Consider the following 45,941-nt stretch of genomic DNA (forward strand, 5'->3'; position numbering starts at 1 on the left):
CAGCAGATGGCAGCTATACGCCATGCATCATCCACGATAAAGTTAAAGCATACAGAGACAGGAAGTTTCTAGAATAAAAAGAATGGAACATGCAGGAAGCGATTGATTTGACAGGAGTTGAATCTTAGCAATATACGAAAAAGCCCCAACAGGACGTTGGGGCTTTTTCATTTCGTTCTGTATGCTTAATCATAATGAAGCCCACCTAGGTAGCCTCCTTCTAATCATTGCGATATAGAATATTATCTTGCTTTCGACACATCCACAATTAATCGCGTTGCCAAATACAAACGCGGAATAATACTGTCTTTTAAAATATATTCTGCATTGCTTGAGTGAGCCCCATCTCCTGATAATCCCATTCCCTCAATTACAGCAGCTTTCGACTTTACTCCAGCAAAAGCAGCATCAGTACCGCCTCCTGTTGGAGTCAAAGAAACAGTCAATGGAATGTTTAACTCATTTTTATAGATGTCTTGCGCTTTTTCAGCCAAATTTTTAGAGGCATCATTTACAGCCAACGGTGGACGGCGGACTTCAAATTTCACACTGACTTGGCTATCTGATAACTTTTTATTTTTGATTTTCTCATTTAACGTTTTTTCCACGGCCTCAAAGTCTTGGACACGTAGTGCTCTGACATCCGCCTGTGCAGCAGCATGTTCTGGAATGACATTGCGTGTTTTACCCGCTTCCGCCACAGTCCAATTCAGCTTTAACCCAGTGTTAGGATCAGATAGATTTTGCATTTGTGCGATTTGGTGAGAGAGCTCAGTGAGTGCATTCACCCCTGCCTCAGGTTTCACACCGGCATGTGAAGATTTTCCTTTAATTTCTAAATAGGCTGCGCCAATGCCACTGGTTGCCAGACGTAAGTTACCATCTTTACCGCCCCCTTCAAAAGACAACACCACATCCTGATCTTGTGCTGTTTCTGTAATCAACTTACGTGAGGCAGGTGAGCTGATTTCCTCATCTGAATTCATCAAAACAGTGATCGTGCCATAGTCTTTATAATTCAATTTTTTAAGGGTATTCAAAACATGCAAAATCGCAGCTACCCCTTGTTTATCATCAATGATACCTAAGCCATAGACCTGATTACCGTCAATTTTAAACGGTTGTTTTTTAAGCATTCCCCGTTCATAAACCGTATCCATATGCGCGATCATCATGATTTTACTTTTACCTTGACCTTTCAATACCCCTTTAACTATTGGTCCCATTTTCTCAGGTGTATCGTCCATGCGATAAATATCTGTACTTTCGATCACACTCACTTCAGCACCGACATTCTTCAACTGATCTGCCACCACTTTGGCCATTTGATTCAGGCCTTCAAGATCCTTACTGCCGGATTCAATATTGACCAAGGTTTTCAAGGTCTCTAAATAACTTTGCTTTTGACTTTCCGCAATTTGCATAATCTCTTGTGGAGATGCTGCCCAACTTGCTGAAGCACTAAGCGCAATGACGCAGCCTAATGCGAGCTGAAGTTTTGATGTCGTCCGTTGTTGTGTAAGTGTTCTTAGCATCGATCTTATTCCCTGTATATTTTTCATTATGAATTTTTAATGTCTGATAAATTAGTTCACCATTCAACAAATTAATCGCAAATATATGTAACACCGCTGATGAAGATTTTAATCTCATCAAAACCAGCTTCCCGCTGTTTTAAAACAGGTTTAGATTGATTTGGGTCAATAGTTCTATAGGTCGATAGCCTTAATGCTGTGCAATACATTGACGCGACGGACAGAATGATAATTTAGGTGTTGTACGTTTTGGCTTACATCAGATGCGGATAATAGACACTATTCACGTTATTGGATTACTTTTATATTAAGGTCATACAGCGACAGGATGTCACTGAACATAAAACAACAATGATAAGACAATGAGCAGGAAGCTTACGGTAGGACAGGAGTTATACCGCTAGAATGAATCCGAAAAAGCCCCGACAGGATGTCGGGGCTTTTTTCGTTTAGGCGATGTGAAAGCAACATTCCATGTATTTGCACAGACTAAACATCGACCTGAAAACCTAACTCGACATCACAGGCGGCTTGACCACCTCGTATCCCCCAATTTTCTAGAGGGCTTTCACGTAAGGTAATGATGATATGGTCGGCTGGAATGCCAAATTCCACCAAATTCTGCACCAGTAATTGATATAACTTACGCTTGGTTGCTACGGTTCGTCCCGCAAAACAATCAATGGTGATATGCGTAAAGCGCTCAGGCTGCGTCAAATGATCAAACACCTGAAACCGATGTGGCGCATGCACTTGCAAACGTATATTGCGGTCATATCGAAGCAGTTGAAAACTCTGTTGTAAGGCGTCAAAAACAGTATTTATCAGCTGTTGTTCTTGTTCTATGCTGTATTGCATCCATATATCGATTTGTGTTGCAGGCATGCGCGAAACTCATTGTTGTTATTTAAATCACTACACTAGCAGGATTTAGCGGCGTTCTGCTGTAGGCATTTACCTACAGCGCTTGCAGTAATTACGCCTGTAGCCTTAACAGCAACGCGCCTATAGTAAGAACATACAGAGACAGGATGTCTTGCAATAAAAATAAATAATGCACATGCAGCAGGAACGCTGATCGGTATGACAGGAGTCATATCTTTAGAATGAATCTAAAAAGCCCTCGATAGGATGCATATTCTTGCCAAATTGGACACTTGATAGTATATCGTACTGGACACAGATTCTTCTTTTAATTGGACACTCTTATTTTCAGACACTCTTTGCATCTAAAACGAAAAAAGTAAAATGATTCCTATGAAAAAAGCGGTTATTGCACTGAGTTGCTTAAGTGTACTTTTGATGGCCTGTTCCTCGCTTCTTAATCCAAGTATTCAGAATTCACTAAAAGAAGTGAGAACATCAAAATTCCTAAAAAATGAAGATAAAACAAAAAACATTGGTGGGATTGATGCAAATAGTAATGGTGTGCGTGATGATATTGAGGGATACATAAAGCTCAAATATGGGAATAACCCTGAATTTGTTAGCGTATATATGCAGTATGCACAAGAATTACGAAGAAAGCTGACTTTGGCTAGTGATGATCGTGAGGTCTATCGTAGAGCGTCACACGAAGTTAGTAGAAAAATGGTTTGTGCTGCGGAAATTGACTATAAAGTTGAGCCTGAAAAAATGTATCGGGACACAATGATCATTTATGCCCTGTCGGTGAATACCAAGCAACGTAAGGCTGAAAGTAATCGTATTAGCTCGTTGGTGAGTGGCATGGTATTCACATTACCAACTGAGGAACACTGCAAAATTAATGAATACGTTTATTAAAGTGTCCAACTTAAAAAAGAATGGGTGTCCAAATACTTATTGATTTTGCAATAGGATGTCGAGGGCTTTTTTCATGTCGTCATTCATTCAGAGATCGCACTCTATTCGTCGAAAAATCGCAATTTATCAACAATACTTACATCGCAACAGTAAAACTGTACTTATAATCGGCAGAGAATTTAGACAGAATAACGGCTGCGAGTTCAGCAGCTCGAACTGTCAGCGCTTAGGGATTAGGCGACAACAATAAAAATTGAATTAAAAAATTAGAGAATGACCTATGCAATTGCAACAGCAACAACTGAATAGTTTTACCCGCATTTTTCATGCCGCTCCAGAACACTATAGCCCACAAGATCTTGCACAATATATTGGCGCGCATCGACAAGAGCTTTTACAACAAATCCATGAAAATGGCATCTTACTGTTTCGTGGTTTTAACATCGAGCAACCCGAACAATTTAACCAACTGATTGAACAATATTTTCAGTTTACGCCATGGAATGCATTTAACCCCAATATGCCCAGCTGGGTTGCATCTTGGATGCGAAAATACAGCGAGAAATTGCTTGGCGCTGGCGACTACCGTCGTTATATAGACCGCAACACAGTGCAATTGGGTCCAGTCGAAAACTCGGTACAAGGCCCACATGTTGAAGGCGGCGTGCGCTCAGAACGCTCGCGTTATATCGCCTTATTTTGTCAGGAACCTTCGACGTATTTAGCAGAAACAGGATTTAATAACTTAGAGCAGATTTGGGAGCGTTTTCCGAAACATCTACAGGAAAAATATCTCGGTGCATGGAACCATTTTTCTTATGTCTCAGCGCGCGAGGTAGGGCTATTTGACCGGTTATTGCTGAAAAAGAGCCCGTTTAGTTTAGAGATTCGACAAGATAAAAAAGCCAAACTGACTTTACAGCGTTCGCCACTGGTGATTCATCACCCCGATACAAAAAAGCATGTGATTCAGCCGTGGGCTTTTGCCAATAATACCAATCCATTTGCCCATCAGGCGGCCAAAAATTGCTTTGAAAATCGCTGGGACATTGAAATTGATTCGACGGCGGACGGCATGCAGCTGACTTGGGAAATTTACACGCCAGAAGGTCAACAAATTGAATGGAGCGATGCGGAAAAGCAGCAATTTTTTGATGCGATGTATAAAGATGCACTGCTTTTGCAGTGGCAAAAGGGTGATGTTGCTATTGTCGATAATATTAAAATTGCGCATTGGCGAATGAATGGAGAACAAGGAAATCGTAAATTAATTCAAATTCAAGCCAATGCATTTAATGCCGATGAGCACTATGCGGCTTAGCTGACGGATTTAAAATTCGTGCAGGCCTGTATGTGAGAAGCCCCGTAGGGGCTTTTTTTTATTTTTTGAATTTCTTGTTTATTTTTTAGCCACTATTTCGGCTCAATTTTGAATAACCATGCCTTTTCTCCATCTTCAATGCCCCAAATACTGCCGTCTTTGGCTTCAATTAGTCCTCGAATACGCTGTGGCATGGCAATTCGTTGTATTTCTTGGACAGGTTTAAGCTCTGTATCAACAATCACAATCGCTTCTGAAGATAAGCCACCAATCAGCGCTTTATTTTTCCACAACGGGAACTTTTGCCCTTGGTAAAACATCAAACTTGACGGTGAAATCACCGGTGTCCAACTGATGGCAGGCGCTTCAAATTCAGGCCGAGTATGATGATCAGGAATCGGTTGATCATCATAATGATCGCCATTCGATACATGCGGATAGCCATAGTTTTTCGCACGCTGCACGAGATTTAACTCATCACCGCCTTTCGGGCCCATTTCGGCCACCCACAGCTGCTGTTTTGCATCAAATGCCATGCCTAAAGGGTTACGGTGCCCGAAACTCCAGACTTGCTTTGCAACCTCGCCTTGGGTCTGAAATGGATTATCCGCAGCAGGTGTTCCATCACTATTTAAGCGCAGCACTTTACCCAAATTTGACTGCAGATCTTGTGCAGGATCAAACTTCTGACGTTCGCCCGAACTCACCCATAATTTTCCATCTGCGCCAAACTGCATTCGGTGTGAATAATGGCCTTGACCTTCTACTTTTGGAGTTTGCCTCCAAATGATTTTTCGCTGTTTTAAACTTGGCACAGCTTCATTTGGGTTTAATGTGGCTTTTTCGATGACAGCGCCATAACCGCCCTGTCCCGCTTCTGCATAGCTCAAGTATATCTGATGATTTTTTTCAAACTGCGGATCAAGTGCAATATCACCTAATCCGCCTTGTCCGCCATAGGCAACTTTGGGAAGGTTTTTCACCTGTATTTTCTGCTGATTTTGCGGATTAAAGATGATCAGTTGACCTTTTCTTTCAGTTAGCAATAAGCGTCCGTCTGAGAGCGGCTGGATGGCCCAAGGCTCATTAAATTGAGCGATTTTTTGTATTTTAAAGCGTTGTTCTTGCTGGATTTGTGCCGAATTTTGAGCTTGGTTTGATGTTTGATTCTGCGCTGTAGATGCGGTGTTTTCCGCATGGCATGCGGCTGTCATCAAGATACCGACGATGAGGCTAGGCGTTCGAAAATATTGTAAGCATTGTTTCATTTACTGTTCCCTTCCCTTTTATAATCATTTGATTCTAATCAATTAATCAGATGATTTTTCTTTGGAAAGGTAACAGAATAATTTTGTACGTTTTGGCTTACATGACATGCAGAAAATTGCTGCTATTCAATTTATTCAAACAGGCCTAATCTACAGTTATGAGGAAACAGGAAGTTTCCGAAACATAAAACAATAACAATAAGTTTCTGCATCAGGACGTGAGATATGACATGGAGTTGTATCTAGAACACGAAATACGAAGAAAACCCCGACAGGATGTCGGGGTTTTCTTTTTTCTAGCTGATTTTTTAAAGAATTCGCTCTAATCTAGAATTTTCGAATAATTTCTCTGTCAAAACTTCTTACACTTTCCTGCGAAATTATTACATACCCAAATCCGTCAGCTTGTTAGCGTGGTAGACAATCCTCATTGCAAGGAGTCAATCATGACTTTAAAAGCTTTAGTGATAACGTCAAATGTCGGTGTTGAACATGATGAGCTGATTCAACCCTTAAATTATTTAAATGAAAAGGGAATTGAAGCCATTCATGCCGCTATTAAACATGCTGCGGTCCAGACAGTAAAAGCAGACAAAAAGGTCGAAGCTGAAGTCCAACCCAATGCCCAATTGAGCAGCGTAAATGCTGAAGACTATGACGTGTTAGTAATTCCAGGCGGAACTGTCAATGCAGATCATCTACGGATCGATGAAGATGCACTGCGACTTATTCAAAACTTTGCTGACCATCAAAAACCTATTGCTGCAATTTGTCATGGTCCTTGGGCGCTCATTAATGCTGAACGAATTCGTGATAAAACTCTGACGTCTTATAAAAGTATTCGTTTGGATTTGGAAAATGCGGGTGCACATTGGGTCGATGAGCAGGTGCACCGCTGTAATACGGGTGGTTGGGTGCTAATTACTTCTCGTTGTCCAGATGACTTGCCTGCGTTTAATCAAGCGATTCAGCAGGAGCTTGAGCAACAGCAACAGCAACAGCAACAGCAACAGCAACAGCAACAGCAACAATAATACTAAAATGAAAATACCCGCATATTGCATGCGGGTATTTTATGAATCAACATTATAAAATATATGGCTTACAAATTTTTTAAGTAAGCTACCACATCATCATTGCCTGCCATTTCTGCAAGCTCTAATGCTGTGTATTGGGTCTTATGCTGTACATTTGCACCTTTCTCTACCAATAGCTTCACTACGTCTAAATAGCCGTTTTCTGCGGCTGCATGCAGTGCGCTGTAGCCTTCTTCATCGGCAGTGTTTACGTCTGTGCCATTTGCCAAAGATTTTTCGACTTCTGCGCGTTCACCTAAAGATGCCCAGTACACCAGTTCAGGTAGATGCAGCTCTTCATCATCTTCAGGGATTGGGGAGATAGAATTAAATTGCATGATCATAATACCTATTTGTAATTTCTATAAATATCGCTTGTCAATTAATGACCATGGCAGAATTGGTCATATAAATCAGTTTATTTAACGAATTTTATCAAATCTATTTAAAGCGTAATTCACAGTTTCCTTTGAATTTAATAAATATTTTCCATTTTTATCGCGTTCAATACGAATGGATAATTTAGCCGCTTGTGTAATAGTTCCAGATTCCAGTAATCGACTGATATCACTATTTGGAAGAATAATATAATTATTTACATAAGATGGACCATTACATGATCGTAATACAAAAATATAGAAAGTAGATGATGCATCCTTTGAATCATAAGATCTCTGATTTATCGTGAATCTATACTGATTATTTGATTCAGATATATTGGCTGTTTTAACCTGTATATGAAAGTATTTATTATCTTTTGCTGCGACAAGATCAATACCATCATCAACAGCCATATATGATGTATTAAATCCAAAAAATAATAATTCAGCCATCACTGCAAATTCACCAGCCTTGCCCGTATACAGTGCATTAACTGTAGGTGGCGGTGGAACAATATCAGGTACAACTTTTTTGATTTTTAATCTGTAAATTCCCCGTCTTGGAGCACCTTTAGAATTTTTTGGTTTTGTGAACTCTGATTTTGTTTTATATTTGTCAATATCCTTTGAAAGTATCGAAGAGATTTTCTTAGATAAAACATCTAGATGCTGCTGAGTATGAGGATATTTCGCTACGATTGCTTCTGCTATTTGATCAACATGCATTTCTTTTCGCGATTCCTTCATTACTTCTTTAATTTGCTCAATAAACTCCATCTCTCCCCCCATAAAATAGTCATAGTTAAGTTTTTATATCTTTTTTAAAAACTTATAAATATAGAATATTAGAAAATATAAAATAATTCTCTGTACACGACAAATTTCACAGAACCCTTATCCTATCAGGATTCTGCTTTCTTAAAATTGCCAAAATTTCCTTAAACTCTTCTTTTTTCCCAAAACCAATTAAATGCTGAATCGCCATTTGAACATAGTCTAAACCATAGCGAAATAAACTCATTGAGAGTCGTCCATGCTTCTTTATTTTTATCGCTTTTTTTTGATTATGTTGCCATTCACCCGTTAAGTAACACCAACAGAAGCTTATAGCTAACACCGCAATCAATTTTTTCACTCGTCTAGGGTCTGTCAAGCGCGTATTTTCAAGATTAAACCCGCGTCCTTTGAGACAACTGAATAAGGTTTCAATTTCCCAGCGTAATGCATAATCCTGAATAGCATTGGCATTAAACTGAGGAGAAACGACGAGTAAAAGCTCTCCATTTTCTAACTGTAGTGCACTTATATATAGTTTCACCCGACCAACCAAAATCCGTCGTTTACGACATTCAATTTGACCAACTTTAAGATGGCGAAATAAATCACTAATTTTATGATTCTTTCCTAAATGATTGGTGACAATGAAGTTTTTTTAACACGAATGCAGAAGTTGATGTCTTGTTCAATTAACCATGTAAACCACTGCTCACCGATAAACTCTCTGTCTGCGAACACATTCACAATACGGTCTTTACCAAAAATGGCTATAAAGCGTTGAATCAAAGCAATACGCTCTTTCGTATCTGAATTTCCACGTTTATTAAGCAATGTCCAAAGGATAGGTATCGCTATTCCACGATAAACGATTGCGAGCATCAGGATATTAATATTTCGTTTTCCCCATTTCCAATTGGTTCTATCTAAAGTCAGTTGCACTTGGTCGAATGAAAACATATTGAAAATCAACTGAGAAATTTGACGATAATCAAAATACTGACCTGCAAAGAAGCGCTGCATACGTCGATAAAATGATTGTGGTAAGCACTTGATGGGCAAGGCTTTAGATGCAGAAGAAAGATTACATGTTTGCTTTAAAATGATCACAAGCATGATGAGCGCAAAGCACTTTAAATGTGACTTGTTCCATTTTAGAGATTTGTTTAAGATAAGATATAACTCATTGAGATGTGTCATAGTATTCGTCGTTAGAAAACAATTATTGTGACATTATTTCAATGAGTTATCTATTTTTGTCGTGTACAGAGAATAATTATTTTATTAGCATTTTAAATAACCCAAAAAAAGCCCCCTTACGGAGGCTTTTCTATTTAAAGAATCACGACTTAAGCATTGGCTGTAGATGCATCTTTAACATCAATTTTATCACTGTCATTTTCATGCATGATCAATGCAACCGCGATTGCAGTAATCAGTACAGGTAAACCTACCGCCATAAAGTTGAAATGCGCAGGTAAGTTCATACCGAGCAAACCACCAATCAAAATCGGGCCTACAATTGCGCCCATACGTCCAATTGCAGAAGACCAACCAATACCCGTCGAACGTACAGCAAGTGGGTAATACTGCGCCACATAGCTGTATAGCAGCATTTGTGAACCAATCGATGCCGCACCCGCCAAGAACACCAAGATGTACAGCAAGAACTGATTCGATTGGAAGCCCATCAAGCTCATCACAATCGCGCCCATCATACCCAAAACCATCAGCACAGGTTTTAAATGGAAACGGTCAGCCAAAATACCACCGCCAACAATACCCACAACTGCGCCAACGTTCATGACCATCATGAACATCAAGCTGTTATCCATAGAATAACCGGCTGCCATCATCAGTTTTGGCAACCAGCTGCTTAGCGCATACATGGTCAATAGGCACGTAAAGAACGCCACCCAAAACAGCAATGTATTTACGGCACGACCACGGCGGAACAAACTCACCACGTTAGCAGCTTCAGGTACATTTTCTTGCGGTAAAGTGAACACTGTATTTTCAGTCACTTTCACTTCAGGCGCTAAGCGCTTCACGATACTGCGGGCTTTTTCCTGTTTGTTTTCTTTCACCATAAATGCCAAAGATTCAGGTAAGAATTTCCAAATGACAGGTAAAAGGAAAAGTGGAATACCTGCAATGAAGAACATGATTTGCCAACCAAAATCAGGGGTGAACCATGAACCTAAAAGTGCCGCCATCACACCACCGACTGCATAACCACTAAACATCGTCGTTACTAGTGTGCTACGCATCTTCTGCGGCGCGTATTCCGACGTTAAAGCCACAAGGTTAGGCATTACACCGCCAATCCCTAAACCAGCCAAGAAACGCAAAATACCAAATTCTGTTGGATTTGACGCAAAACCACCGGCAAAGGTCAAACCACTAAATAAAACGATACAGATCATGATGACTTTTTTACGGCCAATCTTATCTGCTAAAGAACCAAAGAACATGGCACCAAACATCATCCCTGCGAGCGCAGTACTAGCAAGCATCCCCGCTTGCATTGCAGTTAAGCCCCAGTCTTGCATCAATAATGGTAAAACCACGCCATTAATCGCTAAATCGTAGCCATCAAATAAAATAATCAATAAGCACCAAGCCACTACATTGAAGTGGAACGGGGTAAATTTAGCCTTATCGACTACAGAATTTATGTCTATTTTTTCCGTTGTCATCGTTCTCATCTCCCATGAGTACTTGTCCATAACATTCATTGAATTTTTAAGTAAAATTCAACAGCCACGGAATATACGGAACAGTGTTTTCTAGGGATATTAGACGTATGTTTAATAAATCTAGTCGCTTATAAGTACATGTTAATTGTGTTATTTTTCATGTTTTAGTTTAATTATTAAACATTATCAATATATGATTATTTAACTGATTTTTTTAAATCATAATATCCTAGTTTTTAGGTCTAATTCTTCTATTCTTTCATTAAACTTCAGAACGACACACCATCATTTATTTCTATCTTTAGTTTAGAAAAATTTTAAATGTCTAAAAAACAAACGTAATTAAATCTTTAGAAAAGCTCGTTTGAACGCTCTTGATTGTTTTAAATGCATTGAGAGCACTGAGATTAAGCGATCACTAGCTAACAGCGAAATCGACGAGACGCATAATATGACTGTGCACCATTATGGTAGCTAAATACATGATCATAACGTCGGTCACAAAACAGTGCCGCGCCCTTTTGCCGAATATCAACTGGCGTCAAAATCCAGCTCGAAGTTTTTAAATCGAAATCAAAAACTTGCTGTATCGCTCGATAGTCCTCTTCTGTCAGAAGCTGAGCACCGATGTCTCGAACCATGTCTATTACGTTATTTTTGGGAGGATGATCCTTCCGATTCTCCAAGGCATCACGGTCATAACACAAGCTTCGTCTAAGCTTTGGTGACTCTAAGCAGCAATCATAAAATATCAGGTCATGAGATTGCCGATTCAGCATTACAATATCTGGCTCACCCCCTGTTTTTTCCATTTCGATTAAATTTTTTAGTTTTAAGGGCTGTACAATCAATTGTTTTTTAACATCATCCCGAAGCAATTCTGGATGCCTCTGCATATTTGCCTCAAAGCGTTGCTGCAATATCTCTAAAACAGAGACTTCATCGAGATCTTGGAGCATATGTACATCCTATTCTTTTTATACATTGAGACCGTACTTCACTATAAAGAATATAAGCTCACCTTGATGTAAATTTTTTGCGCTGTTTAGCCTTATTCTTTTAAATATCTCTCGTTTTCCTATTTTATCCTGCTACTTTTCTTCTTATTTTTCCCTTTTCTCCGCACATAAAAAAACACCCCCTGAGATATCAGGGGGTGTTTCGAATAATGAGCTGGCGATGACTTACTCTCACATGGGTAACCCCACACTACCATCAGCGCTAAGAGGTTTCACTTCTGAGTTCGGGAAGGGATCAGGTGGTTCACTCTTGCTATTGTCGCCAGCACAACTGTTATGGATACTTGCTTAGTCTAATCTCAGAGCAGTGCTCTTCGTGCTAAGTTTTCTACCAAATGAGTTATTAACAGAAGTACTTGAGTTAATTTAAGGTGTTCATTTTATCTAGCTTTTCAACTAAATCAAGTTTGATTGATTATATGTGAATCAATTGATGCTTTACATACAACTGTTTGGGTGTTGTATAGTCAAGCCTCACGAGCAATTAGTATTGGTCAGCTTCATGCGTCACCGCACTTCCACATCCAACCTATCAACGTCGTAGTCTTCAACGGCTCTTTAGTGGACATAAAGTCCAAGGGAAATCTTATCTTGAGGTAGGCTTCCCGCTTAGATGCTTTCAGCGGTTATCCCTTCCGAACATAGCTACCCGGCGATGCGACTGGCGTCACAACCGGTACACCAGAGGTTCGTCCACTCTGGTCCTCTCGTACTAGGAGCAGATCCTCTCAAATTTCCAGCGCCCACGGTAGATAGGGACCGAACTGTCTCACGACGTTCTAAACCCAGCTCGCGTACCTCTTTAAATGGCGAACAGCCATACCCTTGGGACCTGCTTCAGCCCCAGGATGAGATGAGCCGACATCGAGGTGCCAAACACCGCCGTCGATATGAACTCTTGGGCGGTATCAGCCTGTTATCCCCAGAGTACCTTTTATCCGTTGAGCGATGGCCCTTCCATACAGAACCACCGGATCACTAAGACCTACTTTCGTACCTGCTCGACTTGTGGGTCTCGCAGTTAAGCGCGCTTTTGCCTTTATACTCTACGCGTGATTTCCGACCACGCTGAGCGCACCTTCGTACTCCTCCGTTACTCTTTAGGAGGAGACCGCCCCAGTCAAACTACCCACCAGACATGGTCCTCGCTCCAGATCATGGAGCAGAGTTAGAACCTCAATATTACCAGGGTGGTATTTCAAGATTGGCTCCACCGAAACTAGCGTCTCGGTTTCAAAGCCTCCCACCTATCCTACACAAGTAAGATCAAAGTTCAATGTCAAGCTGCAGTAAAGGTTCACGGGGTCTTTCCGTCTAGCCGCGGGTACACCGCATCTTCACGGCGATTTCGATTTCACTGAGCCTCTGCTGGAGACAGCGCCCCCATCATTATGCCATTCGTGCAGGTCGGAACTTACCCGACAAGGAATTTCGCTACCTTAGGACCGTTATAGTTACGGCCGCCGTTTACTGGGGCTTCGATCAAGAGCTTCGCTTACGCTAACCCCATCAATTAACCTTCCAGCACCGGGCAGGCATCACACCCTATACGTCCACTTTCGTGTTTGCAGAGTGCTATGTTTTTAATAAACAGTTGCAGGGGCCTGGTTTCTGTGGCTGCTCTCAGCTCAGGAAGCAAGTTCCATCACCAAAAGCAGCGTACCTTCTCCCGAAGTTACGGTACCATTTTGCCTAGTTCCTTCAGCAGAGTTCTCTCAAGCGCTTTGGTCTACTCGACCTGACCACCTGTGTCGGTTTCGGGTACGATTCCAGTGTAACTGAAGCTTAGAGACTTTTCCTGGAAGTATGGTATCAGCCACTTCACTGTACAAGTACAGCTTGCTGTCAGATCTCAGCATAGAGTACCCCGGATTTGCCTAAGATACATGCCTACTTCCTTTCACCTGGACAACCAACGCCAGGCTGACTTAACCTTCTCCGTCCTCTCATCGCATTACACTGAAGTATTGGAATATTAACCAATTTCCCATCGACTACGCCTCTCGGCCTCGCCTTAGGGGTCGACTCACCCAGCCCCGATTAACGTTGGACTGGAACCCTTGGTCTTTCAGCGAACGGGTTTTTCACCCGTTTTGTCGTTACTCACGTCAGCATTCGCACTTCTGATACCTCCAGCAGACTTCTCAATCCACCTTCATCGGCTTACAGAACGCTCCCCTACCACTTACACTTATGTGTAAATCCGCAGCTTCGGCATATAGTTTTAGCCCCGTTACATCTTCCGCGCAGGCCGACTCGACTAGTGAGCTATTACGCTTTCTTTAAAGGGTGGCTGCTTCTAAGCCAACCTCCTAGCTGTCTATGCCTTCCCACATCGTTTCCCACTTAACTATAATTTTGGGGCCTTAGCTGGCGGTCTGGATTGTTTTCCTCTTGACTACGGACGTTAGCACCCGCAGTCTGTCTCCCGGATAGTACTCATTGGTATTCGGAGTTTGCATCGGTTTGGTAAGTCGGGATGACCCCCTAGCCGAAACAGTGCTCTACCCCCAATGGTATTCGTCCGAGGCGCTACCTAAATAGCTTTCGGGGAGAACCAGCTATCACCGAGTTTGATTAGCCTTTCACCCCTATCCACAAGTCATCCCCTGGCTTTTCAACGACAGTGGGTTCGGTCCTCCAGTTAGTGTTACCCAACCTTCAACCTGCTCATGGATAGATCACCCGGTTTCGGGTCTACACCCAGCAACTAAACGCCCTATTAAGACTCGATTTCTCTACGGCTCCCCTAATCGGTTAACCTTGCTACTGAATGTAAGTCGCTGACCCATTATACAAAAGGTACGCAGTCACCAAACAAGTTGGCTCCCACTGCTTGTATGCATGCGGTTTCAGGATCTATTTCACTCCCCTCACAGGGGTTCTTTTCGCCTTTCCCTCACGGTACTGGTTCACTATCGGTCAGTCAGGAGTATTTAGCCTTGGAGGATGGTCCCCCCATATTCAGACAAGGTTTCACGTGCCTCGCCCTACTCGACATCATTATCTAAGCCCTTTCGTGTACAGGACTATCACCTACTATGGTCGCACTTCCCAGAGCGTTCCACTAAAGCTTAGATAACTTAATGGGCTTTTCCCCGTTCGCTCGCCGCTACTGAGGGAATCTCAATTGATTTCTTTTCCTAAGGGTACTGAGATGTTTCACTTCCCCTCGTTCGCCTCATAAACCTATGTATTCAGTTTATGATACCCGCCTTATAGCGGGTGGGTTTCCCCATTCAGAAATCTCCGGATCACAGGATATTTGCCGCCTCCCCGGAGCTTATCGCAGGCTATTACGTCTTTCATCGCCTCTGACTGCCAAGGCATCCACCACATGCACTTAATTACTTGACTATACAACCCCAAACAGTCGTTTGATCCTACAAGTAGATCAACCAACATTACAGTTTAGAGCTTCGTGAATTTAATCACTGTACAGCTTCAATTAGATTCATATACCAAAACGCTTGATTCAGTTAATTTCGCTAGTAACTCATTTCATTCAACTTTCACAATTGCTTGTTAGGTTAAATCAAACGAGTATGAACAAATTATTTCAACTCAAATATATTCTGTTAATGATTTTTCCAGCCTTCGTCAGGTCAGGAAACTGTGATAAATCACAGAGCTTAATAACAATGAAGCGAATCATACGCTACTTTGTTGCTAAGCTCTATAACCTAAACACTTGATCGCTTAAGGACTAAGCTAACAATCATTTGATTGTTTATTTTAGCTTCGTTCTTTATACATTCCGAAGGAATGTATGGTGGAGACTAGGAGAGTCGAACTCCTGACCTCCTGCGTGCAAAGCAGGCGCTCTACCAACTAAGCTAAGTCCCCAGCTTATCAATAAGTCAATGTTTCTGATTCTCTGTTTGCTTCCGTATTTTATTCAAATACTTCGTTAGTCAGAATGGTGGGTCTGACAAGACTTGAACTTGTGACCCCACGCTTATCAAGCGTGTGCTCTAACCAACTGAGCTACAGACCCTCAGATACATCGTCATGAAGAACAACTTGTTGTGGATTCTTACCAATCATCAATCTTTCGTTAAGGAGGTGATCCAGCCGCAGGTTCCCCTACGGCTACCTTGTTACGACTTCACCCCAGTCATCGGCCACACCGTGGTAAGCGTCCTCCTTACGGTTAGACTACCTACTTCTGGTGCAACAAACTCCCATGGTGTGACGGGCGGTGTGTACAAGGCCCGGGAACGTATTCACCGCGGCATTCTGATCCGCGATTACTAGCGATTCCGACTTCATGGAGTCGAGTTGCAGACTCCAATCCGGACTACGATCGGCTTTTTGAGATTAGCATCTCCTCGCGGAGTAGCAACCCTTTGTACCGACCATTGTAGCACGTGTGTAGCCCTGGTCGTAAGGGCCATGATGACTTGACGTCGTCCCCGCCTTCCTCCAGTTTGTCACTGGCAGTATCCTTAAAGTTCCCGGCTTAACCCGCTGGCAAATAAGGAAAAGGGTTGCGCTCGTTGCGGGACTTAACCCAACATCTCACGACACGAGCTGACGACAGCCATGCAGCACCTGTATGTAAGTTCCCGAAGGCACCAATCCATCTCTGGAAAGTTCTTACTATGTCAAGACCAGGTAAGGTTCTTCGCGTTGCATCGAATTAAACCACATGCTCCACCGCTTGTGCGGGCCCCCGTCAATTCATTTGAGTTTTAGTCTTGCGACCGTACTCCCCAGGCGGTCTACTTATCGCGTTAGCTGCGCCACTAAAGCCTCAAAGGCCCCAACGGCTAGTAGACATCGTTTACGGCATGGACTACCAGGGTATCTAATCCTGTTTGCTCCCCATGCTTTCGTGCCTCAGCGTCAGTATTAGGCCAGATGGCTGCCTTCGCCATCGGTATTCCTCCAGATCTCTACGCATTTCACCGCTACACCTGGAATTCTACCATCCTCTCCCATACTCTAGCTTCCCAGTATCGAATGCAATTCCCAAGTTAAGCTCGGGGATTTCACATCCGACTTAAAAAGCCGCCTACGCACGCTTTACGCCCAGTAAATCCGATTAACGCTCGCACCCTCTGTATTACCGCGGCTGCTGGCACAGAGTTAGCCGGTGCTTATTCTGCGAGTAACGTCCACTATCTCTGGGTATTAACCAAAGTAGCCTCCTCCTCGCTTAAAGTGCTTTACAACCAAAAGGCCTTCTTCACACACGCGGCATGGCTGGATCAGGGTTCCCCCCATTGTCCAATATTCCCCACTGCTGCCTCCCGTAGGAGTCTGGGCCGTGTCTCAGTCCCAGTGTGGCGGATCATCCTCTCAGACCCGCTACAGATCGTCGCCTTGGTAGGCCTTTACCCCACCAACTAGCTAATCCGACTTAGGCTCATCTATTAGCGCAAGGTCCGAAGATCCCCTGCTTTCTCCCGTAGGACGTATGCGGTATTAGCATCCCTTTCGAAATGTTGTCCCCCACTAATAGGCAGATTCCTAAGCATTACTCACCCGTCCGCCGCTAGAAATCGGTAGCAAGCTACCTATTCCCGCTCGACTTGCATGTGTTAAGCCTGCCGCCAGCGTTCAATCTGAGCCATGATCAAACTCTTCAGTTTAAAATCAATAGTACATATAGTGTACCAATCTTGGCTCATCAATTACTGACAAAAATTTGCTCAAATAAACTTCGAGTAATTTCTACCATCAATCAATGAAAATAATTTCGATCGATCAATCAGTAAAAATCCACACAAGTTGTTCTTCATAATCTCTTAATGATCTTTCTAACATTTCGTCAATGCTAGAAGCTGGACTTCGATAAACTTAACAACTCAACGCTTCGCGTTTCGTTCGTTTCCGTCTATCTCGTCGGTATGGGGTGCATTCTAGAGCATTTCAGAATCATTGCAACCCCCAATTCACTATATTTTTCACGTATGTATTTTTTATAAGCGTTTTTGCTAAAAAAATTGCACTTTTACCTATTTTTTAAGCATTTTTTATAAATATTTAGCAAATAGTCGATATTTAATTAAGTAAATTTCTTATATCTAGCAAATCTTTTTCAGCGCTTTTAAGTCTAATAAAAGTAGCTTTGATTATTTATTAATCATTAGTCTACTTTTCTTCCTCAAAGCACATCATTTTTCTGTCATCACACCGATTCAAGCTTCATTGACATTTTTTAGCGTGCATTTTTATATTTACCAACATTCTTTTAACGTTCATATGCTAAATGTTACATGACTTCCAAGATGACTTGTTGCTTTCCACTGAAATCCTCGGCAGAAAATAGCAGCTTTGCACGTCGAGGGAGTTGTTCTCGCACCAATGCAAATAGTTGGTACTGTGCCGCGATATCCAAATCATGTAATTGTTGCTGCGCCTCACAAAATAATGCTCGTTTATGCTGTTTGGTTTGGTAGTCAAATAAATATCTCAAGATTCGATCGATCTGTTCATCATGATTATCGGTATTGTAATACGCCATGTTGTTGCTCTTTTTTGATTTTTGACCATTGTTCCATAAGGCCTGTTTTTGCAAAAATCATTTTAATTACATGCTTAGTCATTTTTGCTGATAAAAATATAGCCTATTTATTTGAATAATCACTATTAACGATCACAGTCATAAAAAGCCACTATTTTTGGGCTTTAGACGCATAGAGCGCAGGCTGCATTTCACGTACACTCTTTTTTATTTTTTAGGTGCAGGATGCCAACACAGTTTTTTCCACGCTTATTCTTACTATTAAGCGGATTAGGATTATTAGCTTTTGGTGTCGTACTCTCTATACATTCAAATTTAGGGACATCCCCTATTTCTTCGGTGCCCTACAGCTTTAGCTATATCTTTCCACTCACCGTCGGCACATTAACAGTATTAATGCATATCATCATGATACTGCTGCAAATGCTGATCTTAAAATCACGCTTTCAGTGGATACAGTGGTTGCAATTACCTGTGGGAATTTTATTTGGTGCATTTATTGACAGTTTAATGTGGCTGACCCAAGGCTGGAGCATAGAAAGTTACCCACTTCAACTCTTGGCTTGCTTGGCAAGTTGCCTGATTACCGCTTTAGGTGTGAGCTTAGTGGTCAAAGCCAGTCTAGTCCTCTTAGCCGCAGAAGGTCTCTATCAAGCCATTGCTGTTCGTTATCGCCTTGATTTTGGCAACTGTAAGACCTATGGCGACATTGTCTTGGTCAGTATTGCAGTTATCAGCAGTTGGCTGGTCTTACATCAAGTCATCGGGGTACGTGAAGGCACCATTATTACCGCACTTTTAGTCGGGACTTTAGTCAAGCGGATCTTACCTAAATTAAGCTTCATTCAATTTGGCTCTAAACCCTAAAATAAAACTCAATGAACATCTGTCTAAGTAGAAACATTTTAAAGCTCGATTGAATCGGGCTTTTTTTTTGGCGCGGTTAAAGTCTTTAATACAGAAATAAATGTGACTTTTGAAAGGAATAGCTCAATTTTACAAATAAAAAAGGGAAAGATCTCTCCCAAAATCTTTCCCTTAGAATTGAATCTTTAGTCGATCCATCGTGTAATTATTATAGTTATCTGTTTACTTCACTAAAAAAAGAGTCCCTTGGGGAAGAGACTTATAAAAAGTGGAGTTATCGTTATGTACCCTCTAGATGGTATATATCTCTCTAGATGAATAAATCTTATACATAAAATTCGAGAAATGCAACACATTTGGCAAAATTTAAGTGTTGTTTTTATAAGGTTTTTTTTGAATTTACTTATTTATATTATTAATATATTAATTGGTAAAAAAAAGCAGGCCGAAGCCTGCTTTTAATTCAATAACTTAACTAAAAATTCAAGAATTTATTAGTCGGTAAAAGTTACTTTTGCGATCGCTTTTTTGCTCGCTTGGATGATCAAAGTTTTGTTTTCTGACACAGCATAACTTGCATCGACCACTTCCCAATCCACTTTCACTGCACCACGACCAATTGCATCTTTTGCTTGAGCTGCATTTTTAGTCAAACCCGCTTCACGCAAAATAGAAGTAATGAAAATCTCGCCACCAAATGCGCCACGAGAAATCGTTACTTCTGGTGTACCTTCTGGAAGTTCACCTTCAGTAATCAAGTTACCTGCGCCTTTGTGCGCATTTGCTGCAGCTTCTGCGCCATGGAAACGCTCAACCAATTCAAGTGCAAGAATTTTCTTCACTTCTTGTGGGTTACGACCTTCAGCCACTTCTTTGAGCAACTGTTGAATCTCTTCAATCGATTTAAAGCTCAACAAGTCAAAGTAACGTTCGATCAAATCATCTGGCATTGAAAGCACTTTTTGGTACATCGCACCCGGTGCATCAAATACGGCAATATAGTTACCCAAAGATTTAGACATTTTATTTACGCCATCTAAACCTTCAAGAATTGGCACAGTAATGCACACTTGAGATTCTTGGTCATAACGGCTTTGTAATGTACGACCCATCAGCAAGTTAAAGGTTTGGTCTGTACCACCCAGCTCTACATCCGCTTCTAGCGCAACTGAGTCATAACCTTGCACCAATGGATATAAAAATTCGTGAATCGCAATTGGTTGATGGCTGTTATAACGTTTAGTGAAATCATCACGTTCCAACATACGTGCCACAGTTTGCTGTGAAGCCAACTGAATCAAGTCAGCAGCAGTTTTTTGACCAAACCACTCTGAGTTGAACACAACTTTAGTTTTCGCAGGGTCAAGAATCTTAAATACTTGTTCTTGATACGTTTTAGCATTTTCTAAAACTTTTTCACGAGACAACGGCGGACGCGTAGCGCTCTTACCCGTTGGGTCACCGATCATGGCTGTATAGTCACCAATCAGGAAGTAAACTTCATGACCTAAATCTTGGAAAACTTTTAATTTATTAATCAGAACCGTATGACCTAAATGTAAATCAGGTGCAGTCGGGTCAAAACCCGCTTTAATTTTTAATGGGCGATTCTGCTTTAATTTCTTAAGAAGATCTTCTTCAGAAATAATCTCATGTGTGCCTCGTTGAATGAGGGCAAGTTGTTCTTCAGCCGGCAGGAAATTTGACATCACAAAATCCAAATAGATCAGTTATACAATTTGTGCGATATACTAACACTTTTTCAGCACATTGCAGGCTTAAGAATCATCATGACAGCGATCTACATTGGGGTAATGACCGGCACAAGCATGGACGGTGTCGATATTGTTGCTGCTTCTTTTGATCCTTTAGAGATTCATGCAACGCTCACACTTCCCTTTGACCCAGACCTTCGTGATGAACTGATGGCACTTACTTTGCCTGATGATAACGAAATTGATCGCATGGGTAAGGCAGACGTTGCTTTAGCTCAAATGATCGGTCATGGCATCAATGAATTGATCGAGAAGAATCAGCTAGATCGTAGTCAAATCAAGGCGATTGGCTCACATGGACAAACCATTCGCCACCGCCCTGAACATGGTTTTACCCTGCAAATTGGCGACCCCAATATTATTACCGAACTCACTAAAATCCCGGTGATTTCAGACTTCCGCCGCCGTGATATGGCTGCGGGTGGTCAAGGCGCACCTTTAGTTCCTGCGTTCCATCAAGCGCTTTTCCAACATGACACCATTCACCGTGTGATTTTAAACTTGGGTGGCATTGCCAATGTCAGCATGTTACCTGCGGGTAAACCTGAAGATGTCTATGGCTTTGATACAGGCCCTGCCAACATTTTAATGGATGCATGGTGCGAACGTTATACTGGTCAGCCCTATGATGAAAATGGCAACTGGGCGGCTTATGGTCAGCCCATTCGCAGCCTGCTCGACCGCTTACAAGCACATGAGTTTTTCTCTAAAGAACCACCTAAAAGCACAGGTCGTGAAGACTTCAATCTTGAATGGTTAGATGAACAGATTCTCGATTGGCGTGGAGATCTCGAATATGACGAACTTGAAGATACGCCAGAAAACATTCAAGCAACCTTAATGAAACTCACCACACGTGCCATTAAAAAAGCCATTTACCGTTCTGATATGGATACTGGTGAAGTCTATGTATGCGGTGGTGGTGCATACAATTCGCACCTATTAGAGCAACTGCGCTGGCGTTTACGTAAACATGAATGGACGGTACAAAGTACCGCAGATTTAGGCTTAAGCCCAACATGGGTGGAAGCCACAGCCTTTGCTTGGTTGGCGATGCGCTTTGTCAATCAGCTTAGTGCAAATTTACCAAGTGTGACTGGTGCTGCTGGCTATCGTATCTTAGGTACAATCACTGCGGTTTAAGAGTCAAAAACATATAAAAAAGGTCTGCAATTGCAGACCTTTTTTATATAGACAAGCTTTTATATATATTGACTACTATATAAAAAGCATAGCTCAAACTTAATTCATCATTGCCTTGGCATGCTCATTACGAAATGCCCGTAAAATCTGCTGTCCCGCCCGACCTGTTGGACTTAAACCCAGTCGATTTTGCTCTTGTCGAATTGCTTGACGGGTTTTATCTCCAATTAATCCATCAACTTTACCGATGTCATAGCCGCGGTTAAGTAAAAATTGTTGAATCTCACGTCGTTCCGCACGTGAAGTCCCAGGATCATCGGTTGGCCATGTCGTACTAAAGCCACCCTTGCCTTGCAAGCGATCGGATAAATGCGCAATCGCTAATGCATAACTCTCTGCGGCATTGTAGCTATAGATTGCATCGAAATTTTTAAATACCAAGAACACAGGCCCACTTGCCCCAGCCGGTGCCATTAAACCTGCTTGGCTCGATCCAGAAAGGTTACCTTGTATTAACGGTGTGCCATCGGCACGCTGCAAACCACGATTCATCCAGCTATCTAATGACTTTTTATTACGGCGACTTTCACCACTGATCGACATTCCTTCGGGAATTTTTACTTCAAAGCCCCACGGCTGACCAGTTTGCCAACCACGCTTTTTCAGGAAATTCGCAGTTGAAGCCAACGCATCTGTGGTGCTCGATACCAAATCACGGCGGCCATCACCATCAAAATCCACGGCCAGCTCTTCATAAGTGCTCGGCATAAATTGGGTATGACCAAATGCACCTGCCCACGAACCTTTCAATTGTGATTCATTTAAATCACCACGCTGCAAAATCCGCATGGCTGCAAAAAACTCGCCACGGAAATAGCTTTGACGGCGTCCTTCACAACTTAAAGTGCCCAATGACTGTAATAAAGGATAGCTACCCGCAATATCACCAAAATTACTCTCCACACCCCAAACCGCGACCACGGTTTCAGCAGGCACACCATAAGCCGCTGCGACACGGTTTAATACATCACGATGCTGCGCCAATTTCTGCTGACCCAGTTGTACACGCTCTTCATCTACCAGACCGGACAGATAGTCCCAAATCGGAGTTGAAAACTCAGGCTGATAGTTGAGCTTTTCAATCACAGAATAATCAGGTGTTAAATTTTGTGTATAGCGATCATAAGTGGATGCACTCACACCAGCATTCATTGCTTGCGAGCGCAAATTGGCTAAACAACCTTGAAAGTTATTTTGTGGTGAAATGCTGCTTGTTGTAGGCATGCTCGACGAATTGACAGACTGACCATTAATAATCAACTCGGCATTTGCCTGAGTTATTGCCAATAAAGCAGTCCCGAAAACAAATCCTAAGTGATGCTTCATACCCTAGATCTTTTTTGAATTTAAATTGTTGCTTTAACAATAGCAGCTCAAAGCAAAAGTTAAAGGTTCAAAACGTAAATTTAAATTCATATTTTCTACTTATTTAAATTCATTTTTAAAATTTGAATTCAAAAGTAGTTATCCATAACCCAATTTTAAATTCATTACAAACCAAACACCGGTTTAAATTTAAATTCAAAACTTTTAAATTCAAAAATAAACTGCATGCAGAAAAAGTTATCCACAAATTCAAAATGGCGTGAAAATTCATTTTTATTATTAATAATCAAAATATTATAATTTTTAAAAGACTCTCTCTATAGATCCAATAAGGCTAGGCAACTTTTAAATTCAAATTTTTAAATTTAAACACAGCGAAATGAATTCATTTTTCAAATTTGAATTCATAAACTTTGAATTCATTGTTTCGGTATAGGATTTTTTGAATTCAAATTCATAGTTTGAATTCAAAAAATCAATTTAAATTCAAAACGCTTTGGTTATTTTTGATTTTGATTCACACACATCACAGGCTATTGATACACAAAAAATCATACGAAGATTAACGCAGAATATTTATAAACGAATGAACACTTTATGATCAATAGTTTCTTATCGTTTCAGCGATAAACGGTGTGATTTTGCAAAGAGGCGCAATGATGCCGGAACTACAGCAATAAAAAAAGCGGCCATGTGCATGACCGCTTTTTTATCATTCAAACACAGGTTTAAATGGTCATATCTTCGCTAAGTGCCAGTGGATTCGGCAAAATTTTCGCCAAAGCACGGCATAAAGCTGTTAATTCTGCAGTATCGTTCGGCATTAATGTGATGTGACCGATTTTGCGACCTTCACGCTCTGTTTTGTTATACAGATGCAAATGTGCGCCATTCAGTGCCAATACATCTTCAGACTTCGGATGTTGGCCAATGATGTTTACCATGACCGTTGGACGAACAACTTCAGTAGAACCCAAAGGTAGACCTGCTACAGCACGAATGTGGTTTTCAAATTGTGAACACACTGCGCCTTCAATCGACCAATGCCCCGAGTTATGCACACGTGGCGCCATCTCATTGGCATATAAGCCTTTATCCGTCACAAACAGCTCTAGCGTCAAAACACCGACATAATTCAAATGATTGAGCAGGCGAGTAATGTAATCTTGCGCAACTGGTTGTAAGTCTGCACTGTTTGGTGCAGGCACAATCGAATGCGACAAAATGCCGTTGTGGTGGTGGTTTTCCGCCAATGGCCATGTTTTCACATCACCATCTTGACCACGCACCGCAATGATTGAGACTTCACGTGAGAAGGTTACAAAGCTTTCCGCGATCAATTCACCTGCAGGGCCTAGTTCAGCCCATGCTTGATCCATTTGCTCAGCGCTACGTAGCACAAATTGACCTTTACCGTCATAACCGCCACGCGATGTTTTCAGTACGATGGGTAAACCCAACTCAGCAACAGCAGCTTGTAAACCCTCGAAAGATGTCACGGCCTTATAAGGTGCAACTGGGATAGCCAATTCATCAAACAAAGCTTTTTCGGACAAACGATGCTGTGCAATCGCTAAAGCTTGGCGCGGTGGGTGCAATGCTTTGTTCTTGGTCAACACATCAACATCTGCTAACGGAGTATTTTCAAACTCTAAGCTGAAAACATCTGCGCTCTGAATGAAATCTTGCAAACCATTTTCAGCTTGAGTCGAAATCACTGGACCCAGCGCTGCAGAAGGGCAGTCGGTACTCGCTTCAAAGAAGGTGCATTGAATGTTTAAAGGCAATGCCGCTTGCGCCATCATGCGACCCAACTGGCCACCACCAAAAATACCAATGGTTTTATCCATGAGAAATGCCCCTTAATTAAGCTTGACCCGGAATATTTTTACTCGCCACTTTATCGGTTTGCGCAGCACGGAAATCTGCAACATTCTTTGCAATTTCAGGACGTGTTAAACCTAAAATTTGTGCCGCCATGATCGCTGCATTGGTTGCACCCGCTGGGCCAATTGCCAAAGTACCAACTGCAATACCTGCGGGCATTTGCACGATAGACAGCAATGAATCCACGCCGTTTAAAATTGATGATTTCACAGGTACACCAAGTACAGGTAGGTCAGTCTTGGCTGCGCACATGCCTGGCAAATGTGCTGCACCGCCAGCACCGGCAATAATCACTTGAATACCACGATCACGTGCGGTTTCAGCATATTCGAATAATCGATCTGGAGTTCGGTGTGCAGATACAACTTCCGCTTCAAATGGGACGCCAAGCTGTTTCAGCATATTGGCAGTGTTTTCTAGCGTTGCCCAATCCGATTGAGAACCCATGATAATTCCAACGAGAGGAGTGTCTTGTGAAGCGGCCGCATTCATTGCAATGTTTCCAGAGATTAAAGTAAGAGAGAGTAAATCTCGACTAGAGCCAAGCTTTAATAAGAGCCCCATATTATAGACTGAAAATTCATCTCAATAAAATTTAACGGTTGTCTTTAAAAGAAAACTCCATAATATTTTGATGAAAATATTTTTATTTTTTTCAATTTTATAAAAACTTTTATTAAATCAATATTTATAACAACACTTTAAACATGAAACAGATCTTTATCTTGCTCACTTTAGCCCTAAGCTCTCCGAGTTTTGCCCAACTCGTTCAACTCAATACAAGCCAATTTGAAAAAGACTTTAACCTCTTGCAGAAACAAAAAGGCTATAACGGCCAAATCAAGAGTAATGGCTACATCCACGAAAAATTTTTAGTCACCGGAAAATCGATCATTGATGAACGTGAGCCGGTCAAGATGACAGGCTATTACAAAGCAGATGATGGCCGTGATAACATGTATTCAATTTCAGAATATCGTGTGTATTGCGATGACCAAAGCTATGGTTTTGCTCTCATGAACTTTGAAGCAGACGGTCAAATGACTGTACTGACCAGTGAAAGTGATTATGCCTTTGACTATGAAGATCCCACTGCACGAGACCGTGAGTTTAGTAAAGTCCTCAAAAATGCCTGCAAACACGCCTCACTTAAATGATCAGCCCCATGCGGTATTGAATCAATTAAGCACTGCGAAACACGAAATAGACACACCCAAAAAGGCATAAACCTGCCCACAAATAGTCCAATTTAAAGGGCTGTTTAAAAAGGAAAATCATAAATGGAACGAAGACCAATAGCGTCACGACTTCTTGTGTGATTTTCATTTGACCCAATGACCACCCATGTTTGGCCAACAATCGCGTTGCTGGGATCATAAAACTATATTCGAGTAACGCGATCGCCCATCCAAATAAAATCGCTTGCCAAAGCGGTGCATCATGTAAAAACTTCAAATGCCCATACCAGGCCAAAGTCATAAAACAGTTGGAGATAATCAATAAAAATAGGGCAAGTGACATAAGCAATCAAGATCGCAAAAAATTGCGCTTATTGTACGTTTTTCATCATGATTTCGCGCCTATTTTCCGTGTTTTTATCCTCAAGAAAATTGCGTACATTTGATCAGTTACGTGCTCAATCTTTTTGCACGATCTCATACAAAAAAATCTATCTTTTCGCTAAGACCCTTGCTATGGTTGCTCTCAAATGAAATTAACCTTTTCAACCAAATCTATAATGACAACACCACAATAACAAAGTGATGTGTCGATAAAAGCAGTGGAGTTAGAACGAATGCATCTGCATATCTTGGGTATTTGTGGCACCTTTATGGGTTCATTGGCGCTCTTGGCGCGTGATTTAGGACATAAGGTGACGGGTTCAGACCAAAACGTTTACCCACCAATGTCTACCCAATTGGAAAATGCAGGCATTACCTTAATGCAAGGCTATGACCGTAGCCACCTTCAACCACACCCAGATCTCGTGATTGTCGGCAATGCCATGAAACGTGGCATTGATGCAGTGGAATACATGCTGAACGAAGGCCTGCCTTATATTTCTGGCCCACAGTTCCTTGCAGACCACGTGCTACAAGGTAAACATGTCTTAGGTGTTGCAGGCACACATGGCAAGACTACAACCACAACCATGTTGGCATGGGTGCTCGATCAAGCGGGTTTAAACCCGGGTTTCTTGATTGGCGGCGTACCCTTAGGCTTTAGTGAAAGCGCACGTTTAGGCGGTGGTCAATATTTCTGTGTAGAAGCCGATGAATATGATTCGGCATTCTTCGACAAACGTTCTAAGTTTGTGCATTACCATCCTAAAACAGCGATTTTAAATAACCTTGAATTTGACCATGCCGATATCTTCGAAGACTTGGCTGCGATTCAAAAGCAATTCCATCATCTAGTGCGTACTATTCCAAGTGAAGGCCGTATCATTGCGCCCATTACAGAAACCAATATTGATGAAGTCTTAGAAATGGGCTGCTGGACACCTGTGGTGCGTACATCTTTAGATGCCAATGACAAATCTGAATTGTATGCAGAACAGTTATCTGCTGATGGCTCACATTTCAATGTTTTACAACACGGTGAAGTGAAGGGCTCAGTCAAATGGAACATGACCGGCCAACATAGTGTAGCCAATGCTTTGGCGACGATTGCCGCAGCAGAGCATGTTGGTGTGTCGATTGAAACAGCTTGTGAAGCATTATCTAATTTTGGTGGTGTGAAACGTCGTATGGAACTTCTGGGTACAGTTCGTGGTATTGAGGTTTATGATGACTTTGCACATCACCCAACGGCGATTGATACCACGTTAGAAGGTGCGCGTAAGCGTTTAGGTCAACGTAAGCTTTGGGCGGTGATCGAGCCACGTTCTAATACCATGCGCATGGGTAGCCATAAAGATGGCCTTGCACATTCTGCACGCTTAGCGGATGAAGTGATTTGGTATCAACCTGAAGGTTTGGATTGGGATCTACAGCCTGTGATTGAAGCTGCTACGAATAAAGCTGTGGTGGCTCGTTCACTGGATGACATCATTCAAACCATCGTAAGCGAGGCAGGCGAGGGCGATGCCGTGGTGATTATGTCGAATGGCGGTTTTGGTGGTTTACATCAGAAGTTGATCAGTGCATTAAAAGCCTAAACCCACTAGATAAAATAAAAAAAGCCCGCTGCGCGGGCTTTTTTTATTCACACTCAGCTTAAAAATAATGCTGATAGCCTCGGTTTTTATAGCCTAAATCCAGCTTAACCGGCTGTTCAACATTTTCTAATCTTAACAATGTCGTTAAAAACGCCTGAATTTGTTCCGTATTAAGCAGGTTTGGTTGAAAGCTTGAATGTCCAAAGCGCTGGAATAAACTGGCAATTTCACTATGTCGATTGACATATTTCATCGACCATTTTGAAAAATCGATTTGATCAATAGTTTGATCAGGATAACGCACAATATCCCGATGCCGCGTATCTTGCATAATATGCTGAAAAAGCTGTTCGAGTGCCGCTTGCTCACCTTGCAGGCATTGGAAGAACCGGCCTTCGGCATAGTACAGCACGCCAAAAATATTCTTTTCAGTATTAAAGCTGCGGGCTCTCACCAAAATATCACTTAAATCTTGTATTAAATCAAATTGTTGTTCTACACGTGTACTGGCATAACAGAGTTGTATCATTGTGTTTATTCTTAAAGTATTAGTACGATTTTAACGTAGAAAGTTCTACAGGATGAGTAAATATTTGTATGTTTTTTAATCAAGTGTGCTTTTTAACTTACAACACAAAACCAAGATCACGTATACCGATATCACCTTCATTTTTTTAAACTCATACATATTCAAACAATGAAATTATTTCCATTTGAAGATGAATAAAGAGGCCTACCATGCTCAAGAATTTACTCATTTTTTTATCGATCACTTGTGTATATTTTGCTGCCTTGATCATACTGAATAATTTTGGCGTTTCAGATTTTTTTAATGTCGTTATTTGCTCATTTATTTTAGGAATAACACTGCGTACTGCGATTCCCCACTATCTCATTTATTTACTAATGATGATGACTATTGGCAGTATTTATTTTGTACTGAATGACTTTGCATTATTAAATATCATGTGTTTAAGCTTATTTTTAGGGATATCAAGCTGCTCGATCTTATTGCAGTTTTGGCCAAATCTTTTCAAAGCACCTTCTACGCTGTTAAAATTAAAGCTCAATTAAATACAACTTAGCTTTTAAATTTTTTAAAAAATTCATAATGATAGAAAAGCCCGCATGGCGGGCTTTTTTAGGCTTGAACATCGGCAAGGGTTTTATCTCTACGAAACATCACATCAACATAAGAACAAGTAGGAATAATCTTTAAGTGTTTATCACGAGCGAATTCCACCAAATGATCCAATAACACTCGAGCCATCCCTTGCCCACGCAATGAGTCATCTACCCACGTGTGATTTGCCACAATGGTATGTTCATCGCGCCATAGATAACTCATTTCTGCGAGCCGTTCACCCTCAGCATTTAACTGAAAAAATTCACCTTTTTGACCATTATCTTGATGTTGTATAGTCACTGTTTTTTCTTCCTTTTTATGAAAAAATACACCGTGTAACAAACGAGAAAGTGATTGGTACAGAACTTAAACGACCTATATTCAACTGTAGGTGATAATAAACTTGTACACCTTTCACATTAATTAAAAAACAATTAAATCACAATTGCCGGATATTTTTATTATGGACCTTTATCTCGTCGCCATTTTTGTATTGCTGATTATTGCAATATGTTTGGTTGTATCGCTGTATAAATCACGATCTTAATTCAATTTCACAGCTAGATTTCAAATAAAAACAGCCTGATCGCTATACCATCAGGCTGTTTTTATTTATCCAAATGATTAATCTACATCACGCTATACAATTTAGCGTAGAACATCACGAATCGATTCATCTTTATCAAATACAGATTTTGCAAAAGGGCAGAGTGGAATAATTTTCACGTTCTTTTCCCGAGCAAAATTCACTGCTGCATCGAGGAGATGTCGTCCAACACCTTGTCCTCGCAAGCTGTCACTGACGTCGGTATGATCAATAATAAATTTATCACCGCCTGCCCATGAGTAAGTCATCTCTGCCAAACGTTCCCCATCTTGCTCAACAAAGAAAGCTCCTTTTTTTTGATCATCATCTTGTTGTACAAACATCTCAAATTTCCTCCATTTTTTTATAAATTGGCATGTAATGGAGGTCAACTCTGTTGTTTTTTATTAATTTAAACCGCATGCATAGGGCTTAAATCGGTTCCTGCTCGTGTATAGAGCATAGTAAAATAAGCCACTTTATTTATTTGAAGACACTCATGTCTGCCTCTCCCTCCGAAACGGCTTCTTCTGGCTCTTGGACGGCTGTGATTGCTTTGGCTTTCGCAGCATTTATTTTTAATACCACTGAATTTGTACCTGTCGCGTTACTCAGCGATATTGGCAAAACATTTAGCTTAGCCGCGACCGATGTCGGCATCATGATTACGCTCTATGCATGGGTGGTTGCGCCGATTTCTTTGCCGATCATGTTATTGACCAAAAATATTGAACGTCGCTCGCTCCTGATTTGTTTATTTATAGTGTTTATTATCAGCCATGTTCTGTCGTATTTCGCATGGAGCTTTAATACTTTATTGCTCAGTCGAATTGGCATTGCTTTCTCGCATGCACTTTTTTGGTCAATTACTGCGTCGCTGGCAGTTCGTGTTGCACCGAAAGGCAAAGAATTTCAAGCCTTGGGGCTTTTGGCCACAGGCACAGCTTTGGCGATGGTTCTCGGTATTCCGTTTGGGCGTATGGTCGGAGAAGCCTATGGTTGGCGAAATACCTTTGCTCTGATTGGCATTGGCGCCAGTATCGTTTGCCTGATTTTAGCCAAAACGCTGCCAATACTGCCGAGTTTGAACTCAGGTTCGCTGAGCAGCCTAAAACAGTTTATTCGCCGTCCAAGCTTAATAATGGTCTTTGCATTAACCATTATCGTCATTAGCGCGCAATTTACCGCATATAGCTATATCGAACCGTTTTCGCTCAACATTGCTGCATTCAGCTCCATGCAAACCACCACGTTGTTATTAATCTTTGGTGCAGCAGGCTTTCTAGGTTCTTATCTCTTTGGAAAATTTGGTGGGAAATATCCCAAAGTTGCGATTCCTTTAAGTACAGCCACACTGGCTTTATCGATGCTGCTGTTGCTTCCTGTTTCTTTGAGTTTTGCAGGTGTAAGTGCCGTGTGCCTACTATGGGGCATGAGTATCATTGGATTTAGTCTCGCATTACAGTCAAAAACGCTGCTTCTCGCATCCGATGCCACCGATGTCGCCATGGCTATCTATTCAGGACTTTATAATGTCGGGATTGGCGGTGGCGCACTCTTGGGCGGTATGGTCAGTGTACATTTCGGTTTGAGTTATATTGGCGTGATCGGAGGAATCATCGCCGTGATCGGCACACTTTTAGCCTTAGCGTTGGTACACCGTGGTGATTTTAATCCTCCCGTGACACATTAAGTGAATTCGAAAATTGCTGATTGCACTTTGTACTAAAAACTGTCATGCTTTGCCGCATATTTGGACAGTGTCCAAAACAAAATTTGAACAAGGGGAGTAGCCTCCTCCAAACGTAAACCTTGTTTTACGTGTCAGAATATCGTCATTACACTTTGCAAAAAGTCGGTATCTGAGCATCGCTGCTGAAAATCATTACAGTACGATGTAGGCAAGACCTTGATCATGTTGTCTCAGGCGTTTTATTTCGTCTGGCAACTGGTCGAGGTTTTTTTTATGGCTGGTTGTTAGATGTGGAGAATACACATGGAAACGATTGGCTCTTTATGGCTATATCTGGCATTTTTCGGTTTAGTCACCATCATGCTACTCATCGACTTTTTAGGCTTTAAAAATAACAAAGGCCAAGAAATCAAAGTCAAAACCGCTGCCTATTGGAGTATTGCATGGGTCTCTGTGGCTACCTTATTCGGTGGTGCATTGTGGCTCTACTTACAGCAAACCGCTGGTGTCGCTGTTGCAAACACCAAAATCATGGAATATTTCGCTGGTTATCTGCTCGAAAAATCACTTGCAATTGATAACGTTTTTGTCTGGCTCATGATCTTTGCTGCCTTTGCCATTCCACCTGCTTTGCAGCGCAAACTGTTACTCTACGGTGTCCTCGGTGCAATTGTGCTGCGTACCATCTTTATTTTTATTGGGGCATGGTTCGTTCAAGAATTCTCTTGGGTACTGTACATCTTCGGTGCATTCCTAGTGTATACCGGCTTTAAATTCCTTAAAGGCCAAGACGAAGAAGATAAAGATATCGAAGATATGGCGATTTTGAAGTGGCTACGTAAACACATGCGTATTACCCCTCAAATGCATGAAGATAAATTCTTCGTTCGTCAAAATGGTGTCTTATGGGCAACGCCGCTCTTTTTAGTGTTGATCTTGGTTGAAGCATCGGACGTCATTTTTGCGGTGGACTCAATCCCAGCGATCTTTGCGGTTACCTCTGACCCATTCATTGTACTGACTGCAAACTTAATGGCGATTTTAGGTCTACGTGCTATGTTCTTCCTCTTATCCGGTGCTGCATCGAAAATGCATTACTTACCATATGGTCTGGGCATTATCCTGGTATTTATTGGCGCTAAGATGCTGTTGCTCGATGTGTTCCACATGCCAATTTGGATTTCACTCGGTTTTATTGTGGTGACTTTAACCATTACTGCATGGTTATCAATCCGACACAGTAAGAAGTACCATCAAACCACGTTATAAAACGCTTAGATAAATAAAAGCCTTCTTTCAAGAAGGCTTTTTTTATTTTGTAACAAAGCCATGAACTAAGCTTCAGGCGTCATCAAGAGTTTGAGTTTCGGCCAGCGTTGTAAAAATTGTTTTTGCTGCACACGCTGCAAAAAAGTCGCCTGACTGACTAAACGTGGGTTCCAGCGGACATTTAACTCAAATAAATCATCTAAGCCCAAAGGAGCAATCAGCTGTATTTGTTGTTGATCATCCAATTTAACGGCGATGGCAGTGGCAGTTTCTGGCCACAACGATAGGGCATGCTCAATCGACTTGAGCGCCTGTATTTGCTCGCCATTTTCCAAGCGATACCACTGGTGTACTGTCGCTTGGTTGGTAACATCCCAATGAATGTGAGGAAAATCCAACTGCATCTGCTGTTGAATCCTTTGACCCTGTGTTCCATCATCATGTTCCGCATAATAAATCACATCGACTTCTGTTCCTTCCAGTACATAGAGTTGTTGATGTCGCTGTGACCAAATCAAATTACGAACCACGCCTGCAGCCAAATAAGCCTGTGTATCTATGGCATACATGGCATGTAAAATCTGCATGATGCCTTGATGCTGAAATAGGTCATGTTTTAATTGGTCTGAATAACGCATATGCATTAAAGGGCTCATTCTCTTTTTTAAAGGGCGCTCTTGAGATCAATATAGCAAACGTTGCACCTGTTAGTCTTTATTCATACGTCGTGCAATGTACACGGCTCAATGCTTTTGAATTATTCAAATCAAACATAATGAACAAAAAAACAGAATCACTTATCAATAGGTGTTCTATTTTTTAGAATACATTTTCACAATTACTCTAACGGTATTTTGAACCAAATTGGGCTACAATCAACCGAAAAAATTCTAAACTGCAGGTATGTCATGTCTTCTGTTATCGCATCTACAGCGATCCGTGGTCGCTTTCTAGATATTCAGAATACAGTTGCCCAAGCACGTGAAATTCACGACCAAGTGCGCTATTTCGAAGATGGTTTGCTAATTACGCAAGCCGGAAAAATTCAATGGTTCGGTCCATGGTCTGAGGGCCAACACCATCTCCCAGATCAGGTTGAAGTACAGCATTATCCTGATCAATTGATTGTTCCGGGTTTCATCGATACCCATATTCATTATCCACAAACGGAAATGATGGGGGCTTATGGTGAACAGCTACTGGAATGGCTCGATACCTATACCTTTCCAACTGAAATCCAATTTGAAGATCCGGCTTATGCAGAGCAAATTGCACAGTTCTTTGTAAACGAGTTACTCAAAAACGGAACCACAACAGCTCTTGTTTTTTGTACCGTTCATCCACAATCGGTCGATGCTTTATTTAAAGCTGCAGAACAGCATCAGATGCGCTTAATTGCCGGTAAGGTCATGATGGATCGACATGCCCCTGAAGCATTATGTGACACAGCTGAGAGTGGCTATAACGACTCCAAAGCACTGATTGAGAAGTGGCATGGCAAGGGCCGTAACCTGTATGCCATCACGCCTCGCTTTGCCCCAACCTCAACGCCTGAACAATTGGCACGGGCAGGGGAGCTAAAAACCGAGTATCCTGATGTTTATGTGCATACACATTTGAGTGAAAATAAAAATGAAATTGCGTGGGTCAAAGCATTATTCCCTGAGCAAAACGGCTATTTAGACGTTTATCATCATTATGGTCTGACCGGATCACGTTCCGTGTTTGCGCACTGCGTGCATTTGGAAGATGCCGAGTGGGAGTGTATGCATCAGACCAACTCCGCAATCGCGTTTTGTCCAACCTCGAACTTGTTCTTAGGCAGTGGTTTATTTCCATTAAAGAAAACATGGGAAAAACAGGTGAAAGTCGGCTTAGGCACAGACATTGGCGCAGGCACCTCATTTAACCAACTGCAAACCATCAATGAAGCCTACAAAGTTCAACAACTTCAAGGCGATAAACTGTCCGCATTTGAAGCGCTGTACCATGCCACGTTAGGGGGAGCAAAAGCCTTAGACCTAGAGGACAAACTTGGAAACTTTGATTTGGGCAAAGAAGCAGATTTTGTGGTGCTCGATTTAAAAGCCACGGCTTTACAAGCCCTACGTCAACAACGTGCCAAAAATCTGGAAGATGCTTTATTTGCCCTGATGCTGATGGGTGATGATCGTAATATCCATGCCACCTATGTGTTTGGACAATGTGCGTATGTCAAAGCATAAAACAGCTCGACCGAGAGGAAAAACAGCGTTGAAAATTGGACTGATTGCCGTCGCTTGTCTGTGCTTACTCAAGCGTGACAGCACTTCCAAAAAAAAACTGATTACATTTTCAACGGCAAAAAAGATGCATCTGTGAGCCAGATGTATTAAAATTGGTTCATCTTTAGAGGTGTTGCAAGTCAACACCTTTTTTATTTTTTTGATTTGCTTTTTTAGGTATCTACCCATGTCTGTTCAAATGAGCGTATTGATTTCCACTGAAGAAATTCAAGCTAAAGTGAAAGAGCTTGGCGCAAAAATTGATGCACACTATGCTAACAGCGACAAAGAGTTGGTGTTAATTGGTCTATTACGTGGTTCCGTTATTTTTATGGCTGACCTTTGCCGCGCGATTTCAAAACCGCATGAACTCGATTTCATGACCGTTTCAAGTTATGGCGGTGGGACAGTATCTACTCGCGATGTAAAAATCTTAAAAGATTTAGATGGCGACATTAAAGATAAAGATGTCTTGGTGGTTGAAGATATTATCGATTCAGGAAATACCTTAAGCAAAGTTTTAGAAATTTTACAGACGCGCAATCCAAATTCAATCGAGCTTTGTACTTTGGTTAGCAAGCCTTCACGTCGTGAGATTGAACTCGAAGTGAGATTTTTAGGTTTTGAAGTCGAAGATAAATTTATCGTAGGTTATGGTCTGGACTATGATCAAAAATATCGTCACATTCCATTTATTGGCGAAATTGGTCTCTAAGCAAGATCAGATACTTAAGAGTGGCCTAAGGCCACTTTTTTTTACTTTTCTAGCTATTCCAGAACAAAAAAACAACAGTTTTTTGCATGTTTAGGCTGTAGCTCAGCTTAGTTTTGATTAAAGATAAAGATTGAACATGTCGTAAAAAACAAATACATGATAACAAAAGGAGAGTTACTATGTGGTCACTAATTGTTGCGATTGTTGTTGGTTTTATTGCTGGTTTAATTGCACGTGCGATCCATCCTGGAGATGACAAAGCAGGTTTCATTATGACCACCCTGCTCGGGATAGCAGGTTCCTTACTTGCGACCTATGGCGGACGTTTATTAGGTCTATATGGAGAAAATTCTGCCGCTGGATTTATCGCTTCCGTCATTGGTGCGATCATTGTGTTGTTTATCTATAACCTTGTAACGAAAAAAGCCCGCGTCTAATTTTTATAGCACCATTAAAATACCCGCCTATAGACGGGTATTTTTTTATATTTTATTCATGCCGTACAGCTGAAATTATTTGATCTCTTTTAACATCGATTCTAATTCAGCAGCAGGATATGCACCGGTTAAGATCGAACCGTTGGCAAAGACGATTCCCGGTGTACCACTTAGTTTTAAGCTTTTTGCTAATTTTAAATTTCGATCAATGGGGTTTGCACAGCTTTTCGCTGACTTCGGTTGAATTCCCTTATTGATTAAATTATTCCAGACCATAGCAGGGTTTGACTCACAAAAAATCTGCTTCGATGGCGCCAACGACTGCGGTTTTATGGCTGTGACAAAAGTATAAATGGTCACATCATTGAGTTTTGCCAGTTCTACTTCAAGCTTCTTACAATATGGGCAATTTGGGTCAGAAAAGATCGCGATTTGGCGCTTCCCATTCCCCCTGACTGTTTTAATCGCATCTTGTAATGGGAGTTTATTCCACTCAGTTTTTTGCTGACTGAGGATCAATTGTTTGGTCAGATTTTTTTGATCTTTTAAACGGATCATTGAACCTGCGATCACATAATCCGCATTTTCACTCAAATACAAAACTTGATCTTCAACAAAGCCGCTATATATGCCCGGCATTTCGGTACTTTGAATATTTTCAATTTTTAAACTGGGGTGCTTTTCTGCCAAGAGCTTTTGAACCTGTGCCGCATCTGCTAAAGCAAAAGTCGAAAGGGTGGTACTCAACGCCAACACACATATTTTTTTCAACATAGACCGAACAACTTCAACATTTAATTGATTCAGCATTCTAAGCCTTAACACGTGAAAGTCTTGGGCTTTTTTCAGTTCATTACGCAATAGCTACATGCCGTTTCACGTGGAACATATTAAGCTGCATCAGGTGAATTAATTTCAACAGACACATGTACAATTTCTTCATGAATCGACAGCGCTTGACGCACTTCATCGGCGCTCAATGCCTGACTGGTTTCTAAAGCCACAATACATGAAAACTGACCTTTACCCACTTTCCATACATGTAAATCAGTTACATCGACGTCGACAGGTAATTGCATTAAAATCTCTCGAATCTCATCAACGACAGGGTGATCCATTTCCGCATCTAGTAATGTTTGTCCAGTTTCTTTCATCAGCCCAATGGCCCACTTACCAACAAGTACCGCACCAACAATCCCCAATAGCGCATCTAAAAATCCCCAGCCCATCCATTTTCCAGCAAATAAAGCCACAATGGCCAACACTGAAGTCACCGCATCAGCAACCACATGCATGAAGGCTGCTTTCTGATTGAGATCGTGATGATGATCATGCTGCTCTTCATGGCTATGCTGCTGATGATGATGGTGATGGTGATGGTGATGGTGATGGTGATGGTGATGGTGATGGTCATCATGCAATAACCAAGCACAGATCAAGTTCACCACCAGACCTAAAATCGCAATAGGGATTGCTTCGTTATAATGAATTTGGACCGGGTTGAATAAGCGTTCCACCGAATGAAAGGCCATAAATGCAGCAACGACCATCAATAATATCGCGCTGCTATAGCCCGCTAAAATTTCAATTTTCCAAGTCCCAAAACTAAAACGAGCATCTTGGGCATAGTGGCGTGCCGCACGATAGGCAAAATAGGCCAAGCCTAATGCCAACATATGTGAACTCATATGCCAACCATCAGCCAATAATGCCATCGAATTAAAAATCCATCCGCCAATGACTTCTAACAACATCATGACTGCCGTTAAAATAGTGGCAATTAAGATCCGTTTTTGTGCGAGTGGATTACCTTCATCAAATTGATGATGATGAATTCGGATGGATGGGGAAGTTTTCATTAGGTTCTATGCTTAAATATACTCCCCCATAGTATATTTATTTTCGGGAGAAAGTGTTGAGTCATTTACATCAGGACAAAAAGATTTTAAATCGGGTTAAACGTCTACAAGGTCAGGTCAATGCAGTTGAACTGGCTTTACAGCAACCCGAAGCAGGGTATATCGAGGTTTTACAACAGGTTGCGGCCATCAAAGGTGCTGTAAATGGATTAATGAATGAACTCATCGAAGCACATTTACGCCATCATGTATTGCCTCAAGATGTTGAAATCAATGAAGTAGAACTGGAAGAATTTGTAAAACTGCTTAAACGCTATGGATAAAGTTACATCTGTGATTTGACCATGGAAAACAATCGGCATTAAACTGAGCCCATATTTCCTTCTTTCTCATGCAGCACAATATTGACCCTATTGGCTGTACCTCTGCGACTTTAAAATGACCACATCTCCCTCTTGGCGACCGTTCATCATGGTGAGCCTTGCACTCTGTATGGGCACTATTGGTACAGCGCTAGCTAGTCCTCTGTATCCCATTTATCAGCAACTTTGGGGACTGCTGCCGAGTCATATCACCTATATCTTTGTTGCCTACATGTTTGGTTGCCTAGCGACCTTGCTGTTTTTAGGTCGTACCAGTAACAGTTTTGGTTTTTTAAGAACCCTGCAAATCGGTATGGCATGCATCATCTTAGGTTTAAGCTTATCGGTGTTTGCCAGTAATGCGCTGTGGTTATCTATCGGTCGCTTTATTATCGGCATTGCCTCGGGTTTAATTAGTACCTCAGCTATGCTTGGCATGGTCTATACCATTCCTGAACAGCATAAAAATAATGCTCCGCAGCTGAGTTCAATCATAACTGTGATTGGTTTTGGTCTTGGCCCATTTATTGGTGGGGTGATCGCTCAGTTCTCTGAACAGCCTTTAATTACCCCTTATATCCCTGTGATCTTTGGGGGGTTTGGCGTGTTTAATAGGGTTATTTTTTATTCGCACACCGAATTTTGAGCCACAGCCTTTTTCAGTGGCACCACATTTGGAATTGCCTGAAAAGCGTGATAATTCACGATTTTATATCGCCGGACTGACTGCTTTTGTGCCTTTGGTTCTTTTAGCTTATTTGCATCACTCGCACCCTCTTTCGTCAAAGATGCAATCCCATGGCATGGCCCTTTGGTCAGTGGTAGTGCCATTGCAAGTATCTTGCTGGTTTCCGCTGTCGTGCAATTTATGGCGAAATCGATTCCTTCTGCAAAATGTGTAAATACCGGCTTAATGGTATTAATACTGAGCTATGCGCTCCTTGCGCTATGTATGACCCAACACTGGAGTGCATTGTTTTTTATTAGCGATATTCTAGTCGGTGTAGGGCATGGCCTGGGGCTTTTAGGCGCATTTGGCTTAGTTCATCAAATGACCAACAATCAAAACCGTGCTGCGGTGATCTCGACCTATTTGTTTATCGGATATTTAGGAACCATTATTCCAATTATTGCAGCCGGCTATTTATCTGATCATTGTGGCTTGATGGTCGGTGTTTTAGTTTTTTGTATTGGCGTAGGCTTATTGTGTTTCGGCTTATTGTTTTGGCACCGCAGTCTGAACACCAATTAACCACTGAACTTATTCAAGAAGCATCTTGTATGGGGTGCTTCTTAAACCCAAAAAAAATTAAGAAACCCTATAAAAATCAATCAAATTAAATTAAGATCTTGTGTGATGTGATTCAAAAATTTAAAAAAATGCTAAAAATTCAATGTCAAATTAACACTGCGGAAAATCAAATCATCGCCAGCAGCGAATACGGGAATATTCACTATATTTTACCGTTTGAATCCTTACCGCAATTAGAAACCTATGATTTTATCGTTTGGGGCTTTTTACCCATTGCCATGCGCCTTGGCATCCCGCTGCATATAGAAGGACCTATTTCAATACAAACCCTCCACTCCGCACGGGAGGTTTCAACTGTCTGGGCCGCTTGGTTACCTGATTTATATCAACCAGTCATGCTCAGTGCTGCATCGATTATCCAAACACCACCGGCAAACCAATCCACTGAAAATTTAAGCTTTTTTAGCGGTGGGATTGACTCCACATATAGTACATACAAAGCTTTTCTTGAAAATGGGCAAGACTCTGATTGTCTCACTGTGCATGGAATGGATTATAAATTTGATGACCATGAAAAATTTCAGGCCTTAATGGATCAGACCCATGACTTTAGAAGCCAAGTTTTTAAGCAAAGTCGCGTGGTAAAAACCGATGCTTACGCGCTGTACAGTAAATATGGCTGTAACCCTAAAGGTTCGCATGTCACACATATCTTTTCGCTGTTTTCCTGCGCTTCGATTTTTGAACATTACCAGCAATATCGAATTTCAGCCGATTACCGTTTAGATCAACAATTATTCGTTCATCCATATGGCTCAAATACAGCATCCAACCGATTGATGAAGAATCGATCTGGGGCCTTAATCACCCTCAACGATGATGTCACGCGATCACAAAAGACTGCATTTTTAAGCCAATCTGGCTTAGATTTACAAACCCTGTCGATCTGTGTGAACTATACGGCTCGCCCAAAAAATTGTGGTCAATGCAGTAAATGTATGCGCACCAAAGCCATGTTTTATGCCACTAGCCCCGAAATTCCCGATATCTTTTTAGATCGTCGCTTTGAAAAACAGTGGTATCAATCCATTCCATTAAGTTCAAAAATTAATCGTGCATTTTTAATTGATATTTTGTCAGCAGTCGAAAAATCTTCGCAACAGCAACAATTTCCAGACTATGCAACACTCAAAGTCAAAGTTGAAGCTGCATCGAAAAGAGCAGCGATCAATCCTTTTTATGGGATGAAAATGAAAGATGTGCTGAGATCGATCTTTAAAATCATTTTTGGCTCAAACCCAGGCTAAAGGGATGCAAAAAAAGCACGATGTTTTCGAACATCGTGCTTTGGATGGATATTTCAATGGATGAAACGAGGAGCTCAATCGTTTTATTACTTGCCAATACAGAATGATCCGAAAATCTTCCCTAGCAAATCATCCGCACTGAAATCGCCCGTAATTTCACCTAAGGCATTTTGCGCCAAACGTAGCGACTCAGCTACCAACTCACCCGCATGATAAACCACCAACTGCTCACGTGCTTCTGCAAGATAGCGCCGAGTGCGCTTCATTGCGTCTAAATGGCGTGTTCGAGCAATAAAGGTATCTTCCTCTGGTTGAAAGCCTGCATGCGCTGTAATCGCATCAATAAGCGCTTGAACGCCAGTTTCTTGTTTAGCCGAGACGCGAATATGTCGAAAACCGTTTAAATCGGTAATTTCCGCGGTAGATCCCGTCAAATCGCATTTATTACCAATCAACATCAAACGCTTCGGTTCAATATGATCAGCAAAGTACGCTTGAGCCAATTGTAGTGGATCTTCGCCCTGACTTAAGTCATAGACCAAAAGTAACAAGTCAGCTTGCTCAATTTCTTTAATTGCGCGGCGAATCCCTTCTTTTTCGACGATATCACCGGTTTCACGTAAACCTGCAGTATCGGTCAAGGTAATCGGCAAACCATTGAGGCTGATTTTTTCATGTAAAACATCACGTGTCGTACCCGCAATATCCGTCACAATCGCACGTTCAACACCCGCTAAAGCATTGAGTAGCGATGACTTACCTGCATTGGGTTTACCGGCAATCACCACTTGTAAACCTTCACGTAGTAACTGACCTTGACGGGCAGATTGCTGCACAGCATGGACCGAGCTTGCCACTTCATCCAATAAACCCAAAATCTTACCATCCGCCAAAAAGTCGATTTCTTCTTCAGGAAAATCAATCGCTGCTTCCACATGCAAACGCAAATGGATAAGTTTTTCTAGCACCGTATTGACCTTGCTCGAAAAAGCACCTTGTAATGAACGTACCGCTGAACGTGCCGCTGCTTGTGAGGTGGCATCAATCAGATCAGCAATCGCCTCGGCTTGCACCAAGTCCATTTTGCCATTTTCAAAGGCGCGCATTGAAAATTCGCCCGCTTTTGCAGCAATAGCGCCCAATTCAAGTAACCGCGCCAATAATGCATTTTGAATAACGGGGCCGCCATGACCTTGAAGCTCCACCACATCTTCACCCGTAAAAGAGTGCGGATTTGGAAAGCAAATCACCAAACCTTCATCCATGATTTCATTCGATGCATCATAAAACTTACGGAAACCAGCAAAACGTGCTTCAGGCAGGGATTGCTGCGTTAATGCTTCTGCAATGGCATAAGATTTGGGACCAGACAGGCGAATCACGCCGACACCACCACGACCCGGCGGTGTGGCAATTGCTGCGATGGTGGTTCGGTTTAACATAAAATTCACCTAAAAATTTTCAAACTACAGATAAAGAAAAATCCGCCTAAGATTACCATCTTAAGCGGATTTATTCAGCCCATCAGCAATGCTTAGTTTGCTGAGTCAGCCGCTTCACGTTTTAAACGTTCTTTTTCAACAGATTTGTTAATCAAACCTTGTTGAAGAATAGTAATACTGTTGTTACAGATCCAGTAAAGCACAAGGCCCGCAGGGAAGAACAACATAAATACCGTAAAAATCACTGGCATGATTTTGAAGACTTTTGCCTGCATTGGATCAGCCGGTTGTGGGTTCAAACTTTGCTGAATAAACATGGTTAAGCCCATTAATAGCGGCAAAATAAACCATGGATCCATCGCAGATAAATCTTGAATCCAACCTAACCACGGCGCATGACGTAGTTCAACGGACTCCATCAACACCCAGTACAAAGCAAGGAAGATCGGCATTTGGAGCAATAACGGCAAGCAACCTGACAGTGGGTTTACTTGTTCACGTTTATACAATGCCATCATTTCTTGCGAGAAGCGCATACGGTCTTCACCGAACTCTTCTTTCATGCGTTGCATTTCAGGTGCAATCACACGCATTTTCGCCATAGAGCGGTAACTCTTCGATGACAAAGGCCACAAGATCAGTTTCACCAGAATCGTCAATAGAATAATTGACCAACCCCAGTTACCCACTAAACCGTGGAAAAACTCAAGACCGACGAACAATAATTTCGCAATTGGCCATAACCAACCATAGTCTACTGTTTGGTTTAAACCAACTGCCAATTCTTTTAATTCAGATTGGATTTTTGGACCTGAATAGAACGTTGCATCTACTTCTGCCACAGTTCCTGCAGGAACATTGATTGCAGGTGAAGTGAACTGAATAATGTTCATATCATCAGTAGATTTACGTGACTCAAGTTTCGCAGCATACGGTTGACCATTGGCTTGCGTTAATTTGATCTGTCCAGGAATCCACGCACTCACGAAGTAATGCTGAACCATTGCAACCCAACCGCCAGTTGCTTCAACATTCAATTTTTCTTCATTGAAGTTGGCAAATTTAAGTTTGTTGTAATGTTCTTCAGGCGAACCCCATGCACCACCAAGGAATGTACCTAAAGTGAAAATACCTTGATCAGATTTACCTGGATCTTCAGAGTTGTCGCGTTTAAGCTGACCAAACATCTGACCTTGCCAGTTCTGAGCACTGCGGTTCACGATTTTATGATTCACGACAACAGGGTATTCACCTTCAGTGAAGTTAAAGGTTTTAATAACCTCTACACCATCTGCTGTTTTATAAACCATTGGTACTGACAAAACTTTTGCTGTTTGGCCATCTTTACCCTTCACAGCTTTTGCGTCATTTAACGTATATGAAGATTTTTCAATTTCATAGGTTGGACGTCCTTTCGGATTGCTGTCAGGGCCATTAAGACCAATTAAGCCAGACTGAGCAACATAAGTCCGTTTTGCATCGCTTTCAAGCATTACAAATGGTTCGTCGCTGTCTTTATTTTTGTCATGATTGAGTAATTCAATACGAACAATATCGCCACCCTTTGGATTAATCCAAAGATGGTAAAGGTCAGTTTGTACTGAAATTAACTGTTGACTAACAGGTGCAGTGGCATCTGTTGTTTGTTGTGTAGCAGCATTATTTGCTTGCGGCACATCAGTAGCAGCCGTAGCTGTCTGGCCATTTGGCAAATCGGCAGATACTTCATGCGTTACCACCGCAGCATTTTGCTGAGGTTTTTGTTCCGCATGTCCATAATCTTTCTGCCAAGCCAAAATGAGCAAATATGCGACAACAAACATGGCCCCGAGAATTGCAATCCTGGCCCATTGTTGCATAGGTATTACCCCAAGTGGTTAGAGTGATTTTGGTTCAATAAACGTTCACGAAAGGGTACAGCAACGTGAAGCGTTTGAGAATCTATTTGCTGAAATGAAATAAAACGAATTGCTTTTGATGGAACAGGATCATAGCCTGAACCGCCCCAAGGATGACAACGGCAAATACGCTGAACAGCTAGACACACTCCACGTACAGCACCATGTTGATGGACTGCTTCCAAAGAATATTGAGAACATGTTGGAATATAACGACAGCGTGGTCCCAATAAAGGACTAATCGCAATCTGATAGAAACGAATGAGCCAATGCAGTAAACGAACCATTGGTCATCTCTACGCTTGTGGGGAGGTAGCTATTTTTTTATGCTTATTTGCAAGGCGCTGCAATTTTTGCCAAGCAAATTGTAATTGCTGATGCAACTCTGCATTCGGTACCGCCTCTATGCCCATTTTTGGCATAACGACAATATCTAATACATTAGACTGCTGTTGATGCAGGCGAAAACTTTCGCGTGCAAGTCGTTTTACTCGATTTCTTTCATGTGCGCGGCGCACTTTTTTCTTAGCAACAACAATACCCAAACGGCTATTCGGCTGTTCGGAGATTTTTGCTAGAAATAAGAAATGGGGTTGATGCACTTTAAAAAGCGCACCATCGAACACACTTTTATAATCGGCAGCACAGTGTATTCGCACATCTGTGCTAAAGCCGTAAAGTGTTGTCATAACACCCAAGTCTTGACAGTCTTAACTGAAATTAAACAGTTAAGCTGTGACGACCTTTTGCACGACGACGCGCTAATACTTGACGGCCAGCTTTAGTAGCCATGCGAGCACGGAAACCATGAACGCGTTTACGTTTCAACTCAGAAGGTTGGAAAGTACGTTTCATATCGAAACTCCAAAAATGATCTTTCAGTAAAGGTTCGCGATTTTAGTGCTCATTGCTTGAGCTGTCAATGAAAAACACGCTTTCTTTCAAAATCTAGGCTGTGATATATCAAGATAATATAAGGATTAGAAATCAGTCAGAAAGTTTTAAATTAAAATATTCACAAACTAAATCATTGTATATATTAATTATTTAAGTTATCTTCAAGTTTACTCACAGATTTATCCACAACCTCAAATTTGTGAATTGGTTTTTATGAATTTAAATTTGAATTTAAACCAACCATCAAGTTATCCCCAGAATGGGTCGATCTTATAAATAAATTCAAA

The 45,941-nt window shown here is 41.6% G+C and carries 41 protein-coding genes, 2 tRNA genes and 3 rRNA genes; 16 read left to right on the forward strand and 30 right to left on the reverse strand.

From position 1 onward, the window contains the following. Positions 1-242: 242 nt before the first annotated feature. Entirely contained in the window at positions 243-1,535 is a 1,293-nt protein-coding gene (locus LXF01_RS16275; RefSeq protein ID WP_233944732.1) for a glutamate carboxypeptidase, read from the reverse strand. 489 nt (positions 1,536-2,024) lie between these two features. Then, positions 2,025-2,420, reverse strand: a complete 396-nt coding sequence (locus tag LXF01_RS16280; protein ID WP_233944733.1) for a tautomerase family protein — start codon at positions 2,418-2,420, stop codon at positions 2,025-2,027. A gap of 372 nt (positions 2,421-2,792) precedes the next feature. Between LXF01_RS16280 and LXF01_RS16285 the strand changes: the two genes are divergently transcribed. Both LXF01_RS16285 and LXF01_RS16290 read left to right on the forward strand, forming a co-directional pair. Then, positions 2,793-3,320 (forward strand): hypothetical protein, encoded by a 528-nt coding sequence (locus tag LXF01_RS16285; RefSeq protein ID WP_233944734.1) that lies wholly within the window; start codon positions 2,793-2,795, stop codon positions 3,318-3,320. 280 nt (positions 3,321-3,600) lie between these two features. Next, positions 3,601-4,641, forward strand: a complete 1,041-nt coding sequence (locus tag LXF01_RS16290; RefSeq protein ID WP_233944735.1) for a TauD/TfdA family dioxygenase — start codon at positions 3,601-3,603, stop codon at positions 4,639-4,641. A 92-nt stretch (positions 4,642-4,733) separates the two neighbouring features. Here the strand turns inward: LXF01_RS16290 and LXF01_RS16295 are convergent, their stop codons facing one another. Then, positions 4,734-5,909, reverse strand: coding sequence for a PQQ-dependent sugar dehydrogenase (locus LXF01_RS16295; protein ID WP_442781346.1), 1,176 nt, complete (start codon positions 5,907-5,909; stop codon positions 4,734-4,736). 446 nt (positions 5,910-6,355) lie between these two features. On the opposite strand from LXF01_RS16295, the gene LXF01_RS16300 reads away from it, so the two are divergent. Then, positions 6,356-6,943 (forward strand): type 1 glutamine amidotransferase domain-containing protein, encoded by a 588-nt coding sequence (locus LXF01_RS16300; RefSeq protein WP_233944736.1) that lies wholly within the window; start codon positions 6,356-6,358, stop codon positions 6,941-6,943. Positions 6,944-7,011: 68 nt separating this feature from the next. On the opposite strand, the gene LXF01_RS16305 is transcribed toward LXF01_RS16300, so the two are convergent. The 11 genes from LXF01_RS16305 to LXF01_RS16355 form a co-directional block, all read right to left on the reverse strand. Beyond that, positions 7,012-7,323: an ankyrin repeat domain-containing protein gene (locus LXF01_RS16305; RefSeq protein WP_180121154.1), complete on the reverse strand. Its 312-nt coding sequence runs from the start codon at positions 7,321-7,323 to the stop codon at positions 7,012-7,014. Between the two features lie 84 nt (positions 7,324-7,407). After that, positions 7,408-8,142 (reverse strand): group I intron-associated PD-(D/E)XK endonuclease, encoded by a 735-nt coding sequence (locus LXF01_RS16310; protein ID WP_180024683.1) that lies wholly within the window; start codon positions 8,140-8,142, stop codon positions 7,408-7,410. A 106-nt stretch (positions 8,143-8,248) separates the two neighbouring features. Further along, a protein-coding gene (locus tag LXF01_RS16315; protein WP_151725855.1) for an IS4-like element ISAba1 family transposase occupies positions 8,249-9,339 on the reverse strand; the annotation gives its coding sequence in 2 pieces (ribosomal slippage) (positions 8,249-8,799 and positions 8,799-9,339; 1,092 coding nt in all). A gap of 149 nt (positions 9,340-9,488) precedes the next feature. Beyond that, complete coding sequence (locus LXF01_RS16320) at positions 9,489-10,838, reverse strand: MFS transporter (RefSeq protein ID WP_180132841.1); 1,350 nt, start codon at positions 10,836-10,838, stop codon at positions 9,489-9,491. A 422-nt stretch (positions 10,839-11,260) separates the two neighbouring features. Next, positions 11,261-11,797, reverse strand: a complete 537-nt coding sequence (locus LXF01_RS16325; protein WP_233944737.1) for a DUF4256 domain-containing protein — start codon at positions 11,795-11,797, stop codon at positions 11,261-11,263. A gap of 212 nt (positions 11,798-12,009) precedes the next feature. After that, positions 12,010-12,124 (reverse strand): 5S ribosomal RNA (rrf, locus tag LXF01_RS16330). Positions 12,125-12,320: 196 nt separating this feature from the next. After that, positions 12,321-15,214 (reverse strand): 23S ribosomal RNA (locus tag LXF01_RS16335). 413 nt (positions 15,215-15,627) lie between these two features. Continuing rightward, a tRNA-Ala gene (locus LXF01_RS16340) sits at positions 15,628-15,703 on the reverse strand. A gap of 74 nt (positions 15,704-15,777) precedes the next feature. Beyond that, positions 15,778-15,854, reverse strand: a tRNA-Ile gene (locus tag LXF01_RS16345). Between the two features lie 61 nt (positions 15,855-15,915). Further along, positions 15,916-17,454, reverse strand: a 16S ribosomal RNA gene (locus tag LXF01_RS16350). The 16S, 23S and 5S rRNA genes sit together here with 2 tRNA genes alongside, the layout of an rRNA operon. A gap of 623 nt (positions 17,455-18,077) precedes the next feature. Continuing rightward, positions 18,078-18,329, reverse strand: coding sequence for a hypothetical protein (locus LXF01_RS16355; protein WP_233944738.1), 252 nt, complete (start codon positions 18,327-18,329; stop codon positions 18,078-18,080). A 225-nt stretch (positions 18,330-18,554) separates the two neighbouring features. Between LXF01_RS16355 and LXF01_RS16360 the strand changes: the two genes are divergently transcribed. Then, positions 18,555-19,196 (forward strand): YczE/YyaS/YitT family protein, encoded by a 642-nt coding sequence (locus LXF01_RS16360; RefSeq protein ID WP_233944739.1) that lies wholly within the window; start codon positions 18,555-18,557, stop codon positions 19,194-19,196. A 494-nt stretch (positions 19,197-19,690) separates the two neighbouring features. Here LXF01_RS16360 and tyrS read toward each other — a convergent pair whose 3' ends face one another. Further along, on the reverse strand, positions 19,691-20,923 hold the full coding sequence (gene tyrS, locus LXF01_RS16365) for a tyrosine--tRNA ligase (RefSeq protein WP_171263825.1): 1,233 nt from the start codon (positions 20,921-20,923) through the stop codon (positions 19,691-19,693). A gap of 63 nt (positions 20,924-20,986) precedes the next feature. Between tyrS and LXF01_RS16370 the strand changes: the two genes are divergently transcribed. Continuing rightward, a complete protein-coding gene (locus LXF01_RS16370) occupies positions 20,987-22,114 on the forward strand; it encodes an anhydro-N-acetylmuramic acid kinase (protein WP_078189534.1) in 1,128 nt (375 codons plus the stop codon). A 99-nt stretch (positions 22,115-22,213) separates the two neighbouring features. Here the strand turns inward: LXF01_RS16370 and LXF01_RS16375 are convergent, their stop codons facing one another. The 3 genes from LXF01_RS16375 to purE all read right to left on the reverse strand — a co-directional run bounded on the left by LXF01_RS16375 (position 22,214) and on the right by purE (position 25,879). Continuing rightward, positions 22,214-23,500 (reverse strand): lytic murein transglycosylase, encoded by a 1,287-nt coding sequence (locus tag LXF01_RS16375; protein ID WP_180090332.1) that lies wholly within the window; start codon positions 23,498-23,500, stop codon positions 22,214-22,216. 728 nt (positions 23,501-24,228) lie between these two features. Beyond that, positions 24,229-25,350 carry a 5-(carboxyamino)imidazole ribonucleotide synthase gene (locus LXF01_RS16380; protein ID WP_111886091.1) on the reverse strand — a complete coding sequence of 374 codons (1,122 nt, stop codon included), beginning with the start codon at positions 25,348-25,350 and terminating at the stop codon, positions 24,229-24,231. Positions 25,351-25,366: 16 nt separating this feature from the next. Beyond that, entirely contained in the window at positions 25,367-25,879 is a 513-nt protein-coding gene (purE, locus tag LXF01_RS16385) for a 5-(carboxyamino)imidazole ribonucleotide mutase (RefSeq protein ID WP_078189531.1), read from the reverse strand. A gap of 215 nt (positions 25,880-26,094) precedes the next feature. On the opposite strand from purE, the gene LXF01_RS16390 reads away from it, so the two are divergent. Then, positions 26,095-26,544, forward strand: a complete 450-nt coding sequence (locus LXF01_RS16390; RefSeq protein WP_233944740.1) for a hypothetical protein — start codon at positions 26,095-26,097, stop codon at positions 26,542-26,544. A gap of 25 nt (positions 26,545-26,569) precedes the next feature. On the opposite strand, the gene LXF01_RS16395 is transcribed toward LXF01_RS16390, so the two are convergent. Continuing rightward, positions 26,570-26,908 carry a DMT family protein gene (locus LXF01_RS16395; RefSeq protein ID WP_078189529.1) on the reverse strand — a complete coding sequence of 113 codons (339 nt, stop codon included), beginning with the start codon at positions 26,906-26,908 and terminating at the stop codon, positions 26,570-26,572. A gap of 274 nt (positions 26,909-27,182) precedes the next feature. Here LXF01_RS16395 and mpl point away from each other — a divergent pair, with 274 nt between their 5' ends. Further along, a complete protein-coding gene (gene mpl, locus LXF01_RS16400; RefSeq protein WP_233944741.1) occupies positions 27,183-28,547 on the forward strand; it encodes a UDP-N-acetylmuramate:L-alanyl-gamma-D-glutamyl-meso-diaminopimelate ligase in 1,365 nt (454 codons plus the stop codon). Positions 28,548-28,605: 58 nt separating this feature from the next. Here mpl and LXF01_RS16405 read toward each other — a convergent pair whose 3' ends face one another. From LXF01_RS16405 to LXF01_RS16415, 3 genes are all read right to left on the reverse strand, one after another. Further along, on the reverse strand, positions 28,606-29,076 hold the full coding sequence (locus LXF01_RS16405) for a BLUF domain-containing protein (RefSeq protein ID WP_180036062.1): 471 nt from the start codon (positions 29,074-29,076) through the stop codon (positions 28,606-28,608). A gap of 612 nt (positions 29,077-29,688) precedes the next feature. Continuing rightward, complete coding sequence (locus LXF01_RS16410; RefSeq protein WP_180109493.1) at positions 29,689-30,015, reverse strand: GNAT family N-acetyltransferase; 327 nt, start codon at positions 30,013-30,015, stop codon at positions 29,689-29,691. Positions 30,016-30,321: 306 nt separating this feature from the next. Then, positions 30,322-30,627, reverse strand: coding sequence for a GNAT family N-acetyltransferase (locus LXF01_RS16415; protein ID WP_326489504.1), 306 nt, complete (start codon positions 30,625-30,627; stop codon positions 30,322-30,324). 131 nt (positions 30,628-30,758) lie between these two features. Between LXF01_RS16415 and LXF01_RS16420 the strand changes: the two genes are divergently transcribed. After that, entirely contained in the window at positions 30,759-31,952 is a 1,194-nt protein-coding gene (locus LXF01_RS16420; RefSeq protein ID WP_233944743.1) for a sugar transporter, read from the forward strand. A 303-nt stretch (positions 31,953-32,255) separates the two neighbouring features. Further along, positions 32,256-33,221, forward strand: coding sequence for a TerC family protein (locus LXF01_RS16425; RefSeq protein ID WP_233944744.1), 966 nt, complete (start codon positions 32,256-32,258; stop codon positions 33,219-33,221). A gap of 65 nt (positions 33,222-33,286) precedes the next feature. Here the strand turns inward: LXF01_RS16425 and LXF01_RS16430 are convergent, their stop codons facing one another. After that, entirely contained in the window at positions 33,287-33,865 is a 579-nt protein-coding gene (locus tag LXF01_RS16430) for a nucleotidyltransferase family protein (protein WP_233944745.1), read from the reverse strand. A 264-nt stretch (positions 33,866-34,129) separates the two neighbouring features. Here LXF01_RS16430 and guaD point away from each other — a divergent pair, with 264 nt between their 5' ends. From guaD to LXF01_RS16445, 3 genes are all read left to right on the forward strand, one after another. Continuing rightward, positions 34,130-35,446 (forward strand): guanine deaminase, encoded by a 1,317-nt coding sequence (guaD, locus tag LXF01_RS16435; RefSeq protein WP_233944746.1) that lies wholly within the window; start codon positions 34,130-34,132, stop codon positions 35,444-35,446. A gap of 226 nt (positions 35,447-35,672) precedes the next feature. Next, positions 35,673-36,200, forward strand: a complete 528-nt coding sequence (gene hpt, locus LXF01_RS16440; protein WP_233944747.1) for a hypoxanthine phosphoribosyltransferase — start codon at positions 35,673-35,675, stop codon at positions 36,198-36,200. Positions 36,201-36,379: 179 nt separating this feature from the next. Further along, complete coding sequence (locus tag LXF01_RS16445; RefSeq protein WP_233944748.1) at positions 36,380-36,637, forward strand: GlsB/YeaQ/YmgE family stress response membrane protein; 258 nt, start codon at positions 36,380-36,382, stop codon at positions 36,635-36,637. A gap of 75 nt (positions 36,638-36,712) precedes the next feature. On the opposite strand, the gene LXF01_RS16450 is transcribed toward LXF01_RS16445, so the two are convergent. Both LXF01_RS16450 and dmeF read right to left on the reverse strand, forming a co-directional pair. Then, positions 36,713-37,411 (reverse strand): DsbC family protein, encoded by a 699-nt coding sequence (locus LXF01_RS16450; RefSeq protein WP_233945499.1) that lies wholly within the window; start codon positions 37,409-37,411, stop codon positions 36,713-36,715. Positions 37,412-37,527: 116 nt separating this feature from the next. Further along, complete coding sequence (dmeF, locus tag LXF01_RS16455) at positions 37,528-38,496, reverse strand: CDF family Co(II)/Ni(II) efflux transporter DmeF (RefSeq protein ID WP_233944749.1); 969 nt, start codon at positions 38,494-38,496, stop codon at positions 37,528-37,530. A 56-nt stretch (positions 38,497-38,552) separates the two neighbouring features. Here dmeF and LXF01_RS16460 point away from each other — a divergent pair, with 56 nt between their 5' ends. The 4 genes from LXF01_RS16460 (at position 38,553) to LXF01_RS16470 (ending at position 41,417) form a co-directional block, all read left to right on the forward strand. Beyond that, positions 38,553-38,819, forward strand: a complete 267-nt coding sequence (locus LXF01_RS16460) for a metal/formaldehyde-sensitive transcriptional repressor (protein ID WP_233944750.1) — start codon at positions 38,553-38,555, stop codon at positions 38,817-38,819. A 115-nt stretch (positions 38,820-38,934) separates the two neighbouring features. After that, positions 38,935-39,504, forward strand: a complete 570-nt coding sequence (locus LXF01_RS17555; RefSeq protein ID WP_267967480.1) for an MFS transporter — start codon at positions 38,935-38,937, stop codon at positions 39,502-39,504. Between the two features lie 222 nt (positions 39,505-39,726). Next, entirely contained in the window at positions 39,727-40,110 is a 384-nt protein-coding gene (locus LXF01_RS17560) for a hypothetical protein (protein WP_267967481.1), read from the forward strand. Between the two features lie 128 nt (positions 40,111-40,238). Next, positions 40,239-41,417, forward strand: a complete 1,179-nt coding sequence (locus LXF01_RS16470) for a hypothetical protein (protein ID WP_233944751.1) — start codon at positions 40,239-40,241, stop codon at positions 41,415-41,417. Positions 41,418-41,503: 86 nt separating this feature from the next. Here the strand turns inward: LXF01_RS16470 and mnmE are convergent, their stop codons facing one another. The 5 genes from mnmE to rpmH form a co-directional block, all read right to left on the reverse strand. Beyond that, positions 41,504-42,859 carry a tRNA uridine-5-carboxymethylaminomethyl(34) synthesis GTPase MnmE gene (gene mnmE, locus LXF01_RS16475; RefSeq protein WP_233944752.1) on the reverse strand — a complete coding sequence of 452 codons (1,356 nt, stop codon included), beginning with the start codon at positions 42,857-42,859 and terminating at the stop codon, positions 41,504-41,506. A 92-nt stretch (positions 42,860-42,951) separates the two neighbouring features. Continuing rightward, positions 42,952-44,718 carry a membrane protein insertase YidC gene (gene yidC / locus LXF01_RS16480; protein WP_078194451.1) on the reverse strand — a complete coding sequence of 589 codons (1,767 nt, stop codon included), beginning with the start codon at positions 44,716-44,718 and terminating at the stop codon, positions 42,952-42,954. Between the two features lie 5 nt (positions 44,719-44,723). Next, complete coding sequence (yidD, locus tag LXF01_RS16485; protein WP_078189510.1) at positions 44,724-45,044, reverse strand: membrane protein insertion efficiency factor YidD; 321 nt, start codon at positions 45,042-45,044, stop codon at positions 44,724-44,726. Between the two features lie 9 nt (positions 45,045-45,053). Further along, the gene (rnpA, locus tag LXF01_RS16490) at positions 45,054-45,446 is read right to left on the reverse strand and encodes a ribonuclease P protein component (protein ID WP_078189509.1); all 393 of its coding nucleotides are present in this window, start codon (positions 45,444-45,446) and stop codon (positions 45,054-45,056) included. A gap of 31 nt (positions 45,447-45,477) precedes the next feature. Then, complete coding sequence (gene rpmH / locus LXF01_RS16495) at positions 45,478-45,612, reverse strand: 50S ribosomal protein L34 (protein ID WP_000831329.1); 135 nt, start codon at positions 45,610-45,612, stop codon at positions 45,478-45,480. Between the last annotated feature and the right edge of the window lie 329 nt (positions 45,613-45,941).

The organism is Acinetobacter sp. SH20PTE14 (genome assembly GCF_021391555.1).
Lineage (GTDB): Bacteria > Pseudomonadota > Gammaproteobacteria > Pseudomonadales > Moraxellaceae > Acinetobacter > Acinetobacter amyesii.

Excerpts from the sequence above, each read along its gene's own strand:
- LXF01_RS16275 (WP_233944732.1), bottom strand. The coding sequence starts at position 1,535 with ATGCTAAGAACACTTACACAACAACGGACGACATCAAAACTTCAGCTC.
- LXF01_RS16280 (WP_233944733.1), bottom strand. The coding sequence starts at position 2,420 with ATGCCTGCAACACAAATCGATATATGGATGCAATACAGCATAGAACAA.
- LXF01_RS16285 (WP_233944734.1), top strand. The coding sequence starts at position 2,793 with ATGAAAAAAGCGGTTATTGCACTGAGTTGCTTAAGTGTACTTTTGATG.
- LXF01_RS16290 (WP_233944735.1), top strand. The coding sequence starts at position 3,601 with ATGCAATTGCAACAGCAACAACTGAATAGTTTTACCCGCATTTTTCAT.
- LXF01_RS16295 (WP_442781346.1), bottom strand. The coding sequence starts at position 5,909 with ATGAAACAATGCTTACAATATTTTCGAACGCCTAGCCTCATCGTCGGT.
- LXF01_RS16300 (WP_233944736.1), top strand. The coding sequence starts at position 6,356 with ATGACTTTAAAAGCTTTAGTGATAACGTCAAATGTCGGTGTTGAACAT.
- LXF01_RS16305 (WP_180121154.1), bottom strand. The coding sequence starts at position 7,323 with ATGCAATTTAATTCTATCTCCCCAATCCCTGAAGATGATGAAGAGCTG.
- LXF01_RS16310 (WP_180024683.1), bottom strand. The coding sequence starts at position 8,142 with ATGGAGTTTATTGAGCAAATTAAAGAAGTAATGAAGGAATCGCGAAAA.
- LXF01_RS16320 (WP_180132841.1), bottom strand. The coding sequence starts at position 10,838 with ATGACAACGGAAAAAATAGACATAAATTCTGTAGTCGATAAGGCTAAA.
- LXF01_RS16325 (WP_233944737.1), bottom strand. The coding sequence starts at position 11,797 with ATGCTCCAAGATCTCGATGAAGTCTCTGTTTTAGAGATATTGCAGCAA.
- LXF01_RS16355 (WP_233944738.1), bottom strand. The coding sequence starts at position 18,329 with ATGGCGTATTACAATACCGATAATCATGATGAACAGATCGATCGAATC.
- LXF01_RS16360 (WP_233944739.1), top strand. The coding sequence starts at position 18,555 with ATGCCAACACAGTTTTTTCCACGCTTATTCTTACTATTAAGCGGATTA.
- LXF01_RS16370 (WP_078189534.1), top strand. The coding sequence starts at position 20,987 with ATGACAGCGATCTACATTGGGGTAATGACCGGCACAAGCATGGACGGT.
- LXF01_RS16375 (WP_180090332.1), bottom strand. The coding sequence starts at position 23,500 with ATGAAGCATCACTTAGGATTTGTTTTCGGGACTGCTTTATTGGCAATA.
- LXF01_RS16380 (WP_111886091.1), bottom strand. The coding sequence starts at position 25,350 with ATGGATAAAACCATTGGTATTTTTGGTGGTGGCCAGTTGGGTCGCATG.
- purE (WP_078189531.1), bottom strand. The coding sequence starts at position 25,879 with ATGAATGCGGCCGCTTCACAAGACACTCCTCTCGTTGGAATTATCATG.
- LXF01_RS16390 (WP_233944740.1), top strand. The coding sequence starts at position 26,095 with ATGAAACAGATCTTTATCTTGCTCACTTTAGCCCTAAGCTCTCCGAGT.
- LXF01_RS16395 (WP_078189529.1), bottom strand. The coding sequence starts at position 26,908 with ATGTCACTTGCCCTATTTTTATTGATTATCTCCAACTGTTTTATGACT.
- mpl (WP_233944741.1), top strand. The coding sequence starts at position 27,183 with ATGCATCTGCATATCTTGGGTATTTGTGGCACCTTTATGGGTTCATTG.
- LXF01_RS16405 (WP_180036062.1), bottom strand. The coding sequence starts at position 29,076 with ATGATACAACTCTGTTATGCCAGTACACGTGTAGAACAACAATTTGAT.
- LXF01_RS16420 (WP_233944743.1), top strand. The coding sequence starts at position 30,759 with ATGTCTGCCTCTCCCTCCGAAACGGCTTCTTCTGGCTCTTGGACGGCT.
- LXF01_RS16425 (WP_233944744.1), top strand. The coding sequence starts at position 32,256 with ATGGAAACGATTGGCTCTTTATGGCTATATCTGGCATTTTTCGGTTTA.
- LXF01_RS16430 (WP_233944745.1), bottom strand. The coding sequence starts at position 33,865 with ATGCATATGCGTTATTCAGACCAATTAAAACATGACCTATTTCAGCAT.
- guaD (WP_233944746.1), top strand. The coding sequence starts at position 34,130 with ATGTCTTCTGTTATCGCATCTACAGCGATCCGTGGTCGCTTTCTAGAT.
- hpt (WP_233944747.1), top strand. The coding sequence starts at position 35,673 with ATGTCTGTTCAAATGAGCGTATTGATTTCCACTGAAGAAATTCAAGCT.
- LXF01_RS16445 (WP_233944748.1), top strand. The coding sequence starts at position 36,380 with ATGTGGTCACTAATTGTTGCGATTGTTGTTGGTTTTATTGCTGGTTTA.
- LXF01_RS16450 (WP_233945499.1), bottom strand. The coding sequence starts at position 37,411 with ATGTTGAAAAAAATATGTGTGTTGGCGTTGAGTACCACCCTTTCGACT.
- dmeF (WP_233944749.1), bottom strand. The coding sequence starts at position 38,496 with ATGAAAACTTCCCCATCCATCCGAATTCATCATCATCAATTTGATGAA.
- LXF01_RS17555 (WP_267967480.1), top strand. The coding sequence starts at position 38,935 with ATGACCACATCTCCCTCTTGGCGACCGTTCATCATGGTGAGCCTTGCA.
- LXF01_RS17560 (WP_267967481.1), top strand. The coding sequence starts at position 39,727 with ATGGCGAAATCGATTCCTTCTGCAAAATGTGTAAATACCGGCTTAATG.
- LXF01_RS16470 (WP_233944751.1), top strand. The coding sequence starts at position 40,239 with ATGCTAAAAATTCAATGTCAAATTAACACTGCGGAAAATCAAATCATC.
- mnmE (WP_233944752.1), bottom strand. The coding sequence starts at position 42,859 with ATGTTAAACCGAACCACCATCGCAGCAATTGCCACACCGCCGGGTCGT.
- yidC (WP_078194451.1), bottom strand. The coding sequence starts at position 44,718 with ATGCAACAATGGGCCAGGATTGCAATTCTCGGGGCCATGTTTGTTGTC.
- yidD (WP_078189510.1), bottom strand. The coding sequence starts at position 45,044 with ATGGTTCGTTTACTGCATTGGCTCATTCGTTTCTATCAGATTGCGATT.
- rnpA (WP_078189509.1), bottom strand. The coding sequence starts at position 45,446 with ATGACAACACTTTACGGCTTTAGCACAGATGTGCGAATACACTGTGCT.
- rpmH (WP_000831329.1), bottom strand. The coding sequence starts at position 45,612 with ATGAAACGTACTTTCCAACCTTCTGAGTTGAAACGTAAACGCGTTCAT.